The organism is Pontibacter sp. Tf4 (genome assembly GCF_014212495.1).
Classification (GTDB): domain Bacteria; phylum Bacteroidota; class Bacteroidia; order Cytophagales; family Hymenobacteraceae; genus Pontibacter.
This window is the reverse complement of sequence record NZ_JACKZC010000004.1, coordinates 1-57,671: the sequence shown is the minus strand read 5'-3', so window position 1 is coordinate 57,671 and position 57,671 is coordinate 1. Positions and strand designations below refer to the sequence as shown.

The window sequence follows — 57,671 nt, the reverse complement described above, 5'->3', positions numbered from 1 at the left end:
GATCATACTCGAGGATGCCAATGCATGCCAGACCGTTTCTGTTTGCCATAGTACCCTTGAGGCACTGGAACTGCTCCGTAGCATTGCCCACACACAGGATGCCCACTTCCCTGACCTTATTTTGCTTGATATAAACATGCCGGAGCTGGATGGCTTCGATTTTTTAGAGCAGTACCACGCCCAGGATTACCACAGGTTCAGGACCCTGATCTCCATGTTCAGCTCATCCGACGACCCGGAGCACCTGGAGACTATTAAAAACTATAGTTCGGTTATTGGCTTTATTCCCAAGCCGCTTTCAATGGCCACCCTCAATAACCTGCTGGCCCTTCATTTTACACCACCGGTAAACAATTTGCTATAGTTTCGTATGTGTTGAGGTAAACACGTTCTTTTACCAAACGCATAAACTATGAAACGCATACTGATCGCCGCCTTTACGGTTTCGGCTTTTACCTGGGCCTCCTGCTCCTCAGACAACAACACCAACCAACAGGAAACTGCTGATACCGAAGCGGCCACCACTACCGATGAGCAGTCCGCCACTGTGGCTGGTACCGACTCTACCCTGACCGAAGACCAGGAACAACTGATGCAGACCATTGCGCAGCACAGCCTGTTGCAGGTGGAGCTTGGCAAACTGGCTGCTGCCAAAGGCACTACCGACGATGTAAAACAGTACGGACAGGAAATGGTACAGGCTTATACTACCCAGTTAAACGAACTGCAGAAAGTGGCCCAAACCTACCATAAAGATCTCAACGTCACCCTCGGAGACGATTACCGCAAGTACGCAGAAGACCTGGGCAAAAAACAAGGTGTTGACTTTGACAAGGAATACTGGAAAAACATAACCGACGCCCAGAAGAAAGCCCTGGACGATTACGACGACCACCTGAAGAAAATAACCGAAGCAGATGCAACAGCTTTTGGCACCTGGGCCCGCACATCCGGCAAAGAGCTGCGCGCACGTTACGAGCAGGCGCTGGCACAGGAACAGCAGCTCGATAACCGGCTTTAAACTATAGCAACTATAGCAGGTCTTTCAGTACAGACCAGGTATGTCTGGCGAGCAGCTTCTGCCCTTCTGCGTTTGGGTGCACCCCATCAGGCAGGTTTAAATGCCGCATGCCCGCTACCCCTTCCAGCAGAAAAGGCACGAAAGCCACATTGTTTTTGATGGCCAGCTCCCGGAAAAGCGCCCTGAACTCGGCAGCATAACGACCGGGCACAATGTCCGGTATTTCCATGCCCGAGAGGATGATCTTAACTTCCGGCCAGGTTCGCTTTGCTTTGTCCAGTATCTGTTGCAGGTTTATAGTTGTTTCGCGGGTAGGAATGCCGCGCAGCCCATCGTTGGCCCCCAGTGCCAGTACAAAAATGTGCACATCCAGGTGTAGCCATTTATCAAGGCGGTGCACCCCGGCCGCAGTGGTGTCGCCGCTGAGGCCGGCATTTATCACCTTATAGTTGGTGTAGCCATTTTCCTGCAGCTGCTGCTGTATCAGGGCCGGGTAGGCCTGGGTCTGGGCCAAACCATAGCCGGCGGTTAAACTATCGCCAAAGAACAGAATATTTTTCATAAGTGGGTGCGTTGGAAATGTGCCTGCTATAAAACAGCAAAGGGCTACCACCACCGGTAACCCTTTGCTGTTTTATAGTTTTAACTATAGTCTGTTAATCAATAGTGTGTTTCATTTGTTTCAGATGCTCGCATGTAGCCAGAGAGGCCTGTTTCTGCTTTTCTACCATCTGTACTACCTCCTGCGGCAGTTCGCTGCGGTGGTCAAGGGCATCGTTATAAGCTTTTTGGGCCCACTCCTCGCCATGCAGGTTCGATTCAATGATGGCTTCTTCGTCTTTGCCGGTTATACCTGCTTTCACATCCATCCAGCCACGGAAAATCTTGCCTTTTATAGTTGTGCTTTGCTGCGGCTCGGCGCCAACGCTGCGCAGTTTGCTGTTCAGCTCGTTCGAGAACTGCTGGCTCTGGCTCACAAGCTCGTTATAATAGGCCTTGTGTGCCGGGTCTCTGGTATCGCGCGCGGCAGCTTTGTATCCTTCTATTCTGTCGTTTACGAACTGGGTCAGCTCATTCAGTACCTCAGCCGTTCTGTCATTCATGTTTTGCATAGCTTTATTAAGTTTTTTCCTTATTTCAGAACGAAAAAAAGAACTAACAGTTATAAGAAACCCAAACAAAATACGTATGTTATCTATTGTATACGCAGTACGTTAAAGAGACAATCCGGAACTGTTTTGTGAGAAGATAACTTTTTATAGTACATTACACGCTACAAAATATGCTGCTGCGCCTGCGTATACTTGCGGCATTACTTTTGCATACTAAACGGGAGTACCACAAACTAAACTAAATGCTATCCTTGACAACCAGATTTAAAATAATTTCATCTGTACTGGCAGTGATCCTGCTCACAGCATCTTTCATTTTTTACCGCAACACCTCCTCACCCGAGGGTAAAGATGAAATACTGCTGAAAGTACTGATACAAGGCCTGAGCCAGGGGCACTTCCAGCCTGAAAAGCTGGACGATGCGTTCTCTAAAAAGGCTTTTAACCTGTATCTCGAGCGCCTGGACTACAACAAGAAGTTCCTGCTGGCATCGGATGTGGCCAAACTACGCCAGTACGAAACAACTATAGATGACCAACTACGCGCCGGCAGCTACGAGTTTTTCGACCTGTCTGCCAACCTGATAGAGCAGCGCCTGAAAGAATCAGAAGCTTATTATAAAGAGATACTTGCCAAGCCTTTTGACTTTACAAAAGACGAGACCATAGAAATTGATGGTGAGAAGCTGGCTTTTGCCAAAGACAAAAAAGAACTGAAGGAAGCCTGGCGCAAGCAACTGAAGTACCAGACGCTGGTACGCCTGGCCGATATGCAGGAAGAGCAGGAAAAAGCCAAAGGCGAGAAAAAAGAGACAAAAACGCTGGCTGAAATGGAAGTGGAAGCCCGCAAGAAAGTACTTGACCTGTACGACGACCTGTACGAGCGCCTGTACCGCATTAACCGCGACGACAGACGTGCTACTTACATCAACGCTATCGCGAACGTATACGACCCGCACACCGGGTATTTCCCGCCAAAGGCCAAGTCGGATTTTGATATTGAATTTACCGGCCGACTGGAAGGGATCGGTGCCTCGCTGCAGGAAAGAGATGGCCAGATTAAAGTAAACGAAATTGTTCCGGGCAGCCCGTCGTACATACAAGGCGACCTTAAACCGGGCGATGCCATACAGAAAGTAGCGCAAGGCAATAACGAGCCTGTAATTGTGGAAGGCATGCGCCTGGATGATGCCATACAGCTGATACGTGGTAAAAAAGGAACTGAAGTACGCCTTACTGTTAAGAAACCGGATGGCTCAACCAAAGTAATCCCGATCATACGCGATGTGATCGTGTTTGAAGAAACCTATGCGCAGTCGGCTATGATTGAAGGCGACAAGAAGATAGGCTATATTAAACTGCCCGGCTTCTATGCAGACTTTGAAGGTAACGGTGGCCCTAACAGCGCCGACGATGTGAAGCGTGAAGTAGAAAAACTGAAAGCCGCCGGCATGCAGGGCCTTGTATTAGACCTTAGAAATAACGGTGGTGGTTCGCTGGGCGATGCCGTGAAAATGGCTGGCTTATTTATAAACCAGGGGCCAATCGTTCAGGTAAAAACAGCGGGTGGCAAAGCCATTGTGCTCGACGACCGTGACCCACAGGTACAGTACGACGGCCCGCTGGTGATACTGGTTAACGCCAACAGCGCCTCAGCTTCCGAAATTCTGGCAGCTGCCATGCAGGATTATAAGCGTGCGGTTATCATTGGTAGCCCAACCTATGGCAAAGGTACAGTGCAACAGTTCTTTGAGCTGGATGAAGCCCTGCCGTCACAGTTTGATGCGTACAAGCCGTTTGGTGCCCTTAAGCTTACAACACAGAAGTTTTATCGTGTAAATGGTGGTACTACACAGCTGCGTGGTGTTATTCCGGATATTATCCTTCCGGATGCCTACACGTACCTGGAGTTTGGTGAGAAAGAGCAGGATTACCCACTTCCGTTCGATGAGATCAAGCCGGCAAAATACACTGTCTGGAGTGATCCTAAGCTGAACCTGACCCAGATCAAGGAAGCCAGCAAGGCCCGTATCAGCCAGAACAAGAGCTTTAACCTGATAAAGGAAAGCGCCGAGCGTTTGAAAAAGCAGTCGGAAAACACGGTACGTTCGCTGGCACTGCAGAAGTATATGGAAGAAGAAAAACGTGCCGAAGCAGAAGCCAAACGTTACGAAGAAGCACAGAAGGAAGTACCGGTATTAACTGTAAACAGACTGCCACAGGACCTGAAAGAACTCGGACCCGATACTGCTAAAGTTGCCCGCAACAAGGAGTTCCTGAAAAGCCTGAAGCAGGATATTTACCTGGAAGAAGCAGTTGAAGTAGTTGCACAACTGAAGTAATAACAAAATACAATATAGAAAAGAGCCGGCTATAGTTAGCCGGCTCTTTTCGTTTATGGTTAGGTCATGCCCATTTTGGAGAAAGGTCCTTTCTGCTACTTCTGCTGCAGGTTCTCAACCATGCAAGTTAGAAACCAACTATAGCCAGCCTGATATTAATTCGCCCGCGCTTCAAGAACATAAAAATCAGGTTGCCTTAACTATAGTTTTTTGTATGCCGCAAGTTTAGCGTCAGCGCAACTTGTGGTTGAATTTGGCGCCAGTTTGTGACTGGCGTTCTGCGCGAGCAGAAACTATAGTTTTACGGAAGGCTATAGTTGGGAAGATCTATAGTTATGAACATGGCGCGAGCGTCCTCGCTCGTGTCGAACTATAGTTTGGACCTCCGGCCCAGTCGGATCACAGATCCAACCTTATAGATAAGTCACGGATCAAAGATCCGCGCCAGCATAGGGTTATAGTTTAGGTGTAGTCTTACAGTTGAGGCTATAGTTCACAGCTATAGTTAAAACCATTATTTGCGTTGTCAGCGCCATTGTTGGTGTTTTCACCAACAATCCAACCGGTTTGGGGCTCGCTGCTGAAAACACACAGCAGATAGAAACAATGTTTCAGGAAGCAAGTGAAGACAAAACAAACTATAACACACCAAGAAAAAACAGCTTACTCAAGCGAAAAAGGTAAACGCTGAAAATTCTGATCCATCTCTTTCATCACTGGTCTGTAAAACAAAACAGCCTGCCGGGTGTCCGGCAGGCTGTTAAACTATAGGTATTGAAACGGATTAGTGTCTCACCATCTTAGTCTGGAAGTACTCTTTACCGGTTTCGATCAGTACCATGTAGATACCGGCCGGCAGGGTAGCTACTTTGCTGTTAAGCGCGTTTTGTGCAGCAGCCTGTGTACCGTTTACGCTTAGTACGTTTCTGCCTTCTGTAGAGTAAACTACCATGTTCACTTTAGCAGTCTGTGCTACACGCTCCGGCAACTGTAATTTAATGTTGCCGCCGTTAACGATAGTTGGGTAGATGCTGAACTGACCTTTTGTACCATCAGCTATGCCTGTAGGCGCATCGTTGGCTTCAATGGTTAAAGTGAAGGTTTTAGCAGTTCCAATTTCTAAGCCATTGCTTGCACCGGTTATTTCAAACACTACCAGCTCTGCTTCCTCCGTTTCAGTATCATCTACAATCGTTACATCAAACGAAGCAGTTGTAGCGTTGGCCGGGATGGTAACTGTTACAGTACCGTTCTCAGCACCCGCAATGGTATAGTCTGCAGCCGATGCAGTTGCACCTGCTTTAGGAGCTATAGTTACTGTTTGCGCTGTCGCTACTGCCTCAGCTACTGTCAGCGATACGGTAAATGTACCGGCATCTTCTGTCTTGCTTACTGAAGCCTGTGAGAAGGCAACTGCAACAGGGTAAGTAGTATTGGTAACTGTAAATCTTGCTGAAACCGGTAGGTGATCAGATGTAGTTGATCTGAAGTTAGGAATCAGGTTCAGCAGCTGCTCTTCGATAGCAATAGAGCTGGCTACATATTCATCTGTCAGCTCATTAGAAATAAAGATATGATCCAGGAAGCTTCTCAGTGAGCCAGACTCATACGTTACCTTATCCGCTTTGCTCAGGTCCAATGTCAGGGTGCTATAGTTGGCTTCATCAGCCACAAACACATCAAAAGAAGACTTCTGGTTTGTACCAACTACCGATACATCCACGTCATCGTTAAAGTCACCTAACAGGATCAGGTTTACGTTGCCGTACTGTGCAGCAAGCGAGTCGCTCAGTACTTTTGCATCGTATTGTCTTCTCTGGTAGTCCAGGTCGCTGTTATCGCCGTTGGCTTTTGCATGCAGGTTGATAACGTGAATGCGCTGCTTGGCACCATCGATGTTTGCTTCAAATTCCACCATGTATGGCAGGCGGCCACTTGCCCAGAACAGCTCGTCACCGGTAGGGTAATCAGTCAGGTTGGTTGTACCGGCTTTAATGTCGTTAAACAGTTTAGATAGCAGTACCTTGTCTTTTCTTACAGTTACTACGTCTGCTTTGTAAAGGAAACCGATCTGCTGTTGGCCTGTAACAGGTTTTGTGATGTAGGTATAGCCTGTTGCAGCAGCAAGTTCTGCTATCTTGGCATCATCTGCCACTTCCTGCACACCAATGATATCTGCATTCAGGTGCTCTATTACTTTCTTAGCGTTCTCAAACTGAAGCTCTTCGTTTGATGGCCCCTGGCCGGTTGCACCAAACCACTTCATGTTCCAGGTTACTACATCCAGCGTGTTAGACTTCAGTAAAGATGAACCTGACAACATACCACGCGTTATCACTGTTTCGCCGCTTGTGAAGGTTACTGCGCCAGTGTAAAGGTGTGCTGTAGCTGATGGTGCAAAACGTACAAATACTTCGTTGTTAGCAGCAGCTTCAGCAGCAGTATAAGTTAATGTAGCAGCGTAGGTTGTGCCATCTTTCGACAGCTCGAAGTTAGCCGGTGCTGACAGTACTACATTCTCATCAAAACCAACTGCACTGAATGTAAACTTCATGGCATCAGATGTGCTGCCTGCAGCCGTTTCCGGGAAGTTCATTACAATGTTTGAGGTGCTCAGGTAGTTTGCTACACCTTTCACTTCAAAGTTGTCCAGTGTCCAGCGCGGGGCGCTTTCGGTGGTAGAGGTATAAACAAAAGCTACGTAGGTGTTTGCTGACTTATAGTCCAGCAGGCCAAGGTTTTCCAGCAGTTTCCACTCATCAGCTTCATCAGCAGGAAGCGATACAAGCTCTGTCCAGGTAGCGGCAGAAGGAGCACCAGTACCGCTATAGTTTGTAGATACCATTACTTTCAGGCCGTCACCTGCAAATTTGGTTCTGTAGTTAAAGCTTACAACCGGAATATCGAAGCCCGCCAGGTCAAGAGCCGGTGAGATCAACCAGTCTTCGTTTTCCTGGTTTCCACTTGCAAAACCGCTCATCTGCACAGCATTTGTCATTTTACCATCGGTACCAGGTGTTCCGAATGTAGTACATGCCCAGGTCTGATCGCCGGTTACGCTATACTGCATCCAGCCGCCAGCTATAGTTGCGTTGCCTGTACAGGTGTTGAAGTCCTGTGCGTATGGGCTGTGGCTTATTACTGTAGCAGCTACAGTTACAGTTGCTGCACCTGTGCTTGTGTGGGTAATATTACCATTTACAACACCAAAAGTAGATGGTGATACTTTCACATAAACCGTTGCTTCAGAGGCTAATTCAGCAGCTGTAAATTCGATTTCGGCAGCGTAGGTTCCGCCTGCAGTTTTGGAAACCAAGAATGGAGCATCGGCTGTAACTTTAACAGGAGCTTTCAGGTTGGTAGCTGTGAAAGTATAGCTGCCGGTCTGTGCTTTCTCAATAATGGTCTCGCCAAGGTTAAGGGAACTTGGAGCAAATATAGCAGGCGTTGTAGAGCCCGACTCAAACTCGATCTTAAAGTCATCGACAGCATACATACCATCTGAGCCAACGTTATCCGCATCTGCCCAACGAATCCAAAGGGTAGTGCCTTCTGCCCAGCTGATGCCACCCAGGTCAAGCGAAATAGCAGTTCTGTTAGCAGCATCGTTACCGTTCACAGCAGCAGCTACTTTTGTTGTTGTTAATATTTCAACAAGGTCAAGCTCTGTCTTTTCAATCCAGGTTGCGTTCGCATCATCCAGCGAGGTTGCATTCAAACTATAAGCAAATTTTACTACCTCATGGTGGTCATCACGGCTACCACTTTTCCACTGCTCCATCATCGCGGAGATCTTGATCTGGTTAAGGGTGTTGCCTGTGTTGTTGGTAAAGGCTGCGCCGAAGGCAGGCATTGTAGAGCCGGAGGCTAATGTACCTAACGCTCTGTCTGTATCAAGACCAACACTATAAACTGCTCCGGAGGTAGCACTACCATCTGAAACAGTTGGTGCCAGCGCCTGACCTATAGTACCGCTACCAGCAAGTCGCAGGCCAGACCATCCAGTTGGGTAACCACTACTCAAAGCATCAAAATTCTCGGTGTAGGGGGATTGCTGAAGGTTTACCTGCCCGAATGCCGTGCTGCTGCCAAGCCAGGCACAGCAAACCAGCACTAATGCGCAAAGTTTTTGTAAATGTTTACTCATAATAAAGGTTGTGTAGGTTGATTGATTACAGATTGGGGAATGCGGGGCCCACAGGCACAGGGTATGCCAAAACAGGTAATTAGATCTGTGCAGAGCTGATGCATAACACAAATCTAATAATTAAGCAGTTACTATATGTTATGTAGATGTGATATTATTATAGCAAAAAGCAAATACTGTAAAAAATACAACTATAGTTGGCAAAGTACAAGCTCTATATATTACTACCTATAGTTGTATTTACCTGCTGTTATACTATCTCCAACGCCTGCTCTAAGTCGCGTATCAGGTAATCAGCATCTTCCAGACCTATGTAAAACCGGATCATAGTAAAAGGCAGGCTCGATTTATAGTTGCCCTCGGCATAAGATGCAGCCACCGGGTAGATCAGTGATTCGTGACCACCCCAGGAGGCCGCCATTAAAAAATGTTTGAGAGTGTCGCAAAACTGCTCTACCTGTTCAATTTTAGTTGCTTTCAGGGTTATGGTGAACTGGCCGGTATTGCTGCGCATCTGCTTCTGGGCGAGAGCATACTGCGGGTTTGTTTCCAGGAACGGATACAGGATCTGGTCAACTTTCGGGTGCTGGCTCAGGTATTCTACCACTTTTCGGGTAGTAGCGGCAATGCGTTCCATACGTACGGGCAGCGTACGCAGGCCACGCAATAGAAGCCACGCTGCATGCGGATCAAGGATAGCGCCCAGGGTCATGTACTCCTGTACAAAAATCCTGTTTATCGTATCGTGTTTCCCGCAGATAACGCCGCCCATTACATCCGAGTGCCCGCCAATGTACTTGGTGCAGGAGTGCACCACTAAATCTACACCCATTGCCAGTGGGTTCTGGAAAAGCGGTGTGGCAAAACTGTTGTCGATGATGGTGCTGCAGTTATGGGCTTTGGCAATGGCAACTATAGCTTCAATATCCTGTAGTTCAAAGGTAAACGAGTTGGGGCTTTCGAGGTAGAGTAGTCTGGTATTTGGTTTCAGGGCGTTTTTATAGTTGTTGGCATCTGTTCCATCCACCATCGTTACTTCTACTCCAAAGCGTGGCAAAAACCGCTGCATCAGGGCGTTGGTCCACGAGTATGGCTTTTTAATGCACACCACATGGTCGCCGGCCTTTACCTGCGATAGCACCGCTGCAGATACCGCTGCAATACCGCTACCAAACGCAATGGCATGCTCCGCTCCTTCCAGGGCTGCCATCTTTTTTTCGAGCATGGTTACCGTGGGGTTGTTGCCGCGTGTATAGAAATAAACGTCCGGTTCGTGCTTCAGCATTTCACGCATTTCGGCCACGGTTTTACAGGCAAAATTGCTGGTCTGGATAATGGGCGGCGCCACAGAATTATAGTATAGTTCGCGGTCTTCGCCAAGCTCGTTCAGGATGTAGGAAAGCTCCATAATTTATAGTTTATCTCTATAGTTTTCTTAATACTATACCACAGATTTTATAGTTGCTTACAGGCTCTTTTTCAGGGATTTACAGCACACGAAAACTTTCTCACAAAACAATATACAGCTCACTGATTTACAGTCAATTAAATTACTTTTACAATAGTAAAAAACTGCTTTTTTTGCAACTGATAAGTGCTCTGAAATGTTGAGTATACATGAAAGAGAAAGAAGAAGAAAACGTTGTTGCCCTGTACGCTGGAGAGCAGCAGCAGGAAGATAAGGAGTGGCAGAAATCCATACCGGCACAGGTGTTTCTGAACTACTTTTTTGCGATCAATTACCATATAAAAAACACAACCGGCAATGGCCTGGAGCAGCTTGCTTTCTTCAGGGAAGCCAAGCCGGAGCTTACCGAAAAAGACATTGAAGCTGTAAAGCGTTTGCTGCTGAACAGTTGGAGCACCGAGTATGCCTTGCGTGCTACCGCTGAGCTCGGCGACGAAGCGTATATGCGTAATGCGCTGCACTGGACGTTCCCGCAGGCTTACTACACTGTGTTTGCCGGACTACAAGCATTTCTGCGCACACGCGGTGTAAACTCCAGTAACGATGCTCTGGTGCTTCGCGAAGCTGGCCGCCTGGTGGTGAAGAATGCCTACCCGCACGCTATTAGCTTTTATGCATCCGGCCATTTCGACGATTTTAACATTCACCGTTTGCCGCTGGCACACTACAAGCCGGGCTTACAGATAGCAGGTAAAGAGCTGGAAGCACAGGCACAGATCGGGCAGTTCCTGAGAACGACGCGCCGCATGAAAGCCAAAGCTATTCGCCAGAATGTGCAGGGCAATCCGACAACTGCCATACGTAGCAGCAAAACAGGTGAGGTGCTGCAGAAGTTTGGACCACAGCACTGGCAGCAGTTAACGTGGCGCATTGGTTATACTTCACTGTTCGACCTGATGGCACGACTGCGCATTTCCAGCTCACACCGCGAGATCGAGCGCTTTGTGCAGGCTGAGATCGACTTTAAACTGTTCCATGAATCGCTACTGGAGATTGTGAGCTATCTGAATGGCATACACGAAGCGTACGTGGCACAGGCTATGAGCATTGAGCAGTACGAAGCTTTTGTAAAGGAGCTACCGAAGCATCTGCAAAACTCGTTTGTTGCGGCAAGGTTACAGGAAACTATAAAACCACTTCTGCGCCCCGACGAAGATTACCAGCTCGGCGCAGCTGCCTAAGATTTTCCATTTTTACTTTTCCGAAACTCCTGCTGGCTTGTGCTGGCAGGAGTTTTTTATGGAATTCACCCCTTCCCAACTTTCCCCTAAGAACAGGGAAAGGAGCTTGGCTATAGTTTTATAGTTGAAGCTATAGTTCACACAATTCGCTGGCGCGGGTTTGTAACCCGTGTCTAACTATAGGGTTGAGTTTATAACTCAACTGGCCCGGCAGGGACAGATATACAATGGCAGTAGCGTTCTATAGTTACAGCATTAACCCACCCCTACCCCTCCCTAGAGGGGAATTTCTGCCTTTGATATAGTTTCAGTTATCGTTCTATAGTTTACTGAGAAATCCAGTAAATCCTTAAACCCTGATTCAGACAAACTTTTTAACTCCTAAACTCTCTAACTCCTACACTCCCAAACTCTCACAATTATTCATTAATTTTGCAGCTTGATTTTTAGACGTCAATTTTAGTAATAAATCGCATGCAACTAAGCGAACAGGAACTGCGCCGCCGCCATGAGCGCGAAGAGCTGGAGAAAATGGGTATCAACCCCTATCCATCTGAAACATTTGAAGTTACGGCTACTGCCAAAGAGATAAAGGAGAATTTCGATAAGGATAAGAACAACTACCAGGAAGTAACGCTGGCAGGTCGTTTAATGAGCCGCCGCATTATGGGTAAGGCATCTTTTGCAGAGCTGATGGACAGCACGGGCCGTATCCAGATTTATGTTTCACGTGACGACATTGCGCCGGGCGAGAATAAGGACCTGTACAACACGGTATTCAAAAAAATGCTGGACATCGGTGATTTTATCGGTATCAAAGGCTATGCGTTCGTTACACAGGTAGGTGAGATTTCTGTTCACGTTACAGAACTGAAAGTGCTTACTAAATCGTTGCGTCCGCTGCCTATAGTTAAGCGTGAGATTGATGAGAATGGCAACGAGATTGTGCACGACGGCTTTACTGACCCTGAGCTGCGCTACCGTCAGCGTTACGTAGACCTCATAGTTAACCCGCATGTGCGTGAGACATTCAAGAAGCGTACGCAGCTGGTTAGCACTATGCGTAACTTCCTGTCAGAGAAAGGTTACCTGGAAGTGGAAACGCCAATCCTGCAGCCTATCCATGGTGGTGCAGCGGCTCGTCCGTTTAAAACGCATCACAACACGCTGGACATGACGCTGTACCTGCGTATTGCCAACGAACTATATTTAAAGCGCCTTATAGTTGGTGGCTTTGATGGCGTGTTCGAATTTGCCAAAGACTTCCGTAACGAAGGCATGAGCCGTTTCCACAACCCGGAATTTACGGTGATGGAGCTTTACGTTACTTACAAAGACTACAACTGGATGATGGACCTGGTGGAGGAAATGGTAGAGAAAGTTGCCCTTGCCCTGCACGGTAAAACAGAAGTTCAGGTTGGCGAGAACGTGATCAACTTTGCCCGCCCATGGAAGCGCTACACCATGTACGAAGCCATCGAGCACTTCACCAAGATCGATATTTCGAACATGGAAGAGCCGGAACTGCGCCAGGCTGCTCAAAAATTGGGCATCCATGTAGATCCAACTATGGGTAAAGCTAAGATCATTGATGAGATCTTCGGTGAAACTGCTGAGCCAAACCTGATTCAGCCAACTTTCATTACCGATTACCCTGTAGAGATGAGCCCGCTGGCCAAAAAGCACCGCAGCAAGCCAGGCTTGGTAGAGCGTTTCGAAGCAATCTGTAACGGTAAAGAAATATGCAACGCCTTCTCTGAACTGAACGACCCTGTTGATCAGCGTGCCCGTTTTGAAGAGCAGCTGGAGCTTGCCAAGCGTGGCGACGTAGAAGCCATGGCGCTGGATGAAGACTTCCTGAGAGCATTGGAGTATGGTATGCCGCCAACCGCAGGTTTAGGTGTTGGTATCGACCGTTTAACCATGATCATGACCAACTCTAATTCTATCCAGGATGTGCTGTTCTTCCCGCAAATGAAGCCGGAGAATAAGGATAAAAAAGAAGATGAGAAAGCAGACTAACAATAGCTGCAACTATAGTTTAAAACAAAAACGCCCCGCATTACTGCGGGGCGTTTTTTATAGTTTATAGTTTGTTACAGGCAACGCTGCATATTGGTGCCACCTGTCGGGCCTAAAGCAGGGTCGGTGTTTGTGGTGTTTACTTCAGTGCTGCTCTGGTTAGTAAGGTTCTGGTAATGGTTCATGCGGCTTGGCTCTGAGCCAGAATTACTCTTGTTTGTCCAGGAGCTTACTTTGTCTTTGGTGCTGCCAAAGCTCTTGGTTACCCTATCGCCGATACGCGAGGCTGAGTTAGCTACTTGCTTACGTAAGTCTTTTCCTTTTTCGGGAGCCAGCAAAATACCGGCAAGTATACCTACACCTGCTCCTGCCAATACACCGGCAATTACTTTCCCGCCGGATGTGCCTTTGCGCTTTGTAGTTTCAGATGAGTAGGATGATGTTCTGGCAGGAGTTCTGTGGCCAAGGGCGTCACGCTCGCTGCTGCCTGAATAAGACGATGATGATCTGTCGTAGTTGCTTCTCCAGTTATTGGACGAAGCAGGGGTCGTGCTCTGGGATGTTGTTCTTACATTGGAGTTAGTATAGTTCGATCTGCTCTCCCCCAATGATCTGTTATCCATGTTTGTTTTCATAGGTATAGTTTTTTTAATCTTAAAATTAGTAAACGGTAATGCGTGTTCCCTTAGTATAAACGAACTGCTTGCACTAAAGTTAAAAATATAAAGCGCCTGCCCCGTAAACGGAGCAGGCGCTTTAAACAGTAACAGGTACATAAGGGCCGCCTCAGCGAGTATTACCTACTCCGGCCCGGGCAGCACCCGGTACTTGCAAAAAATCAGGCATTGCCACCACCGGTTGTAGTTCCGCCAGTAGTAGTGCCACCAGTGGTATTTCCAGTTGTTTTGCCGGCACCACCTGTATTACCTGAGTTCGAGCCACCAAATTTATCCATAGCGCTCGCTTTCATGTTTTTGATCTCATCTAAGCCAGTCTGCAGGTTCTTCTCCAGATCTTTGCTCATTTTAGAGGCCCATTTTTTTACACTTGTTCTGGTAGCTTCGCCTGTGTCAGGGGCCATCATTAAACCAGCAATAACACCGGCGCTTGCGCCAGCCAGCAGAGCTAACAATATTTTTCCGCTATTGTCCTTCATAGTAGTATTTTTATTTTACGATTGATATAGTTTTTTCACAATATGTGTGTTCTGATAACGTCGAAATATAGCATTTAGTTATATCTATACTACAGAATAGCATTATTATTTATCGTACACTACCAAAACCGCCCTATACTGTTGCTAAATCAATCCCGTAACGTCCTTATTTATTGCCTGTAGTTGTGCCTGCGTCGTCTTCTGTAATCTCGTCATAGTTCTCGCGGAGCTGGCTTTTCACATCGTCCCAGGAGCCGTGCATTACCAGTTCTTCGTCTTCGTTGGTTTGTGTACCTCTGATTTTGCTCAGCCATGTCTTCATGGTTTTGTTCAGCTCGTCGCTCGATTTGCTAAGGCTACGCATCACGCCTTCGCGGGTGGTTTTGCCGTTGTCGGGTGCCAGCATAATACCAGCCACAATGCCCGCTCCTATTCCAGTGAGCGTGGCCATCAGAATCTTTCCGTTCTTATCCATTTTTATTTTCGATGATTTATTTATTCAGGAAGTGCCGGCAAAGCAGGCAGTCTCCAACTTTGAAATAAAGGCGTATACTCCTACAATAATTTGTATTTTCGCGCTTCAGAATAACATACGGCTACTATACTTGTTAGTTAACCCGGGTATACCAACCGCTTTGTTTCTGAGCCTAACGCTTTACTTATACTATAACTATGAAGAAATCTGTTACCCTGCTCGCGCTGGCTTTTATTGCCGGCCTTGGTGGCTGCAAAACCACCAAAGAGCAAACCGCCTGCATCGACCCGACCAAGATTAACCCGGACGCTATTTGCACCATGCAGTACGACCCTGTTTGCGGCTGCGACAACAAAACGTATGGTAACGCCTGTGTTGCCATCAATGCCGGGGTTACCTCCTTCGTTAAAGGCGAATGCCCTACCCAGAATTAAGCTTACATTTGAGAGAGATGAGCGAGAAAAGATACATCAAGCAGACAAAGCCGTTCCGGGTGCCAACCACCGATGGCAAGCTGATAGAAGAACATTTCGGGCATGCATCTACGCGCACCGATGCGTTTAGCGTAGCCCACATGGTAGCGCCCCCACACTGGAGCGAACCACACCAGACTCCCGATTTTGATGAGATAACCATCGTTACCCGCGGCCGGAAACTCATAGAGATCGATGGCGAAGAAGTAGAGGTAAAAGCCGGCGAAACCATTCTTATAAAAGCTGGTACCCGCATTCGCTACGCCAATCCGTTTGATGAAGAAACCGAGTACTGGTCAGTCTGCATCCCAGCCTTCGACATAAATTCCGTTCATCGCGAGGATAGTTGATTTGGAGATTTGAAGATGCCCCGGAAACTATAAATTTGAAACGCCGCTGCTATAGTTTAGCGCGGCCAGAGACCGTGGGCAGATCACACTCGCGGGACGCGAGCGAGGGCTATAAAACAAAAATGCCCGGCTAAACTATAGCCGGGCATTTTTATTTATTCAGTGTGCGAAGATCATTTTCAAATCTTCAAATCTCCAAATCTTCAAATCTACTTAGAGATCATCTCCACGATATCCTCAGAGATACCCATAGATGAGAAGCCGCCGTCGTGCATCAGGTTTTGCATGGTTACGTAGCGGGTCAGGTCCGAGAACAGGCTCACGCAGTAATCAGCGCACGCATCGGCCGGGGCGTTGCCAAGCGGCGACATTTTATCGGCATAATCAAAGAACGCATCGAAACCACCTACACCGGTACCGGCCGTAGTTTTAGTTGGCGACTGAGAGATAGTGTTTACACGGATTTTTTTGCTGCGGCCTAAACGGTAGCCATAGTTGCGGGCAATCGACTCCAGTACTGCCTTGGCATGCGACATATCGGTATAATCCGGGAATACGCGCTGTGCTGCAATGTACGACAGGGCAACGATAGAACTCCATTCGTTCATGGCATCCTGCTTTTCAGCTACGTGCATTACTTTATGGAACGAAATAGCCGAAATGTCCAGTGTTTTCAGGAACCACTCATAGTTCAGGTCATTGTAGGGTTTGCCTTTACGGATATTCGGGCTCATGCCGATAGAGTGCAGTACAAAGTCGATCTTACCACCCAGTATTTCCTGCGCCTGCGTAAACAGGTTTTCCAGGTCTTCTACCGATGTAGCGTCAGCCGGAATGATCTGCGCATTGCAGTGCTCGGCCAGTTTGTTTATCTCGCCCATACGCATGGCAATCGGGGCATTTGTCAGTACAAACTCTGCTCCTTCTTCATGCGCGCGCATGGCTACTTTCCAGGCTATAGATTTTTCATCCAGCGCACCGAAAATGATTCCTTTCTTTCCTTTTAAAAGATTGTTGGACATTTCTTTATCAAGTTAATTTTGTTCCTTTTTCAGAATTCCCGATGCAAACGATAAGCTCCCGGAATTACACGGCAATATAGCAATAACTAAGTACAACTCAAGATACAAAACCAACGGCTGCTATAGTTTGGCGCGCATTTTTGTACGCCTGCAGCCGATCGCCTGAAGTAAAAAACCCTTCTCTGTTCAGGAGAAGGGTTTGCTATAGTTTATGTTTACAACGAGAGCAACTCTTTTGCACTTTGGTAAGCATTGGCACTTGGGTTAGCACCGGCAATCATGTGGGCAATCTCGTTCACGCGCTCTTCTTCGTTCAGCTGCTTAATGCGGCTTATGGTGCGGTCTTCGCGGTCTTCCTTGTACACAAAGTAATGATAATCGCCTTGTGCGGCAATCTGCGGTAAGTGCGAAATGGCAATGATCTGGTGTTTCTGGGCCATCTGCTGCATCATTCGGCCTACTTTTACGGCTACCTCCCCGGAAATACCTGTATCTATCTCGTCGAAAACTATAGTTGGCAGCGCAGTCTTATCGGCCAGCATATATTTTACGCTCAGCATCAGACGAGAGAATTCACCACCTGAGGCGGCTTTTACCAGCGTTTGCGGTTGCGCCCCTTTGTTGGCACTGAACAGGATACTGATCTCGTCGGTGCCGGTGGCAGACGGCTGGGCCTCTTTGTGCTGGATAACAATGCGCGCGTTCGGCATGCCCAGGTCGGCTACCAGGTTGTGTAACTCTTGCTCAAATTTGGCAAACGAAGCCTGACGACGATCCGATAGCTCCTTCGCTTTTTTCAACACCTCCTGGTAGGCTGCATCCATCTCCTTCTTGGTTTTGGCGATGGCTGTGTCCAGGTTAAGCACGTTGCCTACTTTGGCCGATAGTTCTTCCTGAATTGCCAGTAACTCGGCTATAGTTTGTACCTGGTGCTTGCGCTGCAGGGTATAGATCATGTTCAGGCGCTCCTGCACTTCCAGGGTGCGCTGCGGATCGGCTTCGGTTTTGCGTTCGGCATCTTCCAGTTCCCCGGCAATGTCGTTCAGCTCTATCAGGGCGCTGTCCACCCGCGATTTCAGTTCCTCGTATTTCTGAGAGAACTGCGCTAACTGGCCAATCAGGTACGAGGTATCTTTAAGTGCAGAGGTGATGTTGAAATCTGATTCTGTAAGGCTTTGTACTGCCTGCGTCAGCTTCAGTTTGATGTCTTCGGCATTCTCAAGTTGCTTCAGCTCTTCTTCCAGCGCTTCCTGTTCTTCGGCCTGCAGGTTGGCTTCTTCAAACTCGTTCAGCAAAAAGGTATTGTAATCCAGCTCCTTCTGCGACTGTGCCAACTGGTCTTCCAGCTTCTTATAGTCCGACTCCAGCTTTTTGTAAGTACGGTAGGTTTCGCTGTAAGCTTTCAGGTACGACAGGTTTCCGGCATAAATGTCCAGCGAGGTGTTGCCCGCATAAATATCCAGGATGTTCAGCTGATAGCTGGTGTCGCCCAGTTGCAGCGTATCGTGCTGCGAGTGCACGTCCATCAGGTTCTCACCAATTTTGCGGATCACATCCAGCGTTACCGGTGTGTCGTTCACAAAAGCTCTTGACTTACCACTTGGGCTTATCTCGCGGCGCAGGATGCAGGTGTTATCAAAATCCAGGTCTTCGGCCGTAAAAATTTCCTGCAGGTTGTACTGCGAAATATCAAAAACGCCCTCAATCACACATTTCTGATCCTGGTTAAAAAGCAGTTTTGTATCGGCGCGGTTGCCCAGCAGCAGGCCAATAGCGCCCAGCATAATGGATTTACCGGCACCGGTCTCACCGGTTATAATATTAAGTACCGGCGATGGGTGCATCTCCAGCTGCTCGATCAGCGCGTAATTCTTTATTTTAAGGTCTATTAACATAGATTGATGCTCGGGACTATAAACTTAAGATGTAAGACATTATGCCTACCCGAAAGTTCGGAAATTCTGTTATTTTTTTTACCAGCCGCAACTATAGTTTATGCCGGTTTCAGGATTTAAAGTTAAGCCGGATCGCAAAATAAACTATAGTTACCAGGCAGCTTCTATATCGTAAATAATTTCCTGGATCTGGTTTGTTGGTAATACGTGTTTGCTCTGGCGCATATCCTGCAGGGTTATAGTTTCGGGTGCGGTATGCAGCAGCTTGCCTGTTACCACTACTCTGCTGCGCAAAACCACCTGCACGGCCGGCCGCGTGAGCAGTTCCATCACATGTTCCTGTAGTTTAATTCCGGGGATTCGTATCTGGCGCTTGCCCATGTAATTGCTGGCTAAACTATAGTTTAGCTTCCGTGAAGATACGCGCTTTACCTGAGATTCTAAAGTGTCAGCGTTTGAGCAGCTGATCGTATTTGGTACGGTTGGTTGGGTCGGCTTCGGTCAGTAATGTATAGGCCGTTTGCTTGGCTGCCGGCGGCGCTGTTTTAAACATGTTCAGCAGCTCATCCGACTTGGCATCGAAGAATGAGCGAACGATAGCGGAGCCGGGCTTTTGCTTATTCAGACGTTGTACTTCCTGCAGCGCTTCCAGCACATTCTTGCGGGCTTTTTCCGGGTCTTCGGCCATCACATCCAGGCCCAGTCGGTGCATTTTATACAAGCCTTCGCGGAACTGTGCAAACTGCGGGTCCTGCATGTTATCGATCAGCCAGTAACGGTTGCGGTTGCTGTCAAAGGCTTTCCAACCCGGGTAGTTCGTGCCCTGCGACGAGGCCAGGTTCACTACGCTTCTCGCCTTGTCAAAGGCCTGTCCGCCACCAAGTCTGCCAAAACTGTCGTTATCCATCCCGATGATCATGTAGGCATAAAAAGCCAGCATCGAGGTCAGGTTAGAACTATAGTTGTTGTCGGCGTACTGCAGCAGCTGGGCGTTGGTGTACTCAAAGGTCCAGTCTTTATCTATAAAACTAAACAGCGTGGATTCGTAGCCAGTGCCATAAGCCGGCCTCACCGACACAATCTGCACATTGGCTTTAAACATCCCAATCTGGGGCATTTCGGTCAGGTTAATGAGCAGGCGGCACTTGATGCGCTCCTCCGCACCATAGGATTGGTTGGTCCAGCGCTGGGTGTTCATCAGTTCTTCTATGCGGGTCTGCATTTCGGAAAACAGCTGCCTGTCCGTAGACTGTATCTGGTCGCTGTTCACTACCACATCGCACAACAGCTCCTGGGCTTTCGCTCCAAGTGTTGCTATCGTCAGCATTACCAGCAATAGAAGTTTCTTAGCCATGTAGTCGGTCCCAAACTATGTTTACAATATCCTGCGCCACTTCTGTTTTCTGCTTCAGCTCAAACGCGGTGGTTTTATCAGGCTCTATTATAGTTATCTTATTGGTGTCGTGCTTAAAACCGGCGCCTTCGTCACGCAGCGAGTTCAGCACGATCATATCCAGGTTCTTTTTTTTCAGCTTTTCGGCAGCGTTGGCACTTTCGTTGTCGGTTTCCAGAGCAAAACCCACCGAAAACTGGTTTGGCTTTTTCTGCTTGCCCAGCGCCGCTGCTATATCAACGTTTTTAACAAGTTCTATTGTCAGTTCGTTGCCGGCTTTCTTAATTTTTTTATCTGCTACTACCTTCGGCTTATAGTCGGCAACGGCTGCTGCGTAAACTATAATATCCGCCTCATCCGCATGTGCCAGTACGGCAGCATACATCTCGTCGGCGGTGGTTACGGGTAATACGGTTATAGTTGGGTCGTCGGTTTTCTGGTTGGTTGGCCCTGAAACCAGAATTACCCTAGCGCCACGCGCAGCAAAGCAGGCCGCCAGCGCAAAACCCATTTTACCAGTCGAGTGATTTCCTATAAACCGGACTGGATCGATAGGTTCGTAGGTTGGCCCTGCGGTCAGCAGTACGGTTTTGCCTTTAAACGATCTTTCCATCCCGGGCAAAAAAATTCTGAAGTACGTCCATTATTTCTTCGGGCTCCGCTAATCTCCCCTGCCCTACCAGGCCGCTGGCCAGTTCGCCGTAGCCTGCTTCTATAATATGGTTGCCGTAGCCGCGCAGTTTGGTAAAGTTGCTCTGTACCGATGGATGCTGGTACATATCCAGGTCCATGGCCGGGGCCACAAAAACAGGGCAGCGTGCTGATAAGTAAGTGGCTGAAAGCAAATTATCGCAGAAGCCGTTGGCAAATTTGGCTACTGTGTTGGCGCTGGCCGGGGCCACAACTATAGCATCAGCCCATAAGCCGAGGTCTACATGGTTGTTCCAGAGGCCGCCTTCGTCGCGCACAAAGTGGGTAAGCACGGGCCGTTTGGAGAGGGTGGCCAGTGTGAGCGGGGTTATAAACTCAGAAGCAGAAGTGGTCAGGATCACCTGCACTTCTGCTTCTGCTTTTACGAGTAAGCGGACCAGTAACGCAGCTTTGTAGGCCGCTATACTTCCGCAAACTCCCAGTATTATTTTCTTATGCCGGAGCATGTGCTGCAATTACAGCGTTTCTTCTTCGGTTGGCTCCTCTTCCGGGTTGCGCACATACACTTTACCTTCCAGAAACTCCTCAATAGCAAGGCTGGTTGGCTTTGGCATGCGCTCGTAGTATTTAGAGATCTCGATCTGCTCACGGTTCTCTAACACTTCTTCCAGGTTATCTACTGTAGTGGCAAACTCGGCCAGTTTAGAGTTCAGCTCTTCTTTCAGCTTCACAGAGATCTGGTTCGCTCTTTTAGAGATAACTGCCACAGACATGTATACGTTGCCGGTCTGCTCTGCAAAGTCGGCCATGTTGCGTGTTACGATTGATGATGGAACTGCTGCCATATATAGTTTATACTTATGAATTTGCTTGGTTATTTTTTGCGTTCTTGATTCTCTCCAGCTCAGCCAGGGTGTTGTCGTAAATTTCGTTGGCTGTACGCATATACTGGCTGTCAGGATACTGGTCTACAAAGTTCTGGTAGAAATCCACTACCTCAAAGTAGCGCTCCTCCTGTTTGTTCGGCACACTTTCTTTGGCATACTCGTACTGCGATTCTATTTTCAGGAAAGCGGCTTCCTCGGCGTATGGCGACGAAGGGTAGTTCTGCTGGAAATTTGTTAAGGCCACTACAGCGGCTTTGAAATAACGAATCTTGTGGTATAGTTTGGCACTTTCAAAAGACTTGCGGTCGAGCTTCATGTTCAGGTCATCCAGAATCTCGTTTGCTTCTGCCTGGTGCTCGCTTTCCGGGTAACGCTGAATAAATTCCATTACCGCGTCCATGGCTGTCAGGGTGCTGGCCTGGTCCTGCTCAAACTTCGGCGACTGGTTATACAGCGATTTTACCTGCATAAACATGGCTTCCTCCGCTTTAGGGCTGCGACCATAGATGGTATAAAAGTTACGGAAATACGTCTCGCTCAGCAGGTAATTGCCCAGTTCATAGTTAGCACTGGCCTGGTAAAACAGAGCGTCTTCGGCCTGTTGTGTACCTGTCATTAAAGGTGTTACGGCATCCAGCAACTCAGCTGCACGGTAGTAATCGCCTTTTTTATAGTACTCCACCGCAGCTTCATACTTTTTCTGTACATCGTTGCTTTTCAACAGCTTCTGGTAATTACCACAGCCTGCTACAGTAAACAGCAGCGCCAGAAGCACAACAATATGGGAGAGTCTTTTCTTCATGAACGGGCAAAATTATACAATATCCAACTGATTTACAACAATACGAAGGATCACGACTGATTTAAATAGTTATTGCCTGCGCGTGTCAGCCCCGGGCTTTTGTGTATTGCGCTTACGTGCCGGTTTTACCTGTTTTTTCTGTTTGGCAGCAGGTTTTGGTTTGGCCTTTGGTTTAGGCGCCACCGGTGCTCTGGCGGCAAATACATCCGGGCGCGTAGGCCGCAGTTCACCCAGCCAGGCAAAGCCTTCCAGCTGCCTGTCGGTAGGTTGCAGTTCGTGCGGCGGTATAAAACTGGCATCCGGATTTACCAGAAACGAGATACGGTTGAGTTTATTTTCTGCAAACAGTAAAACCATGTTACTGCAGATGGCCTTGTTCATGCCGGTCAGCGTGGTATCGTTCTCAATGGCAAAGTAAATGCTCTCGCCGTTGCCATTTACGTTCACGCGTTTCAGATCACCGTCTGTAAAAAAGGCTACCATGTTACGGCCCTTCACCTGGTTATAGTTCTGCAGGGTGTCCTCGGAGGCCATAAAGGCGTTGCTGTACATATACATGCGGTCGATGTTACGGTTGCGCAGGTACATGTGGATGGTGTCGGCTACCAGCTGGTTGTTTTCGCTCCAAAGCACAGGTTTTACATTCATGTGCATTACCGAGTCGGTACGGTTAAAGCTAAGCGAGTCGCATTTGCCCTGCAGGTCTTTCTTAAAGATCTTCACATTGTTAAACGCAAACAGCATGCTTTTTCCGTTCGGCCCCTGTGCTTCGCGCGAGATCAGCGAATCGGCAGCCAGGAAAAGGGTATCGGTTTCCATAATGCTTTCCATCACCGGGCTGCCGGATACTTTGGCCACCCCGCGGTCGCGCCAGTAGCGGCCTAATTGCCCGCGCACGGTCACATCATCTTTCAGCGACCGGAGCGATACATTTTTGCGGGCCACACCATAGCCTGTGTTCTGGTCATAGTATAGTTCATCGCCACCTAATCGGTACTCCGGTGTCAGGATATAGGCATTTCTGCCGAAGTTCGAGATTTTGGTGATGGTGTTGTAAGTACCCTGCTCTGCATACAGGTCGCCGCGCTGCCCTTTGATAACCGTTGGTCCCAGGAAGTAAACCACCTTGGTCAGGGTGTTGTAACGCATGTTTTCGGCGGTAATGTTATAGTCGGCGGTCCGTACTTTTACATTCTGCTGGAAATTGAGCTCTTTGGTGTTGGTATTATAAGAACCACGGCGGCTCTCGAGTCGGTTCTCAGGATCAACTATAACGCCACCTTCTGTATAGGTTGCGATTTTGGTATTCAGGTCATAGTCCAGGCTGGGAGTGGTAAGCGTCATGCTCGGGTCGCGCATCACTACATTGCCTGTCATGCGGGCGGTGCGTTTTATGCCGTCGTAGTGTGCCTGGTCGCCTGTTATCGTTAAGGTATCGCCCTGTACCATCCGCACATTCCCGTAGGCATCCATTATCTGGGTATTGCCCTCAAACTGGTATACAGAGTCGGCAGACAGGTATGTTTCGCGCTGCTTGAAGCGTACATTCCCGATCAGCTTGCTCACACGTCGCCCGTTTATAGTTGCCCCTACCAGGCTATCGGCCCCGATCAGTTCTACCCTGTCGCCGTTCTGCGGTGACTTTTGCTGCGCCGGTCGCTGCTGTTGCTGCCTTGGCTGCTGTTGTGCCGGCTGGTTCTGGGTAGGCCGTGGCAACTTCCGGGGTTGCTGCTGCCCGAAAACCACCACCGAAAGCAGGGTAAAGACAATAGAAAACAGTAATTTTGTGTACTTCATTCTTTTCAGATGTTAGACAATAGACTTTAGATGTTAGACTTGTTCTGATAGTGGCAGTTTGTGAAAAACACCCCCGAACACTTCTAATGTCTAACTTCTAAATACTAGCGTCTACTTTATACTTCAAAATTAGAAAAAATTTACCAGCCGCTGCCGTATGTTACAGAAAGTTTCCGGTTTTATACAAGCACAAAACCTTTGCCAGCCCGAAAGCAAAATACTTGCAGCCGTTAGCGGCGGCATCGATTCGGTGGTGCTTTGCGAAGTGCTGCACAAACTAAACTATAGTTTTGCCATTGCCCACTGCAATTTTGGTTTACGTGCCGAAGATGCCGAAGCCGACCAATTGTTCGTCAAAAAACTGGCCAAGAAGTACGACGTACCTTTCTACACCGAAAACTTTAACACCAGAGCCTTTGCCGAGCAGGAAAAACTTTCGATACAGATGGCTGCTCGTACGCTGCGCTACCAGTGGTTTGAGCAGGTGCGCCAGCAGGAAGGCTACGATTACATTGCCACGGCCCACCACAGCAACGATCTGACGGAAACTATATTGCTGCACCTCACCAAAGGCACCGGCATTGCGGGTCTGCACGGTATTCCGGCTAAGAACGGAAACATTATCCGGCCCCTGCTTACCGTTACCAAAGACGATATCTTTGAATTTGTAACAGAACGCCGCCTGATCTGGCGCGAAGACGCATCGAACGAAACCACCAAGTACCAGCGCAACAAGATCAGGCATGAAGTTATTCCTATACTGAAAGAAATAAACCCGAGCCTGGAAGAGACCATGCAGCATACAGCCGAGCGCGTAAGCCACGCCGAAACTATAGTTACTGCCTACATCCAGAACCTGCGCGAGCAAAGTATAAAAGAGGCCGAAAATGCTACTTATTTCTCGCTTGTACCGCTACAAAACGCCACCGGGCTACCTGTGGTGCTGCACGAGCTATTGCGCCCGTTCAACTATAGTTATAGCGTGGTGCTGGAGCTGGCAGAAGCTTTAGATGGCATTTCGGGCAAGCAGTTCGACTCGCCTACGCACACGCTGGTAAAAGACCGCGACCAACTGGTGATCACGCCCCGCAACCTAAGCAGTTTCGGAAGTATCCTCATAAACGAAGGCGACACAACTATAGCAGCTGGTGCTTACACCTTTAACATAAAGTATGTAGATGCGGCCAACTATAAACTGAACACTAAACCTTTTGTAGCTGCCCTGGATGCCGATCAGCTTAAATTTCCGCTGAAGCTGCGTGCCTGGCAGGAAGGCGATTGGTTTGTGCCGCTGGGCATGAACGGCAAGAAAAAGATCAGCGATTTCCTGATCGACAAAAAAGTACCGGCCAACCTTAAATCGCAAACGCTGGTATTAGTATCAGACCAGTCTATAGTTTGGATCGTGAACCAGCGCCTGGATAACCGTTTTAAAGTAACCGAAAAGACCGAGCGGGTGGTGGAGATTTCTTTAGAAAGACGCTGATTTAGACGCCAGATATTAGATTTTAGACGTTAGACTTTTCTCGGCAAAGATGTTTCGCAAACATTTATAATCTAATATCTAATATCTAACGTCTATTGTCTGTCTTTAATAATAGATTTTTCTAATTTTACCGGAGTTAACCGAATTCTCAAACTAACATAAAGTATATCCGATAATGAAAGTAACTGTAGTTGGAGCTGGTAACGTTGGTGCAACCTGCGCTGATGTGCTGGCTTACCGCGAAATCGCGAACGAAGTAGTTTTAGTGGATATTAAAGAAGGTTTTGCTGAGGGCAAAGCGCTTGATATCTGGCAGAAAGCCCCTATCAACCTGTACGACACGCGCACAGTAGGCGTAACAAACGATTACAGCAAAACTGCTGGTTCTGATGTAGTGGTTATCACATCTGGTTTGCCACGTAAGCCAGGCATGACCCGCGACGACCTGATTTCAACAAACGCAGGTATCGTAACATCCGTAACCGAAAACATTGTAAAGCACTCTCCGGATGCGATCATCATTGTGGTTTCTAACCCGCTTGATGTGATGACCTATGCGGCGCACATTACTTCTAAGCTGCCACGCACACGCGTTATGGGTATGGCTGGTATCCTGGATACTGCCCGTTACAGAGCGTTCCTTGCTGAGGCCCTAAATGTATCTCCAAAAGATATTCAGGCGGTATTAATGGGTGGCCACGGCGATACCATGGTTCCGCTTCCTCGCTACACTACAGTTGGTGGAATCCCGGTAACGGAGCTTATTGACGAAGAAACACTGAACGCTATAGTTGAGCGCACCAAGAACGGTGGTGGCGAGCTTGTGAAACTGATGGGTACTTCTGCCTGGTATGCGCCGGGTTCAGCAGCTGCTCAGATGGTAGAGGCGATCGTTCGTGACCAGCGCCGTGTATTCCCGGTTTGCGTGAAGCTGGAAGGTGAGTACGGTATTGATGGCGTTTACCTGGGCGTACCAGTTATCCTTGGTAAGAACGGTATCGAGCGTATTATCGAGCTTGACCTGAACGAAGACGAAAAGCAACTGCTGGAAACGTCTCGCGGACACGTGAAAGAAGTAATGGACGCGCTGGACAACATAAACGCTGCCAAAGCTTAAGTATAGAATTGCTTATTGATAAAGTAAACGCCGCTTCTGAAAAGGAGCGGCGTTTTTGGTTTATAGTAAAAACGAAAGTATTATTCTTTAATACGAATCGCCTTAGGCACAGGCAGTGTTACCTTTTCATTCTGTCGAACTACATTCTCTGTATACTTATTTGCAGCTTCATTATCTTTCTTAAAAGTTAGAATCACAATACCATCTTTCATCTCTTCAGCCAGATTTTCGATATCTTCCAACTCTTTTACCACCTGCACTTCATCTATCCAATCCGGGCTAATTACTTTTAAAGCCGTTTCCGTAAGTCTATAATCTCCTCCATTAGTCCTCAATACAAAGAAAGGCCTTTTTACAGTTGTGTGCTTTGCTGCAACAATCGGAGAGTTAGTACTCTGCGCAACAGCATTTACAGAGACAAGGGATAAAACTATAGTCAGACCTGCAAGGATGTGTTTCATAGGAGTTTAAGTTTGTTGAAGAAGAAAGAAAAGGTATGGATAAATTGCTGTAAATCCTAAAATGCTATTGTCTGAATCAGGATTTACAGGATTAATAGATTTCCAGGATTGGGGCTTATGCTATAGTTTGGGTTATAGCTTTGTGGTTGAGATAACCCACCCCTACCCCTCCCGAGAGGGGACTTTCTACTATAGTTATAGTTTGAGTTGTTGTTCTATAGTTACAGACCACGAGCAGGCCAAGTTTACTTGGCCCCACAGAACTTTAACTAAGAGAAAAACTGATCTGCTCAAGCCAAGAAACATCAGGCAAACTATAGCTAAGACAGAACCTATCGAGCTTGATATCAGTCTTTGGTTGAGCGCCTTTGACTTGTTGCGGTGCCGCAGGCAATCCGAGGCACGAGGATAGCAAGAAGGCAGCAGCGCGATGCCCGAAGACGGGGCCTCCCGGCCTCAGAGGGAGCCAAACAAACTATAAAACTGTAGGTGATTAGAGCTCCTAGGGTTGAAAGTGGCTATACAAAGAAGGCTTGTTCCCAGCAGTAGGCAAAGGCAATTATAAAACTATAGCCCTTGAGCATCAACTATAAGCTGTATAAGATCCTTCGACTTTGCTCAGGATGACAGATAGGAAACTATCAAACACATAAGATCCCTCGGCAAACGCTTGGAATGATGAAAGAGGAAAAAAGCTACTCTTTCTGACTTGCCTGAAACAGCTTCTGCTTTTCCTCTTTGGACAGGCTTTCATACCCGGAGCTGGAGATTTTATCCAGGATCACGTCGATCTCTTTCTGGCTTGGTTTGCCAACAGGGGTAGTGGCGCTGCCATTTGTTTTGCCAGAGAACGTTGTATGGCGGCGGTGAGTGACTTTCAGTTTAGATCTGCTTTTGAACAGGCCGGTAAAAAAATCGAAAAAGGCATGAAGCGGACGACCCATGTCGGAGCCGCGCTGTAGTTGCTTTATAAAAAGCCAGCCAATTAAAGCACCGCCTAAGTGGGCAATGTTACCACCGGCATTATCGCCTACAGCGCCGGACATGGACAGAATAACCAGAAACAACGCAATGTATTTGATACGGACCGGACCGATCAGGAGCAGGTTGAAAGTATAGTTTGGCAGCAACGTAGCAGCGCCAACAACTATAGCCAACACACTCGCTGAGGCCCCGATCATCACAGAATTTGCCGCCCTGTCTTCGAAATACGGGATAAAATTATAGGTAAGTATATAAAGCACTCCTCCGGCAACACCACCCAGTATATACAGACTCAGCAGCTTTTTATCGCCTAAATACTCGCGCACCAGCTGCCCGAACCAGTAAAGGTTAAGCATGTTAAAGATGATGTGCAGAAAGCCCTGATGCGTAAAGAAATAGGTGATCAGCGTCCAGGGGCGGGTGAGCAATACCGATGGGCTGGAGTGCAGCTCGATAAAGCTCATCAGCAGGAAATACGCCCCCTGCCCCACCGTAAAGGTAAGCAGCAGACGCAGCACGATCAGCACAACAAACACGATCACGTTGATCAGGATGAGCTGTTTGAGCGTGTTGTTTGGTTGCCGGAAAGTGTCTTTTATATCTTGAAGTATACTCATGTAATCAGGTCCTCTGAAAGCGACATAGGGAACACGGCTCACCCGACGATCATGTTCAGTATCAGGTAGTGTGCGTGTTGCAGGGTTCTATACTTAATAGTCGCGGTAATCGTTTCGCCCCCACATTTTTATCAGTATATACGCAAACAGCATTCCGCCAAGGTGTGCAAAATGCGCCACATTATCGCCGGCTACGCGGTTAAAGCCGGCATATAGTTCGTAGGCACCGTAGAGCAGCACAAAGTACTTCGCTTTTATAGGCACCGGCAGAAAGAGCAGCATCAATTCCAGGTTCGGGAAGAGCATACCAAACGCCATCAGGATGCCAAATACTGCCCCCGACGCCCCCAGCATCGGACTGTTAAAAATAGTGCTAAATACTTCACGAACTATATCCTTGCTCTGCTCCACATACTGCGGTACATCAGGGTTGTTTCGTAAAATTATAGCTAATTCGCGGCCAGAGCCTTCCTTAACGTGCTCATCCATGTAGTTATTAAAGGCTACAGGACTCGGATTTTCTATGTAAGCTATGGTGTCCTGGCGTAGCTCATGCAGTTCGTAAGCACGTACTCCCGAATAAAGCACACTTGCTCCCAGTCCGGTTATCAGGTAAAATGCCAGGAAACGCTGCGAACCCCAGAAACGCTCCAGCAAAGGCCCGAAAATGAACAAGCTAAACATGTTGCTGAACAGGTGTCCCCAGCCACCATGCAGGAACATGTGCGTCAGGAACTGGATCGGGTTAAAGTAGTCGGAGCCGAAGTGGTACAGCGCAAACAGGCGGGTGTCGAAAACATTGCCCTGCAGTATAAACACCACTACATTGATGATCAGGAGGTTCCTGACCATAGGAGTTATATTGAACATGCGTTATAGCTTTTGAAGTATAAATGCTACTTACGAAAAAATGTAACGTTTATACTTCAGCCGAGTGTTTGCTTGTCATTAAACAGATAACAATTCAACAATCAGCAATTTAACAATCAATTCTTCTGGAACAGCTCGTGCAACTGGCTCAGCTCCATAATTACAAGTGTCTTCTGCCCTGCCGGCGTATAGTTGGGCACTTCGCAGGCAAACAGCTTATCTACCAGCGAATTCATTTCCAGCTCCGACATACGGGTCTGCAGGCGGCCTGCCAGCCGTTTGGCCATGGCTCGCGCCAGGTTTTCCCTGGTATCTAACTTCAGTGTGGCCAGATTGTTTTTATACTGTTCTATCAGCTCTTCCAGCAATTCCTTTTCGTTGGCTGCCTGCACATCGGCAGGTATGGCATTCAGAATGATGGTATTGCCGCCAAAATCCTCAAATTGAAAACCCAGCTCTAAAAACTCAGCCTGCAGCTCTTTTACCAGCGCGGCATCGGCAGGCGACAATTCTATAGTTTGCGGGAACAGCAAGGTCTGTGAAATAACTGCTTTCTTTTGCAGCGAAGTGATGTATTTCTCGAACAGGATACGTTCCTGCGCTGCCTGCTGGTCTATAACCATAATGCCGGACTTTACCTGCACCAACAGGTATTTCTGATGCACTTGCAGCGTTTTGTTGGAGGTAGCCGGGCTTGCGTCGGCGGCAAAGGCGTCATCTAAAAGGCTTGTGCTTGCCGAAGACGAAATACGCTCCTCGCCGGTTGGCTGGTTGCGCAGCGGCTCGTATAGTTGCTCCCATCCGGCAGAGCTTACCCGTTTAGGCGCTGATGAAGGTGCCGGAAACCCTGCTGATGAAAACGTTTTGCGCTCCTGCTCAAACCCCTGCTCGTTGTTCTGAATCCGGATCGGCTGCAGCGGAGCGAAATTCACATCTCCTTCAAAATCCAGCGACGGGGCAATGTTATGCGCCCCCAACGATTTACGTACAGCCGAATGAACGATAGCATATACCGTTTTCTCGTCGTCGAATTTGATCTCGGTCTTGGTCGGGTGTACGTTTATGTCGATCTTATCGGGCTCAATATCAATAAAGAGCACATAAAACGGGTAACTCTCTTTTGGCAACAAACCTTCAAAGGCCGTCATCACAGCATGGTTCAGGTAGCCGCTCTTTATAAAGCGGTTATTCACAAAAAAGAACTGCTCGCCGCGTGTTTTTTTGGCAAACTCCGGCTTACCAATGTAGCCCCGCACACTCAGAAAAGGTGTTTCCTCGTCGCAGAGGGCCATTTGCTCTTTATAGTTGTTCCCGAAAATACCGATGATGCGCTGACTCAGCTTAGCCGATGGCAGGTTAAAGACCTCTACTTCGTTGTGGTAGAGCGAGAAAGCGATCTCCGGGTAAGCCAGCGCCACCCGCTGAAACTCATCCAGTATGTGGCGCATCTCCACGGCATTGGTCTTCAGGAAATTACGGCGCGCCGGAACATTGTAAAACAGGTTCTTAACACATATACTTGTACCCGATGGTGTAACAACAGGCTCCTGTGTAACTATAGACGAACCTTCCACAATCAGCTTTGTGCCCGTATCGGCGCCGTGTGGTTTGGTTTTCAGCTCTACCTGCGCTACCGCCCCGATAGAGGCCATCGCTTCGCCCCGGAAACCCATCGTCCGGATGCGGAACAGGTCTTCGGTGCTTTTTATTTTGGAGGTAGCGTGGCGCTCAAAGCACATGCGGGCATCAGTCTCGCTCATGCCAATGCCGTTGTCCACTACCTGTATCAGTTGCTTGCCAGCCTCCTTCACAATAAGCTGCACACTGGTTGCTTTGGCATCAATGGCATTTTCCAGCAGCTCCTTCACTACCGATGCAGGCCGTTGCACTACCTCACCGGCAGCAATCTGGTTTGCTAAGTAGTCTGGCAGTAAGTTTATAATATCGGGCATCCGGTATCTGGCTAATTAAAATCGAACTATCTTGGCCAAAATTACGGCTCTTTAAAAAAGCGGCCGGATTTTTGACTTTTACTATTTTGTAGAAACAGAACTTATTCTGATGAAAATTTATTACTAATTTACAGACGGATTGATAATCAGCAGCAGGGAACTTCAAAAAAGACCAGTTGTTGTATCCTTAAATTTGCAAAATTAGCATGTACGGATTTGGGGCCGCGGGTCGTTAGCAGCATAAAGGCTTTGGTTTACACTTCTTTCTGTAACACAGCATTAAGCCACCCACTCAATTATTTTGAGCATTCGGGCAGCTTTCTGAGATCGTTCCGACGCGCCGGATTTATCCCGGTTTCCCCTAACCGCCTTTTGCAAAAATAGGCTTAATTTCGACTTGTTCCAATATATATAATGCCAACGCAGGATGTTGAAGAGTTTTAGTTTAGGATTACTTATACTTATTTTTCTCGGGATGGGCCCTCTGATGTCGTTAAAGCCATCAGAAGAAATTGTGGTGGGTTTAAAAGAGAAAAACTGGGTAGATAGTGTCTTTAACTCCATGACACCTGACCAGCGCCTTGGCCAGCTTTTTATGGTGGCCGCCTATTCTAATAAAGACGAAAAACACTTCCGTGAGCTTGATACGCTGGTAGCGCGCTATGGCATTGGCGGGATTATGTTTATGCAGGGCGGCCCGGAGCGACAGGCCCGTTTGAACAACCGCCTGCAGGCCCAGGCCAAAGTACCTATGCTGATTGCCATGGACGCCGAATGGGGCCTTAGCATGCGCCTTGATAGCAGCACACACTTTGCCCGCCAGATGACGCTGGGCGCCATGAACGACGAAAAATACGTGTACCTGATGGGCCGTGAAATAGCCCTGAAAATGAAGCGCCTGGGCGTGAACGTCAGCTTTTCGCCGGTACTGGATGTGAACGTGAATGCTGCTAACCCGGTAATTGGGAACCGCTCGTTCGGCGAATCGAAAGAAGAAGTGACCAAACGTGGTATAGCTTACATTAAAGGCCTGCAGGACCATGGCGTTATAGCTGTTGCCAAGCACTTCCCCGGCCACGGCGACACTGACACCGACTCGCACCTGGCCTTGCCGGTAATCAAACACGACATGAAGCGCCTGACAGAAGTAGAGCTTTATCCGTTCAAGAAATCTTTTGAAGCCGGTGTAATGGGCGTAATGGTGGCACACCTGTACATGCCTCAGATCGACAGCACCAAAAACCTGGCTACTACGCTTTCAAAACCGCTTGTTACAGGTCTTTTAAAAGAAAAAATGAAGTATAAGGGCCTGGTGTTTACTGATGCCCTGAACATGAAAGGCGTTGCCAACTACTACAAGCCCGGCGAAGTAGACCTGAAAGCCTTGCTGGCCGGTAACGATGTGCTGCTTTTCCCGGAAGATGTGCCTACAGCAATCAGCAAGATAAAAGAAGCCATTGCTGCCGGGCAGATTGATACCGTGGAATTGAACCAGCGCGTGCGCAAAATTTTACATGCCAAGTACTGGGTAGGCCTTAACAACTATAAGCCGGTGCAACTGGCCAACCTGAAACAGGATATGAACCGCCCGCTGGCCACTGTGGTGCAGGAGCAACTATACGAGCACGCTGTTACTATAGTAGAGAATAAAAACAACCTGCTGCCGTTCCGTAACCTGGATACACTGAGCATTGCATCGGTGGCGGTAGGCGTGGCCCCGGACAACAAGTTCCAGGAAATACTGGGCAACTATGCGCCGGTTGCTAAATTCTCCATCTCCAACCGTTTTGCCCCGGATTCTGCTTTCACCAACATCATTCCGCAGTTAGAAGGCCATGATGTAGTGATCGTGAGCATCCATAACATGAACAGTACCCCTGCCAAAGATTTCGGGATCGGGGTAGGCACGCGTGCTTTTATCCAATACCTGCAGGAGCGCACAGATAAAAAGATTGTGGTAGCGGTGATGGGCAATGCCTATAGTTTAAAATTCTTTGAAGCAGCTGACTGGCTTACTGTTGGCTATGAGGATAACCCGGTATCGCAGTCGCTGATGGCGCAGGCTTTGTTTGGCGCACGTGCCGTAAAAGGTAAGTTACCGGTTACAGCTTCAGCTAAATTCAAGTCCGGCACAGGCATCGAGACCGCGTCTTTACACAGGTTAAAATATGGCGTACCTGAAAGTGTAGGCATGAGCTCTAAAGTACTTGCCCAGATCGACAACATTGCCCTCGAAGCCATTGCTTACGCCGCTACGCCAGGAGCGCAGGTACTGGTAGTAAAAGATGGTACGGTGGTGTTCAATAAATCGTACGGCCATTATACTTACGAAAAAACAAAGCCGGTTACAGGTAACACTGTTTACGACATTGCCTCTATCACGAAAGTAGCTGCCACGTTGCAGGCCGTGATGTTCCTCAAAGACCAGGGCAAGATCAACCTGGACGAGAAGATATCGGCGTACCTGCCCGAGCTGAAAGGCACCAACAAGGAAGGACTTGTTTTACGGGATATATTAACGCACCAGGCCGGCCTGCAGGCAACGCTGCCGCACTGGCAGAAAACAATGGATAACCGCACCCTGGACCAGGTATATTACGCCAGCACGCAGACAGATGTATTCCCGAACGAAGTGACACCGGGCATTTACTCGCTTAAAACGATGGAAGATTCGCTTTGGGCCTGGACCGTTGACTCGAAGTTGCTGACTATGAAAAAAGGCGCGAAGAGCTACGAATATAAGTACAGCGACCTGGGCTTTTATATTATGAAGCGTATGGCCGAGCACATGCTGAATCAGCCGCTGGATGAGTTTTTGGAGCAGAATTTTTATGCGCCGCTGGGCATGAGCACGCTTACTTATAATCCGCTGCTGAAGCTCCCACGCGAAAGGATTGCCCCAACCGAGGACGATAACTATTTCCGTAAATCGCTGGTTTGGGGAACGGTGCACGACCAGGGTGCTGCTATGCTGGGTGGTGTAGGCGGCCATGCAGGGTTGTTCTCTAACGCCAACGACCTGGCAAAGCTCATGCAAATGAACCTGCAGCACGGCGAGTATGGCGGACATAAATTTTATACCACCGATGTAGTGACAGAATTTGCCAAAAAGCAATACAAGAACAGCCGCCGCGGCCTGGGCTGGGATAAGCCTGCCCCGGATGGCAACGGCCCTACTTCAAACATGGCATCGCTTAATACCTACGGCCACACCGGCTTTACCGGCACCGGCGCCTGGGTAGATCCGGATAACAACCTGATCTATATCTTCCTGTCTAACAGAGTGTATCCGGACGCTGGCAATACCAAGCTGGTAAAATATAACATCCGTACCCGTATTCATGATGTGATCTATAAAGCGATCATACCAAAAACATAAATTTTTATTCTAAATTTGGCGAGTGCAGCAACAAAAGTTAGCTGCACTTGTTGTTTACAGCGTATTCCAACTACTATGAAGATCGGTATTGTCTGTTACCCTACATTTGGGGGAAGTGGTGTTGTAGCCACCGAGCTTGGCAAAGCCCTGGCCCTGAAAGGCCACCAGGTGCACTTTATAACCTATAGCCAGCCCGCCCGCCTCGATTTCTTTAACGAGAACCTGTTCTATCACGAAGTATATATTCCCTCGTATCCGCTGTTCCAGTACCCGCCTTACGAGCTGGCGCTGTCGAGCAAAATGGTAGACATTGTAAAGTTTGAGAAGCTGGATGTGCTGCATGTGCATTATGCAATTCCGCACGCTTCGGCGGCTTATATGGCTAAGCAGATCTTAAAAACCCAGGGCATCAATATTCCGGTAATCACCACGCTGCATGGCACTGATATAACGCTGGTGGGCAAAGATGCGTCGTTTGAGCCGGTTGTTACGTTCAGCATTAACCAGTCGGACGGAGTAACAGCGGTTTCAGACAGCCTACGCACGGAGACCTATGAATTCTTCCCTATAGAGAAGGATATCGAGGTAATCCCGAACTTCATTAACCTGGACAAATTCAAGCGCCAGAAGAAAGAGCATTTCCGCACTGCCATCAGCCCGAACAATGAAAAACTGCTGGTGCACACCTCTAACTTCCGCTCGGTAAAACGCGTGGAGGATGTGATCCTGATCTTCAGCAAAGTACACCAGCGTATACCAAGTAAGCTGCTGCTGGTGGGTGACGGCCCTGAAAGACCAAAAATGGAGAAACTCTGCCGCGAACTGGGCATTTATAACGATGTACGGTTTTTAGGTAAGCTGGAAGCCGTGGAGGAAGTACTCTCTATAGCAGACCTGTTCCTGATGCCGTCTGAAAAAGAAAGCTTTGGTTTGGCTGCTCTGGAAGCCATGGCCTGCGAAGTTCCGGTTATCTCCACAGATGCCGGCGGTATACCAGAACTGAACATAAACGGTGTGACCGGTTTTGTTAGTGCTGTAGGTGATGTGGAAAGCATGGTACAGAATGCGCTTTTTGTTTTATCAGACGAGAACCTGCCAACCTTCAAAGCCAATGCCCTCGCCCGCGCCCACGACTTCGATATCGAGAAGATTGTACCGCTCTACGAAGCCTTTTACCAGAAGATCATCAAAGCCCAGTTGGCTGAGGTGAACGGGTAACTGTCCGGACCAGTATTAAGGGGATTTTGTGGATTTTACATGATTTCAGGGTTTGCTATAGTTGTAGGCATCGTTCTATAGTTTTAAATCCCCTACCACAGAGGGGAAGTGCTGCTATAGTTATAGTTTGAGCTATAGTTTCATCGTTACGGTTGGTCCAACCACCCCTAACCCCTCCCTGTCTAAGGAGGGGAGCTTCTACTGCCTTAGCTAAAGTTTGAGCTATAGTTTCATAGTTGCTGCTTTAACACCCCTATAGTCCCCTCAAGGGGACAGTCTCCGTCTTTGCTATAGTTGCCAGCTATAGTTCTATAGTTACAACCCAAGATTGGACAGGTTCACCTGTCCCTTTGGAATTACAACCACGAGAAAGGACGCTCTGCTTGAACTAAGAATTAATAAGCAAACTATAGTTAAGGCATCTACTATCGAATGTGTTATCAGTCTTTGGGTTGAGCGCCTTGTAGATTTCCGGTGGCGCAGCCATTGCGAGGAACGAGCAAAGGAAATGTACACCGCGCGATGCCCGAAGACGGGGCCTCCCGGCCCAGGAGGGAGCCAATTTAACTATAAAACTGTAGGTAAGTAGAGCTCCCTGGATGAAGAGTGGCTATGAAATGAACGGCTTGGTTCCAGCAGTAGGCAAAACAAACTATATCACCAGACACTCACAGGAGCTGCGCACATTGTGAGGTCTTCACAAACAATAGTCTGAGATAGATTTCTCGCTACACTCGAAATGACAAATGAGAGGGAAAGAACTATATGACACGTAAGATGTCTATAGCTACGCTGGCTCTTTTCGACTCACGTCTCAAGAATGCTCGACAGGACCAATAGGGAAACTATAGCTTATCAAACTATAGTCAGCAGTACTGGTATTCCGTAAAACTCACGACAAACTTCCGACTAAAACACCTGCGCAATCTCCTGCTTTACAAAACCGATAGCGCGGGCGGTAGGGTCGTTTTCGCTGGCGAGAATGGCTTCCAGGATACGTTTGGCAAGGTCCGTACCTTTTGATTTGTCTTCCATTTCCTGGTAGGTCTTGTTGATCAGGTTCACAACATCTTCGCGGGCGTGTTTTACCTGCTGCCAGGCCTGCTCGCTCATATACACCTGCTGCGACATGTTGTGGCTGAACTCGTTGCGGATTTCGCTTAAAAGCATGCGGTGGTAATCAGAAGCCGTATGGCCGGCGCCGCTTACACGCAGCAGCAGGTTGCTTGGTGTGATGCGCTCGAGCAACAGCACTATGCGCTCGTAGGCCTGCAAGCGGATCGGAATCACGACTTCGCCGTTTTTCTGTTTCAACTCCATCAGGCGTAGTTTATAGTCGCGCTCGGTCTGGTTTTGCACCAGTTTATACATGGCAATGGCTACAATCAGCCCCGGAATCGTAATTTTCAGAATATCTATGATCAGTTCCATGGTATCGGTTTTAGAACGTTAAATATCGTAAAAAATTAATTTAATGTTCCTGAAATCATTTTTGCCCTGTAGCTGTTTAGATAGTAAGGCATAACACTGGTACGTATATATCTTCAGAAATGCGTAACTTTGCTACCTGTTAGAAACAAAACAACTATGGCAACAGAAGTAAGAACAGCTCCTATTACGATAACTGAGAAAGCTTTAGCGGAAGTTAAAAATATTATGGCCGAGAAGAACGTGCCGGCTGACTACGGACTGCGCATTGGTGTGCAGGGCGGCGGTTGCTCGGGCATGTCGTACCTGCTTGGTTTTGATAAACCAAAAGAATCGGATGAGACCTTTCAGTTAGAAGGTGTTACCCTGATCATGGACAAAAAGCATGGCATGTATGTAATGGGCATGGAAGTAGATTTTCAGGACGGCTTGAACGCCCGCGGATTTACCTTTAACAACCCACAGGCAAAAAGCACCTGCGGTTGCGGAAGCTCATTCTCTGCTTAATACGTTACCTTTTTTCTCTTCATATCATCAGAGCCTGGCCTAACCGCCGGGCTTTGGTGTTTTACAGCCTAATATGTTTTGGTCATGGCAGCGGGCACTACCAGTATAAAATCAGCCTTTTGCAGGTGCTCTTCGCTTAGCTTTTTCAGGTCCTCCTGCGTTACCGTCGTAATTGTTGCTACTTTCAGATTTGGCTGTTTTTGCTTCAGGTACCAGTAAATGCCTTCGAAGTTATCGGAGTGGTAAGCGCCGTTCAGGTGCAGCAGTTTGTTGCCTTTGGTTGTTTGCCCCAGTATAACGTGCGCCATCGTAGCATCTTTCAGGGCCTGGGCCTGCACTATGTTTTCGGCCTTGGTATTGCCGTGTGTGCTGCCGCCGAACATACTCAACATGTTCTGATAGCCTGGCAGGTTCATATCTACCACTATAGGCAATGGTGCGATAAAGGCTTTGGCTTCAGGTGTCAGTCCTTCCAGTGCGCTTAAACTGCCCTTCGAAACTATAGCCGCATAGCGACGCGGCACATTGGTTGCCAACACGGGAATGCCAGCTTCTTTAGCGAACTTAACGATCGGTTTATAGTCTGTTTTATAGTTGGGCCACGGCCTTGCTTCCTGCTCAAAATTGTTCTCGGCTACTTTACCGCTCAGGTATTCGTCCAGCACCAGTTGCACATCGGTTTCAAACATTTCGGCGCCAATGCTTAATTTTTGCCCGTGGGTTTTGTGCAGGTCTTTGGCCACTTCCAGCTGCAACCAATGCGCAATCGGGTCGTTGTGCTGCTCGCCAAACAGCACTACTTCGGCTTTTTTCAGCTCATCCAGCATTTTGCTGTACTTCACTTCTTTGCCATCTTTAGTAAAGAGCTTGTAAGCAGGTTTGTCCTGGGCTGTGGCTATAGTTGCTGCCATAAAAAACAGAAGTAGATTTATAAGTACGGTGCGCATTATCCGGAACTATAGTTTTAGAGTACAGCAATATACAAATTCCCAATGCAAATCAAATAAGCTGATTTTACAGCTCTTTCGTATCTTCAACCCTCACGATTCAAAAATGAAAGAACTATATCTTTTTCTCGCATTGCTTGCCGGGTTAGCTGTAGTGGTACAAACAGGCGTTAATTCCCAACTAAATTTTTTAACTAATAACCCGGTGTTCACAGCGTTAATTTCGTTTGTAGTTGGTACGCTGGGTATCTTATTATACCTGCTCTTCACCGACCGAAATGCATTATTACAACCTACCGGTTTTAAGGGGCAGTGGTGGCTATACGTTGGAGGCTTGTTAGGTGCATTTTACATTACAGCGGTAGTTATAGTTGCTCCCCGCTTAGGTGCTGCCACTACTATAGGGCTTATAGTTGCCAGTCAGCTCATTTTCGCTGTCATCTTCGACCATTTTGGCTGGCTGGGTTTTCCGGTTAAAGAAGTATCGCTAATCCGTATAGTTGGAGTAATCTTACTTATTGCAGGCGTTTTCCTGATCCGGAAGTTTTGATTAAACCTGCTTAAATCTCTAGTCCAAAATGCTCCTTTAAAGTTAGATTAAGATATGCTTTAAGGAAGTCAAATGGGACTGATGATAGTTTGTCTCCAATCTTTCCTTTTGCCTTATTCCATATAGTTTTATCTCTGGCTGCATTAAGAAACTCATGTCCCTGCCAAGTTAGACTTTTAGGACTCCATTTATCAGGTGTTTCTCTACAAGAATCATCATTTGCTTCTAAATAACCTGCTTGATAAAGCAACTTAACATGGTAACTAATCTCTTTATCAGTATAGCCTTCAATACAGAGGTCTAATCCATCACTTATTGATTCAGCTTTTTCAACTTCTAACAGTATTACACGAATTAAATCTAAGTCTCTTCTCATATATCTAATATACAAAAAGAGCCGGTACATTGCTGCACCGGCTCCCTATACTTTCAGCTATAGTTTACACTCTGTAGAACAACCACTTCGAGAGTTCTTTATAGTTTATCTTTTTGCCATACATCAGGATACCTACTCGGTAAATACGCGCCGCGATCCAGGTAGTGAAGATGAAACCAAGTACCAGCAGCGCCATCGATAAGGCTAACTCCCAGGCCGGCACGCCAAACGGCACACGCACCATCATCACGATAGGCGATGTAAACGGAATGATCGACATCCAGAATGCTACGGCTCCGTCAGGGTTTTTCAGCACCACTGAGTAAGACATGATGAAGGAAATGACCAGTGGAATAGTGATCGGCATCATGAACTGTTGCGTATCGGTCTCGTTATCAACGGCAGCACCAATAGCCCCGAACAGCGAGCCATACAACAGGTATCCGCCTAAGAAATAGAACAGGAAGCAGCCCAGTATAAGCAGCAGCGGCAGGTTAGCAAAGCTCTCCGTTACGTCTTGTATCGTGTTGGCAAACTCATCGCTGTTGGCGGCAGCTTCTTCGGGGGTTTCCTGCTCCAGGTTTTCAATGCTTTCGCCTTCAGCAGCTACTCTGCCGGCCTGGTATTGCTCCATCGGGCTTGGGGCCGCATCAATGCCAAACGCTGCCGACACGGCTGTAACCGCTACAAATGAAAGGATGATCCAAAGCAGGAACTGCGTCAGACCAACCGCCGCGATACCTATGATCTTACCCATCATCAGCTGGAATGGCTTTACTGACGAAATGATCACCTCCACAATACGGTTTGTTTTCTCTTCGATCACGCCGCGCATGATCTGTACGCCATACAAAAAGATAAAGAAGTAAATGATGATGGCTGCTACCACACCTGCCGCTGAGGTGATGATGGCGTTGTTATCTTTCTCGCCTTCGTCGCTCAGGTTAATGGTATTCAGTTTAATGTTGGCTTCTACTTTTTTAAGCGTCTCACGGTTCAGTCCGGATGCCAGGAAACGTTGATTCTCGATCTCTTTTTCAAGGGCTTCTTCCAGGCGTATCTGGGTTTGAAGGCTTGTGTTCTTCTTGCCATACACCGTTATGCCCTTTGGGTCATCGATAGAAATTTTCGGGATGTAAAGCAGTGCGGTGTTGTCGGTTTCCTGGTACACGGTTTTAGCCTGCTCCAGACTACCGGACAGCGGCACGAATCTCAGGTCTTTTTTGTCTTCCAGCTTGCCTTCAAACAGGCCGCTTTCGTCCAGCACCATTACCGTCTCCTCTTCCCCCGACATGGTAATTAACAGACCAGGCAGAATCATGAAGGTAGCCAGCAGCAGTGGCGTTAACAGCGTCATGATGATGAAGCTTTTTTTGCGCACCCGCGTCAGGTACTCGCGCTGTATAATAAGCCAGATTTTATGCATGGTGTGTTTCTTTTACTTTACGGATAAAAATGTCGTTTATGCTTGGTACCAGTTCCACAAAAGAGTGAATTTCTACCCTTTCTATCAGATAGCGTAACAGATCGTTTGGCTTGGTGCCGTTCAGTAGTTTTACGTTTGCCCTGAAAACACCGTGGTTCTCGTGTTGCTCCAGCACTTCAAAATCCGGAGAGGTAATGAGCAGATGGCCGTTGCCGATCACCTGAAATGTGTCGGTTTTATAAGCATCTTTGATTTCGCGTACCGGCCCGTCCAGCACTTTTTTAGAGCGGTTGATCAGGGCAATGTTATCGCAAAGCTCTTCTACCGACTCCATGCGGTGCGTCGAGAAAATGATCGTAGCCCCATTATCGCGCAGGCGCAGTATCTCGTCTTTTATCAGGTTGGCGTTGATCGGGTCGAAACCAGAGAAAGGTTCATCCAGAATAATAAGGGCCGGTTCGTGCAGTACGGTCGCAATAAACTGTACTTTCTGCTGCATCCCCTTCGACAGGTCTTCGATGTTCTTATCCAGCCACTCGCGTATCTCCAGCCTGTCTATCCAGCCTTTAATGCGGGCCGTGGCATCTGTTTTAGACAGCCCCTTGAGCTGCGCTAAGTACAGCAGCTGCTCCCCTACCTTCATTTTTTTGTAAAGGCCGCGCTCTTCCGGCAGGTAGCCCATGTCCTTTATGTGGTCGGGTTTCAGGCGCTCACCCCGGAAGTAGATCTCGCCTTCGTCGGCTCCGGTTATCTGGGTTATAATGCGGATGAGGGAAGTTTTACCGGCACCGTTCGGGCCAAGTAAGCCAAAAATACAGCCAGCCGGAATCGAAAAGCTTACATTATCGAGGGCAGTATGGTTGGCATAGCGTTTCGAAACGCTATCTATCTTTAAAATGCTCAAAGCTGAAAACCATTTGTTGTAATCAAAAATAGCTTTATCCGCTCAGAACGGCAACACTATATGTGTTTTATACTATACTTTTCGACAAACTATAACTATAGCCGGATGAAGTAACTATAGTTGCAGGCTTAAAACAAAAAGCCGGTCCTTCTGCTGAAGAACCGGCTTTCTATAGTTTATGCTTTTATCGTTTACTGAAAGTAGTCTTTTACTTTCTCGAAGAAGCCTTTTTCGTTTTTGCCCGGGTGTGGCGCAAAGTTATCAGATTCGCGCAGGCGTTCCAGCATCGCTCTTTCCTCAGTGTTCAGGTTCTTCGGTGTCCAGACGTTGATATGGATCAGCTGATCGCCTTTGCCATAACCGTTAATGTCTTTGATACCTTTGCCACGCAGTCTGAAGATCTCGCCGCTTTGTGTACCTGGCTTGATGTTCACTTTTACTTTGCCACCTATAGTTGGCACTTCGATATCGGCACCAAGGGCAGCATCCATAAAGCTGATGTACTGGTCAAAGATCACGTTATTGCCGTCGCGCTTCAGGGTTGGGTGCGCTTCTTCCTCGATCTGGATCAGCAGGTCGCCGGCTATACCACCGCGCTCCGGCACGTTTCCTTTTCCGCTCATCGATAGCTGCATGCCATCCATTACACCGGCCGGTACGTTTATCGTAATCACTTCTTCCTGCAATTCACGTCCGCTACCCTGGCACACCTCGCAACCTCTGGTTACAATGCGGCCTTCGCCGTTACAGGTAGGGCAGGTAGCCGTGCTCACCATCTGGCCCAGCATGGTATTTACTACCTTGCGCACCTGGCCCGAGCCCTGGCACGAGTTACAGGTCTGCATGTCGGTTCCGTTTTTGGCACCGTTACCACCACAGGTACTGCACGCTACGTAGCGTTTTACTTTTATCTTCTTCTCAACGCCGTTAGCAATTTCTTCCAGGTTCAGCTTAAGCTTTATGCGCAGGTTGCTGCCTTTGCGCTGACGACGTCCGCCACCTGAGCGACCACCACCAAAAAAGCTCTCGAAGGGGCTGCCACCACCAAAGATATCCCCGAATTGAGAGAAGATATCTTCCATGTTCATGCCGCCACCGCCAAAGCCGCCGTTCATACCCTGATGGCCGAACTGGTCGTAACGCTGGCGTTTTTGCTGGTCGCTCAGCACCTCGTAGGCTTCTGCAGCTTCCTTAAACTTTTCTTCAGCGGTATGGTCATCCGGGTTTTTATCCGGGTGGTACTTGATGGCTAACTTCCGGTAAGCTTTCTTTATTTCCTCCTGACTGGCCCCCTTGCTTACCTCCAGCACCTCATAATAATCTCTCTTAGCCATTTGCTTACGCTCCTATTACAACTTTAGCGAAACGTATCACCTTGTCGTTCAATGTGTACCCTTTCTCGATCACGTCCACAATCTTGCCTTTCAGCTCATCAGACGGGGCCGGTGTCTGGGTAACAGCCTCGTGCATATCCGCATCAAACGTATCGCCTGCTTTGGTACCCATCGGCTGTAAACCTTTCTGTTGTGTTACTTGTCTCAGTTTATGGAACACCAGTTCCAGGCCTTGCAACAACGCATCCACCTCTTTGGTTTCTTCCATCGACTGGCGCGCACGCTCCATGTCATCAAGCACGGGCAGCAGTTCAGTCATCAGGTCTTCGTTGGCTGTTTTAATCAGCTCCAGGCGCTCCTTGGCCGTACGACGTCTGAAGTTTTCAAACTCCGCCATCAGCCTGATGTACTTATCTTTCATTTCTGCCAACTCTGCAGATGCGCCGTTTTCCTGTTTTTCAGTTCCGGATTCTTCGGTTTCGTCAACCTGGTTCAGGTTTTCTTCCGTTTCAGCACTGGCAGTGTTCTCTTGCAATTCCTCGTGCTCCTGTTCTTTTTTAATATCTTTATCTGACATAATGCCTTAAAAAAGTTAGATGAATAGGTCTATCTTGTCTTTTCAATTCCCTTGCCAAACCGGCAAGCGTGCCAGAATGGCACTTTATAATTCTGAATGATTGAATAACTGAATAATTGAATCCTATAGTTCATATTCGATTATTCACAAGTCAGTCATTCAAAATTTAAGCCGCAGGCGTTAAAAAAAATCGGTAGATAGCCTGAGAGCCTCTACCGATCTGTAACTATAGTTGTAGATAACTGGCTTAGCTGTTCAGAGCGTTCCAGATCATATCTTTTAGTTGCGTAATGTTTTTACCGGTTATGCTGGAGATGAACACGGTCGGAAGATCAGGAGGAAGTGTTTTCAGCATCTCATTCTCCAGTTCTTCGTCCAGCATATCAGATTTTGTGATTGCCAGAATGCGCTTTTTGTCCAGCAGCTCCGGGTTATAGGTTTCCAGCTCGTGCAGCAGGATCTTATATTCCTCCGCAATGTCGGCGCTCTCACAGGAAACCATAAACAGCAGCATGGAGTTCCGCTCTATATGGCGCAAAAAGCGCAGACCAAGCCCTTTTCCTTCCGAGGCACCCTCTATGATACCCGGTATGTCGGCCATCACAAAAGAGCGGTAATCGCGGTAAGCAACTACACCCAGGTTAGGCTCTAACGTAGTGAAAGGATAATTGGCAATTTTAGGCTTCGCTGCCGAAACTACAGAAAGCAACGTAGATTTGCCGGCATTCGGGAAGCCTACCAGACCAACATCGGCCAGCAGTTTAAGCTCCAGGATCACCCATTCTTCGCGGCCTTCTTCGCCGGGCTGTGCATAGCGTGGTGTCTGGTTGGTTGGCGATTTAAAATGCGCGTTCCCAAGTCCGCCACGGCCACCGGGCGTAAGAATTATTTCCTGGCCGTCTTCGGTTATCTCGCACATTATTTCGCCGGTCTCGGCGTTTTTAGCAACTGTCCCGAGCGGCACTTCCAGTACCTGGTCTTCGCCCTGGGCGCCTGTTGAGTGGCTTGGCCCACCGTTATGGCCGTTTTCGGCAATTACGTGCTTGCGGTACTGCAGGTGCAGCAGCGTCCATAGTTGAGAGTTGCCTTTCAGTATAACATGGCCGCCACGACCACCATCGCCACCATCAGGCCCACCTTTTGCCGTTTTTTTATCGCGGTGCAGGTGTGCAGAGCCGCCGCCGCCGTGTCCGGAGCGCGAGCATATTTTAACGTAATCTATAAAGTTGGATGATGCCAAATCTGGTATTCCTGCGCGCGCAGGCGCTGTAAAATGTTAATTTTCTTCTTTCTTCTCTTTCTCCGCTTTCAGAGAATCTATCTGACGGCAGATATCGCTAAAGATCTCGTCGATCTCGCCAATGCCATCTACTGCAAAATACTTACCCTGTCCGGAATAATAGTCCGCCACCGGGGTGGTTTTGGTATTATATTCCTCCACACGCTTACGGATCAGTTCTTCGTTCTGGTCGTCGGGGCGGCCTGATGTTTTACCACGCAGCAGCAAACGCTTGGTCAGCTCTTCGTCGTCTACTTTCAGGGCGATCATGCAGGAGATCTCGGTACCGTGCTCTAACAACAGTTTATCCAGCCCTTGCGCCTGAGGCACAGTGCGCGGAAAACCATCGAATATAAAGCCGCCGGCAGTTCTGTTTTCCTGTACTTTGTTAGAGATCATCCCGATCACAACTTCATCCGGAACCAGCAGGCCATTATCCATCAGGGATTTGGCTTTCAGGCCCAGTTCAGTGCCTGCTGCAATCTCAGAGCGCAACAGGTCGCCGGTAGATAAATGGATCAGGTTATATTTATCGATCAGCTTCTGACTTTGCGTGCCTTTTCCAGCACCTGGAGGACCGAACAAAACGATGTTAAGCATATCTTAGTTTATAGTAAAAAGCAAAAATAGGTATAATATTCCTGAAGTGCTTATTTTTTTAGACAGCGCTTCACTCCAACCCGCTGCGACTATAATTTATTAAGTATAAATCTTTTAAGACACGATCTTGTAGATATCGCGCAGGTTGCGGCCCAGGCCATTGTAGTCCAGCCCGTAGCCCACCACAAAATCATTCGGAATGGCTTTGGCTACATACTTTACATTCAACTGATGCTGCAGGCAGTCCGGTTTTAACAACAGCGAGGCTACCTCTACCGATGCCGGGCCTTTTGCCTGGAGCTGGTTGATCAGGTTATGCACGGTATGACCGGTATCCACGATATCTTCCAGCACCACAATGTGGCGGCCCTGCACGTCTTCTGTCAACCCCAGTACTTCCCTCACCTTGCCAGTGCTGTTCATATCCTGGTAAGACGATAGCCGGATAAAGGCGATCTCGCAGGGTATGGTTACGCGTTTCATCAGGTCGGCGGCAAACATGAACGAACCGTTGAGCACAGCCAGGAAAAGCGGGTTTTTACCTTCATAATCCTTGTCTATCTGCTCGGCCAGCATGCTGATACGGGCAATTATTTCTTCTTCGTACAGGTAAGTGCTAAAGTCGCAGTCGTGCAGCGTAATGGTCCGGGGGTTCATAGTTCGGGTATTGGTGACTTGTACAAAGGTAGCATTTTAGGTTTTGATAAAAAAAGAAGCCCGACGATTGCGCCGGGCTTCTTTATACTTGTAAACTATAGTTGGGTTACTTTGCTGCAACGCCGGCTATAGTTACGGTGTTTTCAGGGTTTATAGTTTGCGCTGGCACGGGCGTTACACGCACTTCACCTGGCGTCAGTTTCAGCTCTTCGGGTATATCCGGCGTTTGCTCAGTTGAAATATGCGGCGCTATTACCAGCGACACGATCGACATCAGCTTGATCAGGATGTTCATAGACGGACCGGAAGTATCCTTGAACGGATCGCCTACGGTATCTCCGGTTACAGATGCTTTGTGCGGATCAGAACCTTTATACTCCATCACACCATTGATCATCACCCCTTTTTCGAACGATTTTTTAGCGTTATCCCAGGCGCCACCGGCGTTAGACTGGAACATCGCCATCAGCACACCAGACACAGTAACACCGGCCAGCAAGCCACCCAGTATTTCAGCAGAAGGCGTATCTTCGAACACACCATTCAGGCCGAAACCAACTATAAGTGGAACGATAAGTGCAATAGCACCTGGCAACATCATTTCGCGGATAGCTGCTTTGGTTGAGATCGCCACACATTTTTCGTACTCCGGTTTACCGGTTCCTTCCATAATACCCGGAATTTCTCGGAACTGACGACGTACTTCGTGCACCATCGCCATAGCAGCACGACCTACCGCTGCAATGGCCAGCGCCGAGAAGATGAACGGGATCATGGCACCAATAAACAGACCAGCTAAAACGGGCGCTTTGTAAAGGTCAATAGAATCGATGCCTGCAATACCTACGAAAGCGGCGAAAAGGGCAAGCGATGTAAGGGCAGCAGAAGCAATAGCAAAGCCTTTACCGGTTGCTGCTGTTGTGTTACCTACCGCATCCAGGATATCGGTGCGCCCACGTACTTCTTTTGGTAGTTCACTCATTTCAGCAATACCACCGGCGTTATCGGCAATCGGACCGAAGGCATCAATTGCCAGCTGCATAGCCGTAGTTGCCATCATACCGGCAGCTGCGATAGCCACACCGTATAAACCTGCTGCTGCATAAGATAAAACGATACCTGCTGCCAGAACTATAATAGGCAATACTGTAGAGTGCATCCCTACCGCTATACCCGCAATAATGTTGGTAGCGTGGCCTGTAGAGGACTGCTGTACGATAGAGTTCACAGGCTTCTTGCCCATAGCGGTATAGTACTCTGTGATGATACTCATTAACGTACCAACCACCAGACCAACTATAACCGCCCAGAACACATCCTGCGCCGAGAAATCGAAGTTACGCAGGTTCATCTGCTCCGGTAGCATCCAGTGGATCACAAAGTAAGAGCCGATAGCTGTCAGGATAACAGAGATCCAGTTACCGCGGTTAAGGGCAGCCTGCACATCGCCGCCTTCGCTTACACGAATGAACAGCATACCTATCAGAGAGAATACGATACCCAGACCAGCGATCAGCATTGGAAGTATAACCGGCGACAAACCGCCGAAATTATCTGTAGCAATCACCTCGCGGCCAAGTACCATCGTGGCAAGTATAGTTGCTACATAAGAACCAAAAAGGTCGGCTCCCATACCAGCTACGTCGCCTACGTTATCGCCTACGTTATCAGCTATAGTTGCAGGGTTACGTGGATCGTCTTCCGGGATACCGGCTTCTACTTTACCTACAAGGTCAGCACCCACGTCGGCAGCTTTGGTATAGATACCACCGCCTACACGGGCAAACAGGGCTATACTTTCAGCACCCAGCGAGAAACCGGTCAGTACTTCCAGGGCAACTTCCATTTCGTGGCCGTTTACGCTGGCACCAGTGCTGTACACAAATGTATAGTAAAGCACGATGAACAGAGAACCAAGACCCAGCACTGCTAAACCGGCTACGCCCATGCCCATTACCGAACCACCGGCAAACGACACATTAAGGGCACGCGAAAGGCTGGTACGGGCTGCTTCGGCGGTACGCACGTTTGCTTTGGTAGCAATGCGCATGCCTATAAAGCCGGCTGTTGCCGAGAAAACAGCACCAATAACAAAGGCTATCACAATGGACCAGTGCGAGTTATCGCCGGTGGCACCCAGGTAGCCTAAAAAGATACATGCAATTATTACAAAATAGAAGAGCACTTTGTACTCTGCTTTCAAGAAAGCCATAGCGCCATCCGCAATGTGGCGCGCAATCTCCGTCATGCGCTCGTTGCCTGCCGGTTGCTTCGTTACCCACGCCGACCGTATAAAAGTATACAGTAAGGCCGCCAGTCCAAGAGCAGGAATCGCGTAAAGAATATTTTCCATTTAAAAGGGTTAAGAGTGTTAAGGTTAAAGAATATTTGAATATAGCTATTAAAGAAATGAGTTTGGCTTGAATATTCCAAATAATTTGACTGAAAAACGCTTTTGCAGCGCAGCAGCTATATTTCTTATTCTGAACGGGTTGCTGCTATAGTTTGCAGAGATCGGCTCAACTATAGTTTAAAAGCAAAAAACGCAGCTTTGGGCCACGTTTTTCTATAAAAACCAAGTATAACTAAAAGATAGGTATTAGCTGAAAGTATAAGCCATACTTACTTCTTACTTCTCTAACTCGGACTTCTTACTTCCTTACAGTTTCTCCATTAACACCTGGTATAGTTTCACCATACTAACTATGTCATCTTTGTGCACGATCTCGTCTGGCGTGTGCACATTGTCTTCGGGGGCACCTACAAAGCACCAGTCCCAGGGGTAAGCAGCTTTTTGCAGTTCTTTGGCATCGCTGCCACCGGCTCCTTCTACTTCTAGCTGGTAAGGCACTCCGGCTTCTTTGGCTATAGTTATGATTTTCTGCACATACGAGCGGCGCGGAATCAGGCTGTCGCGCATCGAGATGACGACACCTTTGCCCGGCTGCACCCCTTCGGTTACCCAGGTAATATCGGCAATAAGCGCCTGGCGAACGTGGTAATGTTCGTAAATATATTTGGCCAGGTACGCTACAGAGCCGCCGCCATGTTCTTCCCAGCAACTAAAAGCAATAATACCGTTTTCCAGTGTCTCGGCCAGCCTTAAGGCAACCCAAACGCCCAGGCGGTTATCGAGGTAGCAGCTTTGCACGGTTTCTTCGGTCTCCCGGAAGTCGCAGGCAAAAGTAAGTTCGGTGCCACGCTCAATTTCCCGGTCAAACGTATATTGTAGCTCCTCCTCTTCTTCGTTATAGTTAAGCGTGCAGTTTATTTCGCCCTGGCTGTCGGCGCCGGTAAGTTTATAGCCTGTTTTGGTGGCTGGTCCGCCAATCGGCACCAGTTGTTTACCATAGCGCACGGTAAAACCAATAGAGTCCATATGGGCGAAAACGGCTGCACGGGGCTCCCCGAAAACAAGCAGAATACAATCCTGGAAATCTTCGTTATTTACTATAACCGGTTGCACCTTCCACTGAACTTTATGTGTTTCGATATAGTTTAGCAGGAAGTCAGTCATATTTTTTTCGTTGCCTGACGGAGCATGTATCTGGCAGAGTTGTTTCAGGAGCTGCATGTTTGTAGATTTGGGTTTCGACTCAAAATTAACAGAAAAGTTGTACTTTCATTGCTGCTGTAACAGGTAGTAAGTGGCGCATTAGAAAACAGAATTTTACAATTTCACATGAAGAAGTTTTTGTACATCACCTTAGGCTTACTTTTACCTGTTGTGGCTTCGGCCCAAAAACAGGGCTCTGTTGGTGATACAACCGCAATGCGCCAGGTTACTATGGAAACGGTGGAAGTGTTACCCGCTGCCCTGAAGATAAAAGGCATGCTGCTGCTGAACAAAGATGTGCAGTACGAGCTGGAAGGTGCCGTGGATAACATGTACAACTTTAAGTATGAGCGTGCCGAAAAGCAGTTCAAATCCATTCGCCGCCGCTACCCGGACCATCCGCTACCCTATTTCCTGATGGGCCTGAGTCAGTGGTGGAAAATTGTGCCTACCAACATCCAGACCCGCCAGTATGATAACCTGTTCTTTGCTTACATGGATACAACCATCCAGAAGGCAGAAGCACTATACGAAAAAAACGAGAATAACACCGAGGCAGCCTTCTTTTTAGCTGCCGCCAATGGCTTTTCGGCGCGACTGCACTCTGAGCGCAGCAACTGGCGCAAAGCTACCGTGCACAGCAAACGTGCCCTGGAGTATATGGAGATCGCGAAAGCAGGTAACGGTCTGAGCCCTGAGTTCCTGTTTGGAGAAGCGTTGTTCAATTACTACGCCGTATGGATACACGAGAACTATAAAATGTTGCGTCCGGTGCTGCTGTTCTTCCCGAACGGTGACAAACGACTGGGTCTGAAGCAGCTGCGCCATGTTGCTAACAATGGTTTTTATACCGGTACCGAAGCCAAGTTCTTCCTGATGAAGATCTATGCCAACGAAGAAGGTGACCTGGGCGAATCGATGAAACTTGCCAGAACGCTGGCCGAAAAATACCCTGACAATGCTTACTTCCAACGTTTTTATGCGCGTCTGCTCTTTGTGCAGGGTCATTTTACCATGGCCGAGCGTGTATCGGAAGAAATACTGCACAAACTGGACCAGGGAATGCCGGGCTATGAAGGTGTAAGCGGACGCTATGCTACGTATATACTGGGCTACATTAACCAGAACAAGTACCGCGACCTTGACAAAGCCAAGCAGTATTACCTCAAATCGATCATGTACGCCGAGATGACGGATGAGCGCGAATCAGGGTATTTTATCAACTCCTACCTCAACCTTGCCCGTATCAGCGATCAGCAGAAAAATAAGTCCCAGGCCAAGCGCTACTATACCATTGTGCTGAATGCAAGCGAGAAAAAATCATCGACTTTTAAAGAAGCCCGCACCTGGCTGAAGGCGAATAAAAAGGTTAAGTAAAGAGTTGCAGAAAAGTTTGTTGCCTTGCCCGTACCGAGTACGCCTGCTCTATCCATAGTTTGCCGGCACGTCCTAACTTTTCTCTTTCATCCGTATTTAACAGTAGCAGTTCCAGTTTTTCGTACCATTCCTGTTGGCTTGTGCAGGTGTAACCAACTATAGCATCGGGCACCGCTACCATGTTTGCCCCCACCGCCGAAACCACTGCAGGAATACCCAACGCCATGTACTGGATCGCTTTAAAGGCACATTTCCCCCTGGCCCATTCGGTTTCCGGCAACGGCATTACCCCGATGTTGAAGGTCAGCAGGTTATCTAACTCTGTTGTTTCATCCCAAACTATAAACTGCAACGACTGCAGCTGCAGGTCGGGCTTACGGTCGGCTACCACGACAAACTTAAAACTATAGTTCTGCTCCAGCTTTTGCAGCACAGGTTCTATCAGTTTCAGGTAAGGTAACGTGGAATGCGAGCCAACCCAGCCAATTGTAACTATAGGTGTTTGCTGTTCCTTTTGTTTGCTATAGTTTAGCGACGTATTTACAACTGAAGGCAGGTATATCGACTCCGGGCTATAGTTCCGGGCAAACGCCTGCAGGTAATGATTGCCGCAGCTTACTTTATAACTCCACCTGATAAGTTGTGCTGTTTTCTGATGCCATTTAAACTTGCCGGCAATGCTGTTGCTTTCTGTAGTGTTAGGTAGCCAGATAGCATCATCAAAATCGAAGATTATTTTTTTGCGGAGCAACTTCGCAGCGAACCACTCAAACCAGGGCGGCCCAACCGGCGTTGCCTCACGATGAATAAAAATGTAACTATAGCTATTGAGTTGGAATAACAGTTTTAGCCGGCGGAGCATCCCTTTGGCCAGTCCGATAAGTTTCTGCAAACTATAGCCTTGCCTGTAAAGTACTGCCGATGTAGTAACATCCCAGAAAGGTGCCAAGCTATAGTTGATGCCTCTTTCCTGCAACACCGGCAGCCACTGTTCTACCCTGTAGCGTTGCGAGGCAGCCTTCCCCTCCGGATACGGCACTATAAACAGCACTTTCATTTACCAGACAGTTGTTGGTTAAAAAAGTACGCATACGCTTCCCGCACCCTCTCCGGAGACCTGTATTTTACCGCCAGCGCCGGAATTTGCTGCCTGTGCGCAGGGTCCTGAATTATCATTTGAATCTGCTGGATAGCTCGCTCCAGACTGCCAGGTTGTTGCAGGTTAAAAAGCGCACCGCCTCCTTCTTGTTTTATAATTTCGCCTTCGTCCCCCACGCCTTCTGTAAGCAATACCGGCAACCCATTGGCCCAGTATTCGCCCACTTTAACCGGGGAAAGATACTTTTTTGATGGCCCTAGTTTGTATGTAGCAAAACCAAAGTCAGCCGCCGAGAGGTACATAGGTACTTCTTCGTGAGGAACTGAAGCAATAAACACCTTTTTTTGATTTATGTCATGCTTCTGCAGTTGCTGCAGAATCTCTCCTTCTGGCTGCGGGGAAAGGATGATCAGCCTGAAATCCGGAATCAGTTCAAAACACTTCTGGTAAATCTGAAAGGCTTCTTCGTTATAGTATAGTCCACCGTACTTGCCGGTATAAATGCCTATAGTTGCTGTTTGCCAGTTGAGCTGTTTTCGGACTCCATCCCTGCTGCCACTATCAAACTCAAACTCAGTAGTCTGCACAGGGCTACAAACAGTTTTCACCTTTGCTGCCTGTACCCTGTCCTGTATCAGGCATTCCCGGTATGCATGGGTTACTGTAATTAGGCCAGATGCAAGCTTTTGCTGCTTATGCTCCCAGTATTTCTGAATCCTGTATTTTAAGCTATAAGAACCCCAGACGCTGGAGTCAGCCATATAGTCCGCGTGAGGCTCAAACGAACTTACATAAAATGGCAAGTCCGTGCGGCGCCAGACTTTGTATGCCAGGGCTCCGGCTAATACACCATGTGCCAGTATCAGTTTTACGGAATGCTCTTTTGCTATAGCAGATATCTTCCGGGGGAACATGATAAAATCACTGGTTTTAGTCAGTAGTGCGTACCTACTTGGCAAGGGCTTTAGCGGGCAATGAATTATTTTTGGTAAGGACTGTAGTGTATTTGCTCCCCTGTACTCCTCCCTCTCAATAGTCACGAAAACGACACTGGCAATATTTCTATCCTGCTGCATTAACTGCAACCATGGGTATATGGTCGCAATTGTCAGGCTATCTGTTAGAGACCAGTAACCTATTAGCATCACGTTCATACCCTTAGCCATCTTTCCGGAGTGGGCTATAGTACAGGCGTACCAGTTGAGCGATAAATTCCTGCTTCTTATACCGGATGGCATAGACCTGTGCAGCATCAGAGTACCGCTTTAGCTCCTGAGGGTTGTTGAACAGATGCAGTACACCGGATACAAAACTTAATTCATTGTCAGGTTCAAAATACTGCTGGGTTCCTCCTGATACTTCTCTCCAGACACTTGTATCGGGCACCAGACACGGAAGACCAAGCGCCATTGCCTCAGCCATGGCTATACAAAAACCTTCGTAAGCCGATGCCATAACGAAAGCATCATACTCTTTTAAAAGATCGTGTAAATTTTCCTTACTGCCTCTGAGTTTTACATGCGTGATGTTGTGCTGTTTTATGTATGCTGCCAGCTCCTGCCTGTAATCACCTTCGCCATAAATATCCAGTGTTATCCCCTGGCCTGAAAGCTGCTGCATACATTTTATCAGGAACAACTGATTTTTCTGTGGCTTCAGGTTTCCTACTGATACTAACCTCAGTTCTTTATTTGGAGTTATGGGTTGCCTACTACCAGCATCTTTAAAAAAACTATCTCGCACAAAGTTATGAAGCACAGCCGTGTTGCCTGAGGTTTTAATATAGCGCTGGTAATCCTTCATTGCTGTCTCTGACACAAAAATGGCTGCATGACGGCTTCTATAGGTTAACTGCTCTACGTATTTACTAAGTATGTTGGGTTTGAAAGCATCCTCTGAGATAAGGCTGTGCACGTGAAAGAGTAAGGGAATTTTACTGAACGTTGTGCTGAGCCGGGCTATAATAGTTGGCCAATACAGATGCGTGTGTAGTAAGCTAACCTGATGCCGCCTGATGATGCTATTTAGCCGTAATGCATTTCCCGGGATATCTTTTTTACCCGTATAGTTCAGACAGTATACAGCTTTAACATTTTGCAGTTCTGGCAGCAACTCCTGGGGAGGCCGCATGTATACCACAATGTTATTAAACTCCTCAGGCAAAGCATTAATGTACTCAACAAATAATATTTCAGCGCCCCCTTTACCGAGCGTTTCAATAAAATGAAGTACATTAACAGCCATTCTCCCAGAGTATAATTCTGACTAAAGATAAGAAACACAATCAAATTGTGGTCTTTTAAAACTATAGGATGCCCAAACCTGAGATCCTTTTTGTTGGTAACTATTGCAGAACCGATTACCTCTCGATGCTCGACAAAGCATTGACTTACTGCCATTTCACCTTCCTGGAGTACATTTCACCAAAAGAGGAGCAAAATAAGTCCTATTTAAAATATGGTGAGCCAGTGTATTGGAGTCAGTTCAGGGATGTGAATATGCTGTTACAACGCCTGAAGCCGGATAAGGTAGTATTTCTTGCTATCGAGTCTTACAACCATGTTATCTTAAATCTTGCCTGCAAGCGTGCGGGCATCCCTACGTACCATTTAGAACATGGCCTCAGGGCAGATTATCTTATTAATGCTGAGTTGGCAGCTAAATCGAAACAAAAAAAACCAGTCCTGCCCAAGATCTCTATAGTTAGTGCCCGCCTACGGAACAGGCTTTTCTTAGAACGCAGTATAAACTGCTTTAACGCCGATGATAAAGTATTTTTGAAAACCTGGTTTAAAGCCAGAAGCCAATCCTCGTTTGTAGAGCTTGCCAGTTCAATAAAAACCTTAGATCGCATCGCTCAAAATTATATTTCATTTAGCGCAGGTGTATTTAAGATCCATAAAATAGTTGATCATTTGCCACCGGATCACCCGGTCAGGTATATCGGCATACCGTATTATGATAAATTAGCCTCTGTTACCCAATTGGCTGTGCAAAGAGCCATTATTTTTATTGATCAACCGTTGGCAGAACATCACCTGTTAGGCTGGACACCTGCTTATAAAGTGGATTTTGCAGAGCGGTTAAAACACATTACGCAACTCCTAAACTATAAGGTTTATATAAAACCTCACCCGTTACAGGACATTACTATCTGGCAGTATTCTAAAAACATTGAACTGATTGACGACAGCAGGCTTCAGGATATAGTTGGTAGTATACCGATCGTGCTTGGGTTTTACTCTACTTACCTGCTCCCCCTTGCTGCTATGCCACACACAACGCTTATAACATTAGAAAACCACCCCGCTGGCAGGCTCGATGTATCTAAATCGTTTATAGATGCAGGCGTAGCGCATCCTGTCTATAGTTTAGATGAATTACCGGTGGCCCTGGAAAATATAGACCAGTTACACCAGCAGCAGTTGCCGCACAAGAAAAAGTTTGAAGAAGAGTGGCTGTATAAGTTTGACGGCAAGGCTGGTGAGCGGCTGCGCGATATACTCCTGAGCGATGAACTATAGCTATAAAACAAGACAGGCCCTGAACTATAGATCCAGGGCCTGTGTGCTTATAAAACTACCGGTTTAAGCATTTGCTACTGTTACGGCAGGTGTCTGTATTTTCTCTTTGAAATACTCCAGTGTTCTGCGCAGGCCTTCCGCCCGGTCAACCTTTGGCTCCCAGCCCAGTATTTCGCGGGCTTTGGTAATATCCGGCTGGCGTTTCTGCGGATCGTCCTTCGGCAGTGGCTGGTATTCCACTTTCAGTTCTACCCCGGTCAGGTTACAGATCTCCTCGGCAAATTCTTTTATAGTTATCTCCGATGGGTTACCTACGTTTACCGGCAGCGCATAATCGCTGAGCAGCAGACGGTAGATGCCTTCCACCAAATCATCAACATAACAGAACGAGCGGGTTTGCGAACCATCTCCGAAAATGCTAAGCGGTTCGCCACGCAATGCCTGGCTCAGGAAAGCCGGTAGTACACGACCATCATCCAAACGCATGCGCGGGCCATAAGTATTGAAAATACGCACAATGCGTGTCTCCAACCCGTGGTGCATGTGGTAGGCCATCGTCATAGCTTCCTGGAAACGTTTGGCTTCATCATAGCAGCCACGCGGACCAACCGGATTCACATTGCCCCAGTAATCTTCGCTTTGCGGGTGCACCAGCGGGTCGCCGTATACTTCCGAGGTAGAAGCTATCAGCATGCGGGCACCTTTTGCTTTCGCTAAACCCAGCAGGTTGTGTGTGCCTAACGAACCTACCTTAAGGGTCTGAATTGGAATCTTGAGGTAGTCGATCGGGCTGGCGGGCGATGCAAAATGCAGGATGTAGTCAAGTTTACCGGGCACATGCACAAATTTGGACACATCGTGGTGGTAGAACTCGAAATCCTGTAGTTTGAACAGGTGCTCAATGTTTTCCAGGTTACCTGTTATCAGGTTATCCATGGCTATTACATGATAGCCTTCTTTCAAAAATCTATCGCAAAGGTGTGAGCCCAGAAAACCGGCTCCGCCTGTAATAAGTACGCGTTTCTTCGTCATGGTTACACAGTTGCTTTTAGTTGCTCAGCGGGCTGTTTTACACCAATGCCATAGTAGGTGAAGCCTTTTTCGTTGAGCTCTTTGGCATCGTAGATGTTACGGCCGTCAAACACTACTTTGTCTTTCATCAGTTTGCTGGCCACTGTAAAGTTCGGGGAACGGAACTCAGGCCACTCAGTTACCAGCAGCAGCGCATCGGCATCGATCAGGGTCTCATACT

Annotated in this window: 52 protein-coding genes (1 of these 52 running past the window's edge); 15 read left to right on the top strand and 37 right to left on the bottom strand. The window is 47.8% G+C overall.

All coding sequences use genetic code 11. From position 1 onward, the window contains the following. Nucleotides 1–364: the 3' portion of a response regulator gene (locus H7F15_RS07530; protein WP_185196364.1), read on the top strand. It extends 62 nt beyond the left edge of the window; 364 of the gene's 426 nt are visible here — the last part of the coding sequence; its start codon lies off the left edge, out of view; it ends in the stop codon at nt 362–364. A gap of 48 nt (nt 365–412) precedes the next feature. Continuing rightward, on the top strand, nt 413–1,021 hold the full coding sequence (locus H7F15_RS07525) for a DUF4142 domain-containing protein (RefSeq protein ID WP_185196363.1): 609 nt from the start codon (nt 413–415) through the stop codon (nt 1,019–1,021). A 10-nt stretch (nt 1,022–1,031) separates the two neighbouring features. Here H7F15_RS07525 and H7F15_RS07520 read toward each other — a convergent pair whose 3' ends face one another. Both H7F15_RS07520 and H7F15_RS07515 read right to left on the bottom strand, forming a co-directional pair. Then, on the bottom strand, nt 1,032–1,583 hold the full coding sequence (locus H7F15_RS07520) for an arylesterase (protein WP_185196362.1): 552 nt from the start codon (nt 1,581–1,583) through the stop codon (nt 1,032–1,034). A 94-nt stretch (nt 1,584–1,677) separates the two neighbouring features. Beyond that, a complete protein-coding gene (locus H7F15_RS07515) occupies nt 1,678–2,133 on the bottom strand; it encodes a PA2169 family four-helix-bundle protein (protein WP_185196361.1) in 456 nt (151 codons plus the stop codon). A 242-nt stretch (nt 2,134–2,375) separates the two neighbouring features. Between H7F15_RS07515 and H7F15_RS07510 the strand changes: the two genes are divergently transcribed. Beyond that, nucleotides 2,376–4,475, top strand: a complete 2,100-nt coding sequence (locus tag H7F15_RS07510; protein ID WP_185196360.1) for a carboxy terminal-processing peptidase — start codon at nt 2,376–2,378, stop codon at nt 4,473–4,475. A 784-nt stretch (nt 4,476–5,259) separates the two neighbouring features. On the opposite strand, the gene H7F15_RS07505 is transcribed toward H7F15_RS07510, so the two are convergent. Further along, a complete protein-coding gene (locus tag H7F15_RS07505; RefSeq protein WP_185196359.1) occupies nt 5,260–8,622 on the bottom strand; it encodes a T9SS-dependent choice-of-anchor J family protein in 3,363 nt (1,120 codons plus the stop codon). Between the two features lie 250 nt (nt 8,623–8,872). After that, nucleotides 8,873–10,030: a PLP-dependent aspartate aminotransferase family protein gene (locus tag H7F15_RS07500; protein WP_185196358.1), complete on the bottom strand. Its 1,158-nt coding sequence runs from the start codon at nt 10,028–10,030 to the stop codon at nt 8,873–8,875. Between the two features lie 209 nt (nt 10,031–10,239). On the opposite strand from H7F15_RS07500, the gene H7F15_RS07495 reads away from it, so the two are divergent. Next, nucleotides 10,240–11,271 carry a hypothetical protein gene (locus tag H7F15_RS07495; RefSeq protein WP_185196357.1) on the top strand — a complete coding sequence of 344 codons (1,032 nt, stop codon included), beginning with the start codon at nt 10,240–10,242 and terminating at the stop codon, nt 11,269–11,271. Nucleotides 11,272–11,745: 474 nt separating this feature from the next. Further along, on the top strand, nt 11,746–13,293 hold the full coding sequence (lysS, locus tag H7F15_RS07490) for a lysine--tRNA ligase (RefSeq protein WP_185196356.1): 1,548 nt from the start codon (nt 11,746–11,748) through the stop codon (nt 13,291–13,293). Nucleotides 13,294–13,367: 74 nt separating this feature from the next. On the opposite strand, the gene H7F15_RS07485 is transcribed toward lysS, so the two are convergent. From H7F15_RS07485 to H7F15_RS07475, 3 genes are all read right to left on the bottom strand, one after another. Further along, the gene (locus H7F15_RS07485; RefSeq protein WP_185196355.1) at nt 13,368–13,928 is read right to left on the bottom strand and encodes a YtxH domain-containing protein; all 561 of its coding nucleotides are present in this window, start codon (nt 13,926–13,928) and stop codon (nt 13,368–13,370) included. Nucleotides 13,929–14,131: 203 nt separating this feature from the next. Beyond that, complete coding sequence (locus tag H7F15_RS07480) at nt 14,132–14,449, bottom strand: YtxH domain-containing protein (RefSeq protein WP_185196354.1); 318 nt, start codon at nt 14,447–14,449, stop codon at nt 14,132–14,134. A 166-nt stretch (nt 14,450–14,615) separates the two neighbouring features. After that, nucleotides 14,616–14,924 carry a YtxH domain-containing protein gene (locus H7F15_RS07475; protein WP_185196353.1) on the bottom strand — a complete coding sequence of 103 codons (309 nt, stop codon included), beginning with the start codon at nt 14,922–14,924 and terminating at the stop codon, nt 14,616–14,618. Between the two features lie 197 nt (nt 14,925–15,121). Between H7F15_RS07475 and H7F15_RS07470 the strand changes: the two genes are divergently transcribed. Together H7F15_RS07470 and H7F15_RS07465 are read left to right on the top strand one after the other, a co-directional pair. Then, on the top strand, nt 15,122–15,358 hold the full coding sequence (locus H7F15_RS07470) for a Kazal-type serine protease inhibitor domain-containing protein (RefSeq protein WP_185196352.1): 237 nt from the start codon (nt 15,122–15,124) through the stop codon (nt 15,356–15,358). A gap of 17 nt (nt 15,359–15,375) precedes the next feature. Next, the gene (locus H7F15_RS07465) at nt 15,376–15,747 is read left to right on the top strand and encodes a cupin domain-containing protein (protein ID WP_185196351.1); all 372 of its coding nucleotides are present in this window, start codon (nt 15,376–15,378) and stop codon (nt 15,745–15,747) included. A 209-nt stretch (nt 15,748–15,956) separates the two neighbouring features. Here the strand turns inward: H7F15_RS07465 and H7F15_RS07460 are convergent, their stop codons facing one another. The 9 genes from H7F15_RS07460 to H7F15_RS07425 form a co-directional block, all read right to left on the bottom strand. Beyond that, nucleotides 15,957–16,769, bottom strand: a complete 813-nt coding sequence (locus H7F15_RS07460) for an enoyl-ACP reductase (protein ID WP_185196350.1) — start codon at nt 16,767–16,769, stop codon at nt 15,957–15,959. A 215-nt stretch (nt 16,770–16,984) separates the two neighbouring features. Then, nucleotides 16,985–18,664 (bottom strand): DNA repair protein RecN, encoded by a 1,680-nt coding sequence (gene recN / locus H7F15_RS07455; RefSeq protein ID WP_185196349.1) that lies wholly within the window; start codon nt 18,662–18,664, stop codon nt 16,985–16,987. Nucleotides 18,665–18,814: 150 nt separating this feature from the next. Beyond that, entirely contained in the window at nt 18,815–19,045 is a 231-nt protein-coding gene (locus H7F15_RS07450; protein ID WP_185196348.1) for a hypothetical protein, read from the bottom strand. A gap of 67 nt (nt 19,046–19,112) precedes the next feature. Beyond that, nucleotides 19,113–20,018 carry a DUF4835 family protein gene (locus H7F15_RS07445; protein ID WP_185196347.1) on the bottom strand — a complete coding sequence of 302 codons (906 nt, stop codon included), beginning with the start codon at nt 20,016–20,018 and terminating at the stop codon, nt 19,113–19,115. After that, a complete protein-coding gene (gene coaBC, locus H7F15_RS19640) occupies nt 20,011–20,670 on the bottom strand; it encodes a bifunctional phosphopantothenoylcysteine decarboxylase/phosphopantothenate--cysteine ligase CoaBC (RefSeq protein ID WP_370523488.1) in 660 nt (219 codons plus the stop codon). The genes H7F15_RS07445 and coaBC overlap by 8 nt, the downstream gene beginning before the upstream one ends. After that, on the bottom strand, nt 20,654–21,214 hold the full coding sequence (locus H7F15_RS19635; protein WP_370523487.1) for a flavoprotein: 561 nt from the start codon (nt 21,212–21,214) through the stop codon (nt 20,654–20,656). The genes coaBC and H7F15_RS19635 overlap by 17 nt, the downstream gene beginning before the upstream one ends. Before the next feature lie 9 nt (nt 21,215–21,223). Beyond that, nucleotides 21,224–21,553 (bottom strand): DNA-directed RNA polymerase subunit omega, encoded by a 330-nt coding sequence (locus H7F15_RS07435; RefSeq protein WP_185196346.1) that lies wholly within the window; start codon nt 21,551–21,553, stop codon nt 21,224–21,226. A 13-nt stretch (nt 21,554–21,566) separates the two neighbouring features. After that, complete coding sequence (locus H7F15_RS07430; protein ID WP_185196345.1) at nt 21,567–22,397, bottom strand: outer membrane protein assembly factor BamD; 831 nt, start codon at nt 22,395–22,397, stop codon at nt 21,567–21,569. Between the two features lie 69 nt (nt 22,398–22,466). Next, nucleotides 22,467–24,194, bottom strand: coding sequence for an OstA-like protein (locus H7F15_RS07425; RefSeq protein ID WP_185196344.1), 1,728 nt, complete (start codon nt 24,192–24,194; stop codon nt 22,467–22,469). 157 nt (nt 24,195–24,351) lie between these two features. Between H7F15_RS07425 and tilS the strand changes: the two genes are divergently transcribed. Then, complete coding sequence (tilS, locus tag H7F15_RS07420; RefSeq protein WP_185196343.1) at nt 24,352–25,680, top strand: tRNA lysidine(34) synthetase TilS; 1,329 nt, start codon at nt 24,352–24,354, stop codon at nt 25,678–25,680. Nucleotides 25,681–25,855: 175 nt separating this feature from the next. Then, nucleotides 25,856–26,797, top strand: coding sequence for a malate dehydrogenase (gene mdh, locus H7F15_RS07415; protein ID WP_185196342.1), 942 nt, complete (start codon nt 25,856–25,858; stop codon nt 26,795–26,797). A gap of 80 nt (nt 26,798–26,877) precedes the next feature. Here the strand turns inward: mdh and H7F15_RS07410 are convergent, their stop codons facing one another. From H7F15_RS07410 to mutL, 4 genes are all read right to left on the bottom strand, one after another. Next, nucleotides 26,878–27,258, bottom strand: a complete 381-nt coding sequence (locus H7F15_RS07410) for a hypothetical protein (RefSeq protein WP_185196341.1) — start codon at nt 27,256–27,258, stop codon at nt 26,878–26,880. Nucleotides 27,259–27,953: 695 nt separating this feature from the next. Then, a complete protein-coding gene (locus tag H7F15_RS07405) occupies nt 27,954–28,859 on the bottom strand; it encodes a rhomboid family intramembrane serine protease (protein ID WP_185196340.1) in 906 nt (301 codons plus the stop codon). 93 nt (nt 28,860–28,952) lie between these two features. After that, nucleotides 28,953–29,711, bottom strand: a complete 759-nt coding sequence (locus H7F15_RS07400; RefSeq protein WP_370523486.1) for a rhomboid family intramembrane serine protease — start codon at nt 29,709–29,711, stop codon at nt 28,953–28,955. Between the two features lie 134 nt (nt 29,712–29,845). After that, entirely contained in the window at nt 29,846–31,681 is a 1,836-nt protein-coding gene (gene mutL, locus H7F15_RS07395; protein WP_185196338.1) for a DNA mismatch repair endonuclease MutL, read from the bottom strand. A gap of 475 nt (nt 31,682–32,156) precedes the next feature. On the opposite strand from mutL, the gene H7F15_RS07390 reads away from it, so the two are divergent. Further along, nucleotides 32,157–35,060 (top strand): glycoside hydrolase family 3 N-terminal domain-containing protein, encoded by a 2,904-nt coding sequence (locus tag H7F15_RS07390; RefSeq protein WP_185196337.1) that lies wholly within the window; start codon nt 32,157–32,159, stop codon nt 35,058–35,060. A 75-nt stretch (nt 35,061–35,135) separates the two neighbouring features. Continuing rightward, nucleotides 35,136–36,278: an N-acetyl-alpha-D-glucosaminyl L-malate synthase BshA gene (bshA, locus tag H7F15_RS07385; RefSeq protein ID WP_185196336.1), complete on the top strand. Its 1,143-nt coding sequence runs from the start codon at nt 35,136–35,138 to the stop codon at nt 36,276–36,278. Between the two features lie 909 nt (nt 36,279–37,187). Here bshA and H7F15_RS07380 read toward each other — a convergent pair. Beyond that, nucleotides 37,188–37,709, bottom strand: coding sequence for a hypothetical protein (locus H7F15_RS07380; protein ID WP_185196335.1), 522 nt, complete (start codon nt 37,707–37,709; stop codon nt 37,188–37,190). Between the two features lie 156 nt (nt 37,710–37,865). Here H7F15_RS07380 and H7F15_RS07375 point away from each other — a divergent pair, with 156 nt between their 5' ends. Then, on the top strand, nt 37,866–38,213 hold the full coding sequence (locus H7F15_RS07375) for an iron-sulfur cluster assembly accessory protein (RefSeq protein ID WP_185196334.1): 348 nt from the start codon (nt 37,866–37,868) through the stop codon (nt 38,211–38,213). Between the two features lie 68 nt (nt 38,214–38,281). On the opposite strand, the gene H7F15_RS07370 is transcribed toward H7F15_RS07375, so the two are convergent. Beyond that, nucleotides 38,282–39,160 carry a ChaN family lipoprotein gene (locus H7F15_RS07370; RefSeq protein ID WP_185196333.1) on the bottom strand — a complete coding sequence of 293 codons (879 nt, stop codon included), beginning with the start codon at nt 39,158–39,160 and terminating at the stop codon, nt 38,282–38,284. A 106-nt stretch (nt 39,161–39,266) separates the two neighbouring features. Here H7F15_RS07370 and H7F15_RS07365 point away from each other — a divergent pair, with 106 nt between their 5' ends. Next, entirely contained in the window at nt 39,267–39,710 is a 444-nt protein-coding gene (locus H7F15_RS07365; RefSeq protein ID WP_185196332.1) for a DMT family transporter, read from the top strand. 10 nt (nt 39,711–39,720) lie between these two features. Here H7F15_RS07365 and H7F15_RS07360 read toward each other — a convergent pair whose 3' ends face one another. From H7F15_RS07360 to H7F15_RS07315, 10 genes are all read right to left on the bottom strand, one after another. After that, entirely contained in the window at nt 39,721–40,086 is a 366-nt protein-coding gene (locus tag H7F15_RS07360; RefSeq protein ID WP_185196331.1) for a DUF2513 domain-containing protein, read from the bottom strand. A gap of 64 nt (nt 40,087–40,150) precedes the next feature. After that, entirely contained in the window at nt 40,151–41,512 is a 1,362-nt protein-coding gene (locus H7F15_RS07355) for an ABC transporter permease (protein ID WP_185196330.1), read from the bottom strand. Continuing rightward, nucleotides 41,505–42,416, bottom strand: a complete 912-nt coding sequence (locus tag H7F15_RS07350) for an ABC transporter ATP-binding protein (protein ID WP_185196329.1) — start codon at nt 42,414–42,416, stop codon at nt 41,505–41,507. Before H7F15_RS07350 ends, H7F15_RS07355 begins: the two co-directional genes overlap by 8 nt. Before the next feature lie 191 nt (nt 42,417–42,607). Next, a complete protein-coding gene (gene dnaJ / locus H7F15_RS07345) occupies nt 42,608–43,750 on the bottom strand; it encodes a molecular chaperone DnaJ (RefSeq protein ID WP_185196328.1) in 1,143 nt (380 codons plus the stop codon). A gap of 4 nt (nt 43,751–43,754) precedes the next feature. Continuing rightward, on the bottom strand, nt 43,755–44,327 hold the full coding sequence (locus H7F15_RS07340) for a nucleotide exchange factor GrpE (RefSeq protein ID WP_185196327.1): 573 nt from the start codon (nt 44,325–44,327) through the stop codon (nt 43,755–43,757). 247 nt (nt 44,328–44,574) lie between these two features. Next, a complete protein-coding gene (obgE, locus tag H7F15_RS07335) occupies nt 44,575–45,567 on the bottom strand; it encodes a GTPase ObgE (RefSeq protein ID WP_185196326.1) in 993 nt (330 codons plus the stop codon). A gap of 36 nt (nt 45,568–45,603) precedes the next feature. After that, nucleotides 45,604–46,206: an adenylate kinase gene (locus H7F15_RS07330; protein ID WP_185196325.1), complete on the bottom strand. Its 603-nt coding sequence runs from the start codon at nt 46,204–46,206 to the stop codon at nt 45,604–45,606. A 114-nt stretch (nt 46,207–46,320) separates the two neighbouring features. Next, complete coding sequence (hpt, locus tag H7F15_RS07325; RefSeq protein WP_185196324.1) at nt 46,321–46,863, bottom strand: hypoxanthine phosphoribosyltransferase; 543 nt, start codon at nt 46,861–46,863, stop codon at nt 46,321–46,323. Nucleotides 46,864–46,969: 106 nt separating this feature from the next. Further along, nucleotides 46,970–49,216, bottom strand: a complete 2,247-nt coding sequence (locus tag H7F15_RS07320; RefSeq protein ID WP_185196323.1) for a sodium-translocating pyrophosphatase — start codon at nt 49,214–49,216, stop codon at nt 46,970–46,972. A gap of 306 nt (nt 49,217–49,522) precedes the next feature. Beyond that, nucleotides 49,523–50,437 carry a M20/M25/M40 family metallo-hydrolase gene (locus tag H7F15_RS07315; RefSeq protein ID WP_185196322.1) on the bottom strand — a complete coding sequence of 305 codons (915 nt, stop codon included), beginning with the start codon at nt 50,435–50,437 and terminating at the stop codon, nt 49,523–49,525. A 108-nt stretch (nt 50,438–50,545) separates the two neighbouring features. On the opposite strand from H7F15_RS07315, the gene H7F15_RS07310 reads away from it, so the two are divergent. Continuing rightward, nucleotides 50,546–51,796, top strand: coding sequence for a M48 family metallopeptidase (locus H7F15_RS07310; RefSeq protein ID WP_185196321.1), 1,251 nt, complete (start codon nt 50,546–50,548; stop codon nt 51,794–51,796). On the opposite strand, the gene H7F15_RS07305 is transcribed toward H7F15_RS07310, so the two are convergent. The 3 genes from H7F15_RS07305 to H7F15_RS07295 all read right to left on the bottom strand — a co-directional run bounded on the left by H7F15_RS07305 (nt 51,789) and on the right by H7F15_RS07295 (nt 55,139). Then, nucleotides 51,789–52,853 (bottom strand): glycosyltransferase family 4 protein, encoded by a 1,065-nt coding sequence (locus H7F15_RS07305; RefSeq protein WP_185196320.1) that lies wholly within the window; start codon nt 52,851–52,853, stop codon nt 51,789–51,791. The two genes, H7F15_RS07310 and H7F15_RS07305, sit on opposite strands and share 8 nt — an antisense overlap. Further along, nucleotides 52,850–53,809 carry a glycosyltransferase gene (locus tag H7F15_RS07300; protein ID WP_185196319.1) on the bottom strand — a complete coding sequence of 320 codons (960 nt, stop codon included), beginning with the start codon at nt 53,807–53,809 and terminating at the stop codon, nt 52,850–52,852. The genes H7F15_RS07305 and H7F15_RS07300 overlap by 4 nt, the downstream gene beginning before the upstream one ends. Before the next feature lie 244 nt (nt 53,810–54,053). Beyond that, nucleotides 54,054–55,139, bottom strand: a complete 1,086-nt coding sequence (locus H7F15_RS07295) for a glycosyltransferase (protein WP_185196318.1) — start codon at nt 55,137–55,139, stop codon at nt 54,054–54,056. Nucleotides 55,140–55,207: 68 nt separating this feature from the next. Between H7F15_RS07295 and H7F15_RS07290 the strand changes: the two genes are divergently transcribed. Beyond that, a complete protein-coding gene (locus tag H7F15_RS07290) occupies nt 55,208–56,419 on the top strand; it encodes a polysialyltransferase family glycosyltransferase (RefSeq protein WP_185196317.1) in 1,212 nt (403 codons plus the stop codon). A 63-nt stretch (nt 56,420–56,482) separates the two neighbouring features. On the opposite strand, the gene H7F15_RS07285 is transcribed toward H7F15_RS07290, so the two are convergent. Both H7F15_RS07285 and H7F15_RS07280 read right to left on the bottom strand, forming a co-directional pair. After that, nucleotides 56,483–57,451, bottom strand: coding sequence for a UDP-glucuronic acid decarboxylase family protein (locus tag H7F15_RS07285; protein ID WP_185196316.1), 969 nt, complete (start codon nt 57,449–57,451; stop codon nt 56,483–56,485). Nucleotides 57,452–57,453: 2 nt separating this feature from the next. Further along, a partial coding sequence (locus H7F15_RS07280) for a UDP binding domain-containing protein (protein WP_255481138.1) occupies nt 57,454–57,671 on the bottom strand: 218 nt, incomplete at its 5' end.

What these genes read in the sequence shown, in the direction of transcription:
- H7F15_RS07485 (WP_185196355.1), bottom strand. Translation starts at nt 13,928, where the DNA reads ATGAAAACAAACATGGATAACAGATCATTGGGGGAGAGCAGATCGAAC.
- H7F15_RS07450 (WP_185196348.1), bottom strand. Translation starts at nt 19,045, where the DNA reads ATGGGCAAGCGCCAGATACGAATCCCCGGAATTAAACTACAGGAACAT.
- hpt (WP_185196324.1), bottom strand. Translation starts at nt 46,863, where the DNA reads ATGAACCCCCGGACCATTACGCTGCACGACTGCGACTTTAGCACTTAC.
- H7F15_RS07525 (WP_185196363.1), top strand. Translation starts at nt 413, where the DNA reads ATGAAACGCATACTGATCGCCGCCTTTACGGTTTCGGCTTTTACCTGG.
- H7F15_RS07305 (WP_185196320.1), bottom strand. Translation starts at nt 52,853, where the DNA reads ATGAAAGTGCTGTTTATAGTGCCGTATCCGGAGGGGAAGGCTGCCTCG.
- H7F15_RS19635 (WP_370523487.1), bottom strand. Translation starts at nt 21,214, where the DNA reads ATGCTCCGGCATAAGAAAATAATACTGGGAGTTTGCGGAAGTATAGCG.
- H7F15_RS07285 (WP_185196316.1), bottom strand. Translation starts at nt 57,451, where the DNA reads ATGACGAAGAAACGCGTACTTATTACAGGCGGAGCCGGTTTTCTGGGC.
- H7F15_RS07425 (WP_185196344.1), bottom strand. Translation starts at nt 24,194, where the DNA reads ATGAAGTACACAAAATTACTGTTTTCTATTGTCTTTACCCTGCTTTCG.
- H7F15_RS07445 (WP_185196347.1), bottom strand. Translation starts at nt 20,018, where the DNA reads ATGGCTAAGAAACTTCTATTGCTGGTAATGCTGACGATAGCAACACTT.
- H7F15_RS07315 (WP_185196322.1), bottom strand. Translation starts at nt 50,437, where the DNA reads ATGCAGCTCCTGAAACAACTCTGCCAGATACATGCTCCGTCAGGCAAC.
- dnaJ (WP_185196328.1), bottom strand. Translation starts at nt 43,750, where the DNA reads ATGGCTAAGAGAGATTATTATGAGGTGCTGGAGGTAAGCAAGGGGGCC.
- H7F15_RS07410 (WP_185196341.1), bottom strand. Translation starts at nt 27,258, where the DNA reads ATGAAACACATCCTTGCAGGTCTGACTATAGTTTTATCCCTTGTCTCT.
- H7F15_RS07430 (WP_185196345.1), bottom strand. Translation starts at nt 22,397, where the DNA reads ATGAAGAAAAGACTCTCCCATATTGTTGTGCTTCTGGCGCTGCTGTTT.
- mdh (WP_185196342.1), top strand. Translation starts at nt 25,856, where the DNA reads ATGAAAGTAACTGTAGTTGGAGCTGGTAACGTTGGTGCAACCTGCGCT.
- bshA (WP_185196336.1), top strand. Translation starts at nt 35,136, where the DNA reads ATGAAGATCGGTATTGTCTGTTACCCTACATTTGGGGGAAGTGGTGTT.
- H7F15_RS07295 (WP_185196318.1), bottom strand. Translation starts at nt 55,139, where the DNA reads ATGGCTGTTAATGTACTTCATTTTATTGAAACGCTCGGTAAAGGGGGC.
- mutL (WP_185196338.1), bottom strand. Translation starts at nt 31,681, where the DNA reads ATGCCCGATATTATAAACTTACTGCCAGACTACTTAGCAAACCAGATT.
- tilS (WP_185196343.1), top strand. Translation starts at nt 24,352, where the DNA reads ATGTTACAGAAAGTTTCCGGTTTTATACAAGCACAAAACCTTTGCCAG.
- H7F15_RS07365 (WP_185196332.1), top strand. Translation starts at nt 39,267, where the DNA reads ATGAAAGAACTATATCTTTTTCTCGCATTGCTTGCCGGGTTAGCTGTA.
- H7F15_RS07375 (WP_185196334.1), top strand. Translation starts at nt 37,866, where the DNA reads ATGGCAACAGAAGTAAGAACAGCTCCTATTACGATAACTGAGAAAGCT.
- H7F15_RS07460 (WP_185196350.1), bottom strand. Translation starts at nt 16,769, where the DNA reads ATGTCCAACAATCTTTTAAAAGGAAAGAAAGGAATCATTTTCGGTGCG.
- H7F15_RS07360 (WP_185196331.1), bottom strand. Translation starts at nt 40,086, where the DNA reads ATGAGAAGAGACTTAGATTTAATTCGTGTAATACTGTTAGAAGTTGAA.
- H7F15_RS07370 (WP_185196333.1), bottom strand. Translation starts at nt 39,160, where the DNA reads ATGCGCACCGTACTTATAAATCTACTTCTGTTTTTTATGGCAGCAACT.
- coaBC (WP_370523488.1), bottom strand. Translation starts at nt 20,670, where the DNA reads ATGGAAAGATCGTTTAAAGGCAAAACCGTACTGCTGACCGCAGGGCCA.
- H7F15_RS07355 (WP_185196330.1), bottom strand. Translation starts at nt 41,512, where the DNA reads ATGCATAAAATCTGGCTTATTATACAGCGCGAGTACCTGACGCGGGTG.
- H7F15_RS07475 (WP_185196353.1), bottom strand. Translation starts at nt 14,924, where the DNA reads ATGGATAAGAACGGAAAGATTCTGATGGCCACGCTCACTGGAATAGGA.
- H7F15_RS07380 (WP_185196335.1), bottom strand. Translation starts at nt 37,709, where the DNA reads ATGGAACTGATCATAGATATTCTGAAAATTACGATTCCGGGGCTGATT.
- H7F15_RS07320 (WP_185196323.1), bottom strand. Translation starts at nt 49,216, where the DNA reads ATGGAAAATATTCTTTACGCGATTCCTGCTCTTGGACTGGCGGCCTTA.
- H7F15_RS07300 (WP_185196319.1), bottom strand. Translation starts at nt 53,809, where the DNA reads ATGTTCCCCCGGAAGATATCTGCTATAGCAAAAGAGCATTCCGTAAAA.
- H7F15_RS07495 (WP_185196357.1), top strand. Translation starts at nt 10,240, where the DNA reads ATGAAAGAGAAAGAAGAAGAAAACGTTGTTGCCCTGTACGCTGGAGAG.
- H7F15_RS07480 (WP_185196354.1), bottom strand. Translation starts at nt 14,449, where the DNA reads ATGAAGGACAATAGCGGAAAAATATTGTTAGCTCTGCTGGCTGGCGCA.
- H7F15_RS07290 (WP_185196317.1), top strand. Translation starts at nt 55,208, where the DNA reads ATGCCCAAACCTGAGATCCTTTTTGTTGGTAACTATTGCAGAACCGAT.
- H7F15_RS07470 (WP_185196352.1), top strand. Translation starts at nt 15,122, where the DNA reads ATGAAGAAATCTGTTACCCTGCTCGCGCTGGCTTTTATTGCCGGCCTT.
- H7F15_RS07515 (WP_185196361.1), bottom strand. Translation starts at nt 2,133, where the DNA reads ATGCAAAACATGAATGACAGAACGGCTGAGGTACTGAATGAGCTGACC.
- H7F15_RS07435 (WP_185196346.1), bottom strand. Translation starts at nt 21,553, where the DNA reads ATGGCAGCAGTTCCATCATCAATCGTAACACGCAACATGGCCGACTTT.
- H7F15_RS07505 (WP_185196359.1), bottom strand. Translation starts at nt 8,622, where the DNA reads ATGAGTAAACATTTACAAAAACTTTGCGCATTAGTGCTGGTTTGCTGT.
- H7F15_RS07500 (WP_185196358.1), bottom strand. Translation starts at nt 10,030, where the DNA reads ATGGAGCTTTCCTACATCCTGAACGAGCTTGGCGAAGACCGCGAACTA.
- H7F15_RS07390 (WP_185196337.1), top strand. Translation starts at nt 32,157, where the DNA reads ATGGGCCCTCTGATGTCGTTAAAGCCATCAGAAGAAATTGTGGTGGGT.
- H7F15_RS07340 (WP_185196327.1), bottom strand. Translation starts at nt 44,327, where the DNA reads ATGTCAGATAAAGATATTAAAAAAGAACAGGAGCACGAGGAATTGCAA.
- recN (WP_185196349.1), bottom strand. Translation starts at nt 18,664, where the DNA reads ATGTTAATAGACCTTAAAATAAAGAATTACGCGCTGATCGAGCAGCTG.
- H7F15_RS07405 (WP_185196340.1), bottom strand. Translation starts at nt 28,859, where the DNA reads ATGAGTATACTTCAAGATATAAAAGACACTTTCCGGCAACCAAACAAC.
- lysS (WP_185196356.1), top strand. Translation starts at nt 11,746, where the DNA reads ATGCAACTAAGCGAACAGGAACTGCGCCGCCGCCATGAGCGCGAAGAG.
- H7F15_RS07400 (WP_370523486.1), bottom strand. Translation starts at nt 29,711, where the DNA reads ATGGTCAGGAACCTCCTGATCATCAATGTAGTGGTGTTTATACTGCAG.
- H7F15_RS07520 (WP_185196362.1), bottom strand. Translation starts at nt 1,583, where the DNA reads ATGAAAAATATTCTGTTCTTTGGCGATAGTTTAACCGCCGGCTATGGT.
- H7F15_RS07330 (WP_185196325.1), bottom strand. Translation starts at nt 46,206, where the DNA reads ATGCTTAACATCGTTTTGTTCGGTCCTCCAGGTGCTGGAAAAGGCACG.
- H7F15_RS07465 (WP_185196351.1), top strand. Translation starts at nt 15,376, where the DNA reads ATGAGCGAGAAAAGATACATCAAGCAGACAAAGCCGTTCCGGGTGCCA.
- H7F15_RS07510 (WP_185196360.1), top strand. Translation starts at nt 2,376, where the DNA reads ATGCTATCCTTGACAACCAGATTTAAAATAATTTCATCTGTACTGGCA.
- H7F15_RS07310 (WP_185196321.1), top strand. Translation starts at nt 50,546, where the DNA reads ATGAAGAAGTTTTTGTACATCACCTTAGGCTTACTTTTACCTGTTGTG.